Source organism: Streptomyces sp. NPDC001393 (genome assembly GCF_053597455.1).
The window spans coordinates 57672-115342 of the sequence record NZ_JBSFIH010000017.1; the positions used below are offsets into that span (position 1 = coordinate 57672).

Annotated in this window: 44 protein-coding genes and 3 pseudogenes (2 of these 47 cut by a window edge); 28 read left to right on the plus strand and 19 right to left on the minus strand. The window is 69.4% G+C overall.

Annotated elements, in window-relative coordinates; all coding sequences use genetic code 11:
• The 3 genes in view from ACWC2T_RS20050 to dmpG are tightly spaced (each overlapping or abutting the next) and all read left to right on the plus strand, a layout consistent with a single transcriptional unit that may run on beyond the window.
• Nucleotides 1-657: the 3' portion of a 2-keto-4-pentenoate hydratase gene (locus ACWC2T_RS20050; RefSeq protein WP_450671682.1), read on the plus strand. It extends 141 nt beyond the left edge of the window; the window shows 657 of its 798 coding nt (coding positions 142-798); the start codon falls outside the window, past its left edge; it ends in the stop codon at nucleotides 655-657.
• Nucleotides 654-1616 (plus strand): acetaldehyde dehydrogenase (acetylating), encoded by a 963-nt coding sequence (locus ACWC2T_RS20055; RefSeq protein ID WP_450671683.1) that lies wholly within the window; start codon nucleotides 654-656, stop codon nucleotides 1614-1616. Before ACWC2T_RS20050 ends, ACWC2T_RS20055 begins: the two co-directional genes overlap by 4 nt.
• A complete protein-coding gene (dmpG, locus tag ACWC2T_RS20060) occupies nucleotides 1613-2641 on the plus strand; it encodes a 4-hydroxy-2-oxovalerate aldolase (protein WP_450671684.1) in 1029 nt (342 codons plus the stop codon). The genes ACWC2T_RS20055 and dmpG overlap by 4 nt, the downstream gene beginning before the upstream one ends.
• Before the next feature lie 78 nt (nucleotides 2642-2719).
• Here dmpG and ACWC2T_RS20065 read toward each other — a convergent pair whose 3' ends face one another.
• Nucleotides 2720-3574 (minus strand): IclR family transcriptional regulator, encoded by an 855-nt coding sequence (locus tag ACWC2T_RS20065; RefSeq protein ID WP_450671685.1) that lies wholly within the window; start codon nucleotides 3572-3574, stop codon nucleotides 2720-2722.
• 306 nt (nucleotides 3575-3880) lie between these two features.
• Here ACWC2T_RS20065 and ACWC2T_RS20070 point away from each other — a divergent pair, with 306 nt between their 5' ends.
• The 9 genes from ACWC2T_RS20070 (at nucleotide 3881) to ACWC2T_RS20110 (ending at nucleotide 12244) form a co-directional block, all read left to right on the plus strand.
• Nucleotides 3881-5206, plus strand: a complete 1326-nt coding sequence (locus ACWC2T_RS20070; protein ID WP_450671686.1) for an aromatic ring-hydroxylating dioxygenase subunit alpha — start codon at nucleotides 3881-3883, stop codon at nucleotides 5204-5206.
• Entirely contained in the window at nucleotides 5203-5550 is a 348-nt protein-coding gene (locus tag ACWC2T_RS20075; protein ID WP_450671687.1) for a bifunctional 3-phenylpropionate/cinnamic acid dioxygenase ferredoxin subunit, read from the plus strand. Before ACWC2T_RS20070 ends, ACWC2T_RS20075 begins: the two co-directional genes overlap by 4 nt.
• Nucleotides 5547-6767: an NAD(P)/FAD-dependent oxidoreductase gene (locus ACWC2T_RS20080; protein ID WP_450671688.1), complete on the plus strand. Its 1221-nt coding sequence runs from the start codon at nucleotides 5547-5549 to the stop codon at nucleotides 6765-6767. Before ACWC2T_RS20075 ends, ACWC2T_RS20080 begins: the two co-directional genes overlap by 4 nt.
• Before the next feature lie 93 nt (nucleotides 6768-6860).
• Nucleotides 6861-7412: a 3-phenylpropionate/cinnamic acid dioxygenase subunit beta gene (locus ACWC2T_RS20085; RefSeq protein WP_450671689.1), complete on the plus strand. Its 552-nt coding sequence runs from the start codon at nucleotides 6861-6863 to the stop codon at nucleotides 7410-7412.
• A gap of 14 nt (nucleotides 7413-7426) precedes the next feature.
• Nucleotides 7427-8293 (plus strand): alpha/beta fold hydrolase, encoded by an 867-nt coding sequence (locus ACWC2T_RS20090; protein ID WP_450671690.1) that lies wholly within the window; start codon nucleotides 7427-7429, stop codon nucleotides 8291-8293.
• Nucleotides 8294-8296: 3 nt separating this feature from the next.
• The gene (gene hcaB / locus ACWC2T_RS20095; protein WP_450671691.1) at nucleotides 8297-9136 is read left to right on the plus strand and encodes a 3-(cis-5,6-dihydroxycyclohexa-1,3-dien-1-yl)propanoate dehydrogenase; all 840 of its coding nucleotides are present in this window, start codon (nucleotides 8297-8299) and stop codon (nucleotides 9134-9136) included.
• A gap of 45 nt (nucleotides 9137-9181) precedes the next feature.
• Nucleotides 9182-10771 (plus strand): acyl-CoA synthetase, encoded by a 1590-nt coding sequence (locus ACWC2T_RS20100; protein ID WP_450671692.1) that lies wholly within the window; start codon nucleotides 9182-9184, stop codon nucleotides 10769-10771.
• Entirely contained in the window at nucleotides 10768-11268 is a 501-nt protein-coding gene (locus ACWC2T_RS20105; RefSeq protein ID WP_450671693.1) for a GNAT family N-acetyltransferase, read from the plus strand. The genes ACWC2T_RS20100 and ACWC2T_RS20105 overlap by 4 nt, the downstream gene beginning before the upstream one ends.
• A 49-nt stretch (nucleotides 11269-11317) precedes the next feature.
• The gene (locus ACWC2T_RS20110; RefSeq protein WP_450671694.1) at nucleotides 11318-12244 is read left to right on the plus strand and encodes an alpha/beta hydrolase; all 927 of its coding nucleotides are present in this window, start codon (nucleotides 11318-11320) and stop codon (nucleotides 12242-12244) included.
• 1487 nt (nucleotides 12245-13731) lie between these two features.
• On the opposite strand, the gene ACWC2T_RS20115 is transcribed toward ACWC2T_RS20110, so the two are convergent.
• Nucleotides 13732-14559 (minus strand): aldehyde dehydrogenase family protein, encoded by an 828-nt coding sequence (locus ACWC2T_RS20115; RefSeq protein ID WP_450671762.1) that lies wholly within the window; start codon nucleotides 14557-14559, stop codon nucleotides 13732-13734.
• Nucleotides 14560-14804: 245 nt separating this feature from the next.
• Between ACWC2T_RS20115 and sbnA the strand changes: the two genes are divergently transcribed.
• From sbnA to ACWC2T_RS20155, 8 genes and pseudogenes are all read left to right on the plus strand, one after another.
• Complete coding sequence (gene sbnA, locus ACWC2T_RS20120; RefSeq protein ID WP_450671695.1) at nucleotides 14805-15758, plus strand: 2,3-diaminopropionate biosynthesis protein SbnA; 954 nt, start codon at nucleotides 14805-14807, stop codon at nucleotides 15756-15758.
• A gap of 38 nt (nucleotides 15759-15796) precedes the next feature.
• Nucleotides 15797-16792 (plus strand): 2,3-diaminopropionate biosynthesis protein SbnB, encoded by a 996-nt coding sequence (gene sbnB / locus ACWC2T_RS20125; RefSeq protein WP_450671763.1) that lies wholly within the window; start codon nucleotides 15797-15799, stop codon nucleotides 16790-16792.
• Nucleotides 16793-16795: 3 nt separating this feature from the next.
• Nucleotides 16796-17002, plus strand: a complete 207-nt coding sequence (locus tag ACWC2T_RS20130) for an MbtH family protein (protein WP_450671696.1) — start codon at nucleotides 16796-16798, stop codon at nucleotides 17000-17002.
• Entirely contained in the window at nucleotides 16999-17736 is a 738-nt protein-coding gene (locus ACWC2T_RS20135) for a thioesterase II family protein (protein WP_450671697.1), read from the plus strand. Before ACWC2T_RS20130 ends, ACWC2T_RS20135 begins: the two co-directional genes overlap by 4 nt.
• Nucleotides 17737-17749: 13 nt before the next feature.
• The gene (locus ACWC2T_RS20140) at nucleotides 17750-22684 is read left to right on the plus strand and encodes an amino acid adenylation domain-containing protein (protein WP_450671698.1); all 4935 of its coding nucleotides are present in this window, start codon (nucleotides 17750-17752) and stop codon (nucleotides 22682-22684) included.
• Nucleotides 22685-22840: 156 nt separating this feature from the next.
• Complete coding sequence (locus tag ACWC2T_RS20145) at nucleotides 22841-26098, plus strand: amino acid adenylation domain-containing protein (protein WP_450671699.1); 3258 nt, start codon at nucleotides 22841-22843, stop codon at nucleotides 26096-26098.
• Nucleotides 26095-26925, plus strand: a complete 831-nt coding sequence (locus tag ACWC2T_RS20150) for an alpha/beta fold hydrolase (RefSeq protein ID WP_450671700.1) — start codon at nucleotides 26095-26097, stop codon at nucleotides 26923-26925. The genes ACWC2T_RS20145 and ACWC2T_RS20150 overlap by 4 nt, the downstream gene beginning before the upstream one ends.
• A 126-nt stretch (nucleotides 26926-27051) precedes the next feature.
• A pseudogene (locus ACWC2T_RS20155) lies at nucleotides 27052-27856 on the plus strand (IS630 family transposase); the annotation flags it as partial.
• A gap of 146 nt (nucleotides 27857-28002) precedes the next feature.
• Here ACWC2T_RS20155 and ACWC2T_RS20160 read toward each other — a convergent pair.
• Nucleotides 28003-29370: an MFS transporter gene (locus ACWC2T_RS20160; RefSeq protein ID WP_450671701.1), complete on the minus strand. Its 1368-nt coding sequence runs from the start codon at nucleotides 29368-29370 to the stop codon at nucleotides 28003-28005.
• Between the two features lie 9 nt (nucleotides 29371-29379).
• Nucleotides 29380-30783, minus strand: a complete 1404-nt coding sequence (locus ACWC2T_RS20165; RefSeq protein ID WP_450671702.1) for a hypothetical protein — start codon at nucleotides 30781-30783, stop codon at nucleotides 29380-29382.
• Nucleotides 30784-31112: 329 nt separating this feature from the next.
• Between ACWC2T_RS20165 and ACWC2T_RS20170 the strand changes: the two genes are divergently transcribed.
• Both ACWC2T_RS20170 and ACWC2T_RS20175 read left to right on the plus strand, forming a co-directional pair.
• Nucleotides 31113-32261 (plus strand): GNAT family N-acetyltransferase, encoded by a 1149-nt coding sequence (locus ACWC2T_RS20170; RefSeq protein WP_450671703.1) that lies wholly within the window; start codon nucleotides 31113-31115, stop codon nucleotides 32259-32261.
• A 230-nt stretch (nucleotides 32262-32491) separates the two neighbouring features.
• Nucleotides 32492-33673 carry a GNAT family N-acetyltransferase gene (locus tag ACWC2T_RS20175; protein WP_450671704.1) on the plus strand — a complete coding sequence of 394 codons (1182 nt, stop codon included), beginning with the start codon at nucleotides 32492-32494 and terminating at the stop codon, nucleotides 33671-33673.
• A 95-nt stretch (nucleotides 33674-33768) separates the two neighbouring features.
• Here ACWC2T_RS20175 and ACWC2T_RS20180 read toward each other — a convergent pair whose 3' ends face one another.
• The 8 genes from ACWC2T_RS20180 to ACWC2T_RS20215 form a co-directional block, all read right to left on the minus strand.
• Nucleotides 33769-35601 carry a BTAD domain-containing putative transcriptional regulator gene (locus tag ACWC2T_RS20180; RefSeq protein WP_450671705.1) on the minus strand — a complete coding sequence of 611 codons (1833 nt, stop codon included), beginning with the start codon at nucleotides 35599-35601 and terminating at the stop codon, nucleotides 33769-33771.
• Nucleotides 35602-35712: 111 nt separating this feature from the next.
• A complete protein-coding gene (locus ACWC2T_RS20185) occupies nucleotides 35713-36738 on the minus strand; it encodes an isopenicillin N synthase family dioxygenase (RefSeq protein WP_450671706.1) in 1026 nt (341 codons plus the stop codon).
• Nucleotides 36735-37424, minus strand: a complete 690-nt coding sequence (gene queC, locus ACWC2T_RS20190; protein ID WP_450671707.1) for a 7-cyano-7-deazaguanine synthase QueC — start codon at nucleotides 37422-37424, stop codon at nucleotides 36735-36737. The genes ACWC2T_RS20185 and queC overlap by 4 nt, the downstream gene beginning before the upstream one ends.
• A 47-nt stretch (nucleotides 37425-37471) precedes the next feature.
• Nucleotides 37472-38452 carry an aspartyl/asparaginyl beta-hydroxylase domain-containing protein gene (locus ACWC2T_RS20195; RefSeq protein WP_450671708.1) on the minus strand — a complete coding sequence of 327 codons (981 nt, stop codon included), beginning with the start codon at nucleotides 38450-38452 and terminating at the stop codon, nucleotides 37472-37474.
• 190 nt (nucleotides 38453-38642) lie between these two features.
• Entirely contained in the window at nucleotides 38643-39233 is a 591-nt protein-coding gene (folE, locus tag ACWC2T_RS20200; RefSeq protein ID WP_450671709.1) for a GTP cyclohydrolase I, read from the minus strand.
• A gap of 37 nt (nucleotides 39234-39270) precedes the next feature.
• Nucleotides 39271-39633 carry a 6-pyruvoyl trahydropterin synthase family protein gene (locus tag ACWC2T_RS20205; protein ID WP_450671710.1) on the minus strand — a complete coding sequence of 121 codons (363 nt, stop codon included), beginning with the start codon at nucleotides 39631-39633 and terminating at the stop codon, nucleotides 39271-39273.
• Nucleotides 39634-39670: 37 nt separating this feature from the next.
• The gene (locus ACWC2T_RS20210) at nucleotides 39671-40384 is read right to left on the minus strand and encodes a 7-carboxy-7-deazaguanine synthase QueE (RefSeq protein ID WP_450671711.1); all 714 of its coding nucleotides are present in this window, start codon (nucleotides 40382-40384) and stop codon (nucleotides 39671-39673) included.
• A 13-nt stretch (nucleotides 40385-40397) separates the two neighbouring features.
• Complete coding sequence (locus ACWC2T_RS20215; protein WP_450671712.1) at nucleotides 40398-41180, minus strand: class I SAM-dependent methyltransferase; 783 nt, start codon at nucleotides 41178-41180, stop codon at nucleotides 40398-40400.
• 424 nt (nucleotides 41181-41604) lie between these two features.
• Here ACWC2T_RS20215 and ACWC2T_RS20220 point away from each other — a divergent pair, with 424 nt between their 5' ends.
• The gene (locus ACWC2T_RS20220) at nucleotides 41605-41751 is read left to right on the plus strand and encodes a hypothetical protein (RefSeq protein WP_450671713.1); all 147 of its coding nucleotides are present in this window, start codon (nucleotides 41605-41607) and stop codon (nucleotides 41749-41751) included.
• A 22-nt stretch (nucleotides 41752-41773) separates the two neighbouring features.
• Here ACWC2T_RS20220 and ACWC2T_RS20225 read toward each other — a convergent pair whose 3' ends face one another.
• Both ACWC2T_RS20225 and ACWC2T_RS20230 read right to left on the minus strand, forming a co-directional pair.
• Entirely contained in the window at nucleotides 41774-44698 is a 2925-nt protein-coding gene (locus ACWC2T_RS20225) for an AfsR/SARP family transcriptional regulator (protein ID WP_450671714.1), read from the minus strand.
• 588 nt (nucleotides 44699-45286) lie between these two features.
• Nucleotides 45287-45457 carry a helix-turn-helix domain-containing protein gene (locus tag ACWC2T_RS20230; RefSeq protein ID WP_450671715.1) on the minus strand — a complete coding sequence of 57 codons (171 nt, stop codon included), beginning with the start codon at nucleotides 45455-45457 and terminating at the stop codon, nucleotides 45287-45289.
• Between the two features lie 309 nt (nucleotides 45458-45766).
• Between ACWC2T_RS20230 and ACWC2T_RS20235 the strand changes: the two are divergent.
• Both ACWC2T_RS20235 and ACWC2T_RS20240 read left to right on the plus strand, forming a co-directional pair.
• Nucleotides 45767-45979, plus strand: a pseudogene (locus ACWC2T_RS20235) (IS6 family transposase); the annotation flags it as partial.
• Between the two features lie 528 nt (nucleotides 45980-46507).
• Entirely contained in the window at nucleotides 46508-49288 is a 2781-nt protein-coding gene (locus ACWC2T_RS20240; protein ID WP_450671716.1) for an AAA family ATPase, read from the plus strand.
• A gap of 67 nt (nucleotides 49289-49355) precedes the next feature.
• Here ACWC2T_RS20240 and ACWC2T_RS20245 read toward each other — a convergent pair whose 3' ends face one another.
• Together ACWC2T_RS20245 and ACWC2T_RS20250 are read right to left on the minus strand one after the other, a co-directional pair.
• Nucleotides 49356-49850, minus strand: a complete 495-nt coding sequence (locus ACWC2T_RS20245; RefSeq protein ID WP_450671717.1) for a hypothetical protein — start codon at nucleotides 49848-49850, stop codon at nucleotides 49356-49358.
• A complete protein-coding gene (locus tag ACWC2T_RS20250) occupies nucleotides 49847-50740 on the minus strand; it encodes a multidrug effflux MFS transporter (RefSeq protein WP_450671718.1) in 894 nt (297 codons plus the stop codon). Before ACWC2T_RS20250 ends, ACWC2T_RS20245 begins: the two co-directional genes overlap by 4 nt.
• 242 nt (nucleotides 50741-50982) lie before the next feature.
• Between ACWC2T_RS20250 and ACWC2T_RS20255 the strand changes: the two are divergent.
• Nucleotides 50983-51165, plus strand: a pseudogene (locus ACWC2T_RS20255) (transcriptional regulator); the annotation flags it as partial.
• 58 nt (nucleotides 51166-51223) lie between these two features.
• Nucleotides 51224-51502, plus strand: coding sequence for a hypothetical protein (locus ACWC2T_RS20260; protein ID WP_450671719.1), 279 nt, complete (start codon nucleotides 51224-51226; stop codon nucleotides 51500-51502).
• Here ACWC2T_RS20260 and ACWC2T_RS20265 read toward each other — a convergent pair.
• The 3 genes from ACWC2T_RS20265 to ACWC2T_RS20275 form a co-directional block, all read right to left on the minus strand.
• Nucleotides 51493-52749: a protein kinase domain-containing protein gene (locus ACWC2T_RS20265; protein WP_450671720.1), complete on the minus strand. Its 1257-nt coding sequence runs from the start codon at nucleotides 52747-52749 to the stop codon at nucleotides 51493-51495. The two genes, ACWC2T_RS20260 and ACWC2T_RS20265, sit on opposite strands and share 10 nt — an antisense overlap.
• A 102-nt stretch (nucleotides 52750-52851) precedes the next feature.
• Nucleotides 52852-53934 carry a sugar ABC transporter substrate-binding protein gene (locus tag ACWC2T_RS20270; protein ID WP_450671721.1) on the minus strand — a complete coding sequence of 361 codons (1083 nt, stop codon included), beginning with the start codon at nucleotides 53932-53934 and terminating at the stop codon, nucleotides 52852-52854.
• A gap of 7 nt (nucleotides 53935-53941) precedes the next feature.
• Nucleotides 53942-56482: a SpoIIE family protein phosphatase gene (locus ACWC2T_RS20275; RefSeq protein WP_450671722.1), complete on the minus strand. Its 2541-nt coding sequence runs from the start codon at nucleotides 56480-56482 to the stop codon at nucleotides 53942-53944.
• A gap of 288 nt (nucleotides 56483-56770) precedes the next feature.
• On the opposite strand from ACWC2T_RS20275, the gene ACWC2T_RS20280 reads away from it, so the two are divergent.
• Nucleotides 56771-57671 carry the 5' portion of a substrate-binding domain-containing protein gene (locus ACWC2T_RS20280; RefSeq protein WP_450671723.1) on the plus strand. 188 nt of this gene lie beyond the right edge of the window, so 901 of the gene's 1089 nt are visible here — the first part of the coding sequence; it begins with the start codon at nucleotides 56771-56773; the stop codon falls past the right edge of the window.

The window sequence follows — 57671 nt, forward strand, 5'->3', positions numbered from 1 at the left end:
CGCCGATTGGCCGCGGGCGCCCTGGTGGTCGGCCGGAAGATCGGCCTGACCTCCCCAGCCGTGCAGCAGCAACTCGGCGTCGACCAGCCCGACTTCGGCGTGCTCTTCGCCGACATGGACGTCTCGGGCCTGCCCGAGGTGCCATCCGGCCGACTGCTCCAGCCCAAGGCCGAGGCGGAGATCGCCTTCGTGCTCAAGGAAGACCTGACCGACGGCGACCTCGAGCTTGCACGGATACGGGAGGCCGTGGACTACGCGGTCGCCGCCCTGGAGATCGTCGACAGCCGCATCGCCGACTGGGACATCACCCTCACCGACACGGTCGCGGACAACGCCTCCAGCGGACTGTTCGTGCTCGCCGAACACCGGCTCACCCTCGACGAGTTCGAGCCGCGCGAGACCACCATGCGGCTGTACGCCGACGACGTCCTCGTCTCCGAGGGCAACGGCGCCGCCTGCCTCGGCGACCCGCTCAACGCCCTGGCCTGGCTGGCCCGCACAGCCGTGTCGCTAGGCGAGCCGCTGCGCGCGGGGCAGGTAGTCCTGTCCGGCGCGCTCGGTCCCATGGTCCCCGCCCCGTCCGGAACCCGGATCCGCGCCGAGATCAGCTCACTCGGCGAAGTCACCGCCGCCTTCTCCGAAAAGAGAGACGCATGAATCCCCCCAAGACCAAGGTCGCCATCATCGGATCGGGCAACATCGGCACCGACCTGATGATCAAGATCCTGCGCCTGTCGGACACCCTGGAAGTCGGCGCCATGGTCGGCATCGACCCCGCCTCCGACGGCCTGGCCCGCGCCGCACGCCTGAAGGTCCCCACGACCCACGAGGGCGTCGAGGGTCTCATCGCCATGCCGCACTTCGACGACATCGAGATCGTCTTCGACGCGACTTCGGCCAGGGCCCATCTGGCCAATGCCCACCGGCTCGCACCGTACGGCAAGAAGCTCATCGACCTCACGCCCGCTGCCATCGGCCCGTTCGTCGTACCGCCCGTCAACCTGGAGGAGCACCTCGACGCGGGGGCCGACAACCTCAACATGGTCACCTGCGGCGGCCAGGCCACCATCCCCATGGTCGCGGCCGTCTCCGCGGTGACCGACGTCCATTACGCGGAGATCGTCGCCTCGATCGCCTCCAAGTCGGCCGGTCCCGGCACCCGCGCCAACATCGACGAGTTCACCGAGACCACCTCGCACGCCATCGAGAAGGTCGGCGGCGCGGCCCGTGGCAAGGCGATCATCGTCCTCAACCCGGCGGAGCCTCCCCTGATCATGCGGGACACGGTCTTCTGCCTCACCGGTGACGTCGACCAGGACGCAGTACGTGCCTCCGTCAAGGAGATGGCCGAGCGGGTGGCGCAGTACGTGCCCGGCTACCGGCTGAAGCAGGAGGTGCAGTTCACCCCGATCGCGGCCGGTGAACCCGTGCACACCCTGGTGCCGGACGGCGCCGGCCCGGTGACCACCCGCATCTCGGTGTTCCTCGAAGTCGAGGGCGCCGCTCACTACCTGCCCGCCTATGCGGGAAACCTCGACATCATGACCTCGGCCGCTCTGCGCGTGGCCGAGTCGATCGCCCAGCGCGAGACCGCCCCCTCGGAGGCCCACCGATGAGCCCCAATCTGTACATCCAGGACGTGACCCTGCGGGACGGGATGCACGCCATCCGGCACCGCATCGACCCCGCTGACGTGGGCCGCATCGCGGCGGCCCTCGACGCGGCCGGCGTCGACGCCATCGAGGTCGCGCACGGCGACGGTCTGGCGGGCGGTTCGCTGAACTACGGTCCGGGCAGCCACACCGACTGGGAGTGGATCGAGGCCGCGGCGGACGCGATCGAGAACGCCGTGCTCACGACCCTGCTCCTCCCCGGTATCGGCACCATCGCCGAACTGGAGCGCGCCCACGCTCTCGGCGTGCGCTCGGTGCGCATCGCCACGCACTGCACCGAGGCGGACATCGCCGCCCAGCACATCGCCAAGGCCCGCGACCTCGGCATGGACGTGTCCGGCTTCCTGATGATGAGCCACATGGCCCCGGCCGCCGAACTCGCCGCCCAGGCCAAGCTCATGGAGTCCTACGGCGCCCACTGCGTGTATGTCACCGACTCCGGCGGCCGCCTCACCCTGGACGGCGTACGCGAGCGCGTCCGCGCCTACCGGGATGTCCTCGACGAGGGCACCGCGATCGGTGTGCACGCACACGAGAACCTCTCGTTGTCGGTCGCCAACAGCGTCATCGCCGTCGAGGAGGGCGTCACCCGCGTCGACGCCTCCCTCGCCGGGCAGGGCGCGGGGGCCGGCAACTGTCCCATCGAGGCGTTCATCGCCGTGGCGAACCTGCAGGGCTGGAAGCACGGCTGCGACCTGTTCGCACTCCAGGATGCCGCCGACGACCTGGTCCGCCCGCTTCGCGACCGCCCGGTCCAGGTGGACCGAGAGACGCTCACCCTCGGCTATGGAGGCGTCTACTCCTCCTTCCTGCGCCACGCCGAGATCGCCGCGCAGCGCTACGGCGTCGACGCGCGCACGCTCCTGCTGGAGGTGGGCCGACGGGGCCTGGTCGGCGGTCAGGAGGACATGATCGTGGACATCGCGCTGGACCTCACGTCGGGCGGGACAACCGCAACCGGTCGTTGAGGCCCCCGGGGGGCAACCACAGGCTGGCCCCCCTTCACCTGCCGGGCTGCTGCGCGAGTCGCGGCGGCCCCGGTTCGGTCATGCCGCCCGAACCTCGGCGAGCCCGGACAGTGCGGCGGTCCGGGGCGTCGCCGCGTTGACCGTGCGCGCCGCCGCGTGGGCCACCCGGCGGAGGGCCGGTGCGTAGCGGACGGGATCGAACCGCCCATCGGTGCCCGCGACGGAGAGGGCGGCCACCGGACGCCCGGCGGACCCCATGATCGGCACTGCGACGCAGATGAGGCCGGAGACGGCCTCTTGGCGGTCGAAGGCGAGGCCGTCACTGCGGATGCGTCCCAGCTCGGCCCGGAAACGGTCGGGATCGGTCACCGTGTTGCTGGTGCGGGCCGTCAGCCCCGCCGCGATCGCCGCCTCTGCGGCGTCGTGGTCGTAGGCGAGGAGCGCCTTGCCCACCCCCGTGCAGTGTGCCGGCAGGCGGGCACCGACGCGTGACGGGGAGCGGAACGCCCGGTGCCCGTGGATCTTGTCGACGTAGACGATGTCGGTGCCGTGCAGCACGGCGAGGTGCACGGTTTCGTGAGTGAGCTCGTAGAGGTCCGCGAGGTGGGGAACGAGCCGTTCTTGCAGCACGGGAGGTGCCTGGCCGTAGACCCGGATACCGATGTCGAAGAGCTCAGTGCCCAGCCGGTAGTCGCTGCCCACCCGCTCGACGAGATCGTTGCGCTGCAGGATCCCCAGCAGCCGGAAGGCCGTCGACTTGGTCAGTCCCGCGCGGCGGGCCAGGTCGCTCACGCCGATCTGCCCGTCCACCTCGGCGAGGGACTTCAGCAGGACGAGGGCCTTGTCGACCGCGGTCTGCTGATCGGCTCCCCCGCAGGGATCTCCGTGCGGCGCGGGCTCGACGTGGGGTGAAACGGGTGAAGAGAGTGGCATGACGGCCTCCGGCGACTCTGCAGGGTGGCCACTTCAGTGGACGCCCGTCCATTTTAAATGGCCGATGTCAGGACTGTAAACGGAAGCGGACGTCTCCTGTGTGTGAGGTTGCCGACTCCTGCGGCGCTGTGCCGTATCCCGGCACGACTGCTGGGCGATGTGCAGCCGAACGGCTTTTCCTGAGCCCATGCAGCGACAGCCCAGTGACGGGACGAGCCTCCGGACGGACCCGGGGCGCTCACCGGAACCGGCCACCACCGTCCCGTGCCGCATTTCGAGCACGAACCAGCCCGAGGAGGTCCAGCGATGACAACCGCGCCCACGCGCCGGGGAGACCGGCTTGCCGGCGTGCCGGAGACATCGGTCGACGTCGCCCCCTACTTCGACCTGGACCGGGGGCTGGTCGACCGCACGATCTTCAGCGATCAGGCCCTCTACCGGCAGGAACTGCGTCGCATCTTCGCACCGAGCTGGCTGTTCCTCGCGCACGAGAGCCAGTTCTCGAAGCCGGGCGACTTCTTCACCACGTACATGGGTGAGGATCCCGTCATCGTCACGATGGGGCGTGATCGCAAGCTGCGGGCGTTCCTCAACGCCTGCCGGCACCGGGGCATGCGGGTCTGCCGCGCCGACGCGGGCGCCACGAAGGCGTTCACATGCAGCTACCACGGCTGGTCCTACGACACGTCCGGGAAGCTGACCAACGTACCCAATGGCGAGGACTACCCGGCCCACTTCGATCAGGACCAGTGGGGTCTGATCGAGGTCGCCCAGCTCGACACCTACAAGGGACTCGTCTTCGCGACCTGGAACCCCGAGGCCCCGCCGCTCGTCGAGGCGCTCGGCGGACTTGCCTGGTACCTGGACGCCATGCTCGACCGGGATCCGGAGGGCACCGAGGTCGTGGGCGGCGTGCACAAGTGGGTGCTGGAAGGCAACTGGAAGCTCGCGGCGGAGCAGTTCGCCTCCGACTGGTACCACGTCAACATCTCGCATGCCTCCGCGCTGATGGTGATGTCGCCGAGCGGCAAGGGGCCGAAGACGGAGATCGTGCAGACGCCGGGTCGCCAGTACACCGACTCCCTCGGACACGGTCACGGCTTCCCCACCCACCCCAAGAGCCGTTTCGACGACCGGGTCGTGCACGAGTGGTACGACTACGCCGCGCTGCGCGAACGGCTCGGTGACGCCCGCGTCGAGGGCCCCATGACCACCGGACACGGCACGGTCTTCCCCAACTTCTCCTATCTGCCGGTCAACGGCTCCATCCGGGTCTGGCACCCCAAGGGTCCGGACAAGATGGAGGTCTGGGCCTGGACCATCGTCGACAAGTCCATGCCCGACGAGGTCAAGAACGCCCAACGCCTCTACAACCTGCGTACGTTCGGACCGTCCGGCATCTTCGAGCAGGACGACGGCGAGAACTGGAGCGAGGTCCAGGCCACCGCCCACGGCTTCGTGGCCGGCTCCATGACCCTCAACTACCAGATGGGCCTGGGACTTGAGGCCGACGACGGCGTTCACCCCGGTACCACCGGGCGCCTCTACACCGACGGCGCGGCCCGCGGCTTCTACGCCCGCTGGCGCGACCTGATGAACACCCCCGCATGGCACGAGAAGGACACCCCATGAGCACCATCGGCACTGGAATTCGGGTCGCCGCCGTCGGCGAGATCGAAGGCGGTGAAGCACTGCGGGTGCCCGCCGAGACCACCGGCCACACCGACGCCATCTCCGTCTTCCACGACGGCGGTGCCTACTACGCCCTCGACGACACCTGCTCCCACGGCCAGGCCTCGCTCGCTGACGGCTGGATCGAGGACGGCGAGGTGGAATGCCCCCTGCACAGCGCCCGGTTCTGCCTGAAGTCCGGCGAACCGCAGTGCATGCCCGCCACCCTCGCCCAGCGCACCCACCGGGTCGAGGAGCGCGACGGCGGCATCTGGCTGCACCCCGGTGAGGAGGCCGGCGCATGAGTGCCCCGCGGAGGATCGCCGTCGTCGGCGCCGGCCTGGCCGCCGTGTCGACGGCCGACGCACTGCGCAGCGAAGGATACGACGGCGACATCGCCCTCTACTCGGCCGAGCGCGGACTTCCCTACGACCGTCCGCCCCTGAGCAAGGACGTGCTCCTCGGCAAGGCCCGCCGCCCGGACATCCTGCTGCGGCCCGAGCAGTGGTACGAGGAGCAGCGCGTCGAACTCCACGACGGCACCCCCGTCCGGGCTGTCCGCCCGCACGAGGGCGGCCTGGAACTGGCCGACGGGCGCTTGATCAGGACCGACCGGATCGTGCTGGCCACCGGCGGCACGCCCCGCGCGCTGCCGGTACCCGGGGGCGACGGCCCGGCCGTCCATGTCCTGCGCACGTGGGAGGAGGCCGAGCGCCTGCGGGAGCGGCTGCTGCCCGGTGCCCGGATCGCCGTGATCGGAGCCGGCCTGATCGGAGCCGAGACCGCGGCCGTCGCCCACAGCCTGGGCTGCCGCGTCACCCTGATCGACCCGGTCCCGGTGCCGCTGGCGGCGGTGGTCGGGGAGGACATCGCGAGTGCTCTGCACCTCAGGCATTCCGCCGAAGGGATCAAGGTGCTGACGGCCGGTGTCGAGCACGTCGAACGCCGTCCCGGCAGCCTCGGAGTCCTGGTGCAGCTTTCCGGGTACAGCGGAGCCGTCTCCGTCGACACAGTCGTGGCCGGTATCGGCATTCGCCCGGCCACTGAACTCGGCGAAGCCGCCGGACTCCACGTGGACAACGGCATCGTGGTGACTCCCGGGCAGCGGACCTCCCACCCGAACGTCCTCGCCGTGGGTGACGTGGCGCGCCTTGACGGCCATCGCGTCCGGCACGAGCACTGGGAGGCGGCCCAGCGGGACGGGGAGGCTGCCGCTCGCGGCATCCTCGGCCGCCCGGTTCCGGAGCCTGGTTCCACGTGGTTCTGGTCCGACCGGCACGGCTCCCGGGTGGAGGCGGTCGGCACCATGGCGGAAGCCGAGCGGACGGTGCTGCGCGGGACACCGGACGGCGGTGCCTTCACGGTCTTCGGCTTGCGCGGCAACCGGCTGGTGGCCGCGGCCGCCATCGACCGAGCGCGTGACATCAAGGCCGCCCGGCGTCTCATCGACCGCGGCATTGAGGTGGAGCCGTCGCGGCTCGCCGACGAAGGAACCGACCTGCGCACCCTGCTGAAGCGCTGACGCCCGTGCCGTCCACCGGCACGCAAGCTCCCCGAAACGCCCCCTCCGCGCTGGAATGACAGCACTCAGCGCGGCCCGCAGGAGGACCCACTGATGAGCATTCACTCTCCGGAGGCGACCGCACCGGTCGTCGACGAGGACATTCGGCTTCACTTCGAGGTGCAGCGCCTGTACGCCGTGGAGGCACAGCTGCTCGACCAGCACCGGTACGCCGACTGGCTGGAGCTGCTCGCCGACGACCTGCACTACTGGGCACCGGTGCGCACCAACCGGCTGCGGCGCCAGCAGGCCCTGGCCGACGGCTCGCCCGGCGAGGTGGCGATCTTCGACGAGACCAAGGCGAGTCTGGCCTGGCGGATCCGCCGTTTCGACTCCGGCATGGCCTGGGCCGAGGACCCGCCCTCCCGCACCCGCCACCTGATCACCAACGTGACGGTACGGGCGGGCGAGGAGCCGGGCGAATACGTCGCCGAGTCCGCCTTCCTCTGCTACCGCAACCGTCTGGAGCGCGAGGTCGACATCTACGCCGGCGGCCGCACGGACGTGCTGCGCCGAGGTGCGGACGGCTCACTGCTGATCGCCCGCCGCACGATCCTGCTCGACCAGAACGTCCTGCTCGCCAAGAACATCAGCACCTTCCTGTGAACCGGAGCCCGCTCGTGACCACTGAAGAAACCGCAGACGTCAAGCTCATCGAGCACACCGTGCAGACCACGCTCGGCACCATCGCGGTCAGCGAGGCCGGTGAGGGGCCGGTACTGGTCATGCTGCACGGTGGCGGCCCCGGCGCGAGCGCGGTGGCCAACTACCACCAGAATCTGCCCGCGCTCACCCGGCAGTTCCGCGTGATCCTGCCCGACCAGCCCGGGTTCGGCGGAAGCTACCGCCCGACCGAGGCTGACCTGGACGCCCGCAGCATCACCGAGATCACGGTCGACGCGCTGCTTCAGACGCTGGACGCGCTGGGCATCGACCGCTTCCACCTGCTCGGCAACAGCCTTGGCGGAGCTGCCGCCATCGCCACCGCGCTCGAAGCCACCGAGCGGGTCGAGAAGTTGGTGCTGATGGCGCCGGGCGGCGGCTGGCTGCCCTTCGGCCCGACCCCGACCGAGGGCCAGAAGGCCATGTTCCGTTACTACAACGGCGAGGGCCCCACGCTGAAGAAGATGCGGGACTTCATCGGCGTGATGACCGCCGAGCCCAAGCGCTGGGCCGACACCGCCCAGGCCCGCTACGAGGCCTCCCTCGACGAGACCCACATCGCCTTCTACCACGCCTACAACGCCGCCTTCGCCAAACGGCACGGCATGGACCCGCTCTGGCAGCGCGTGCACAAGATCAAGTGCCCGACCCTGCTGCTGTGGGGCCGTGACGACCGCACCATCACCCTCGACGGCGCCCAGCTGATGCTCAAGCAGATCCGTGACGTCCAACTGCACGTCTTCGGCGGCTGCGGCCACTGGGTCCAACTGGAACGGCAGGCGGAGTTCGAACGCCTGGTCACCGACTTCCTCAAGGAGCACTGACCCATGGGCTGGCTGGAGGGCGAGGTCGCCCTGATCACCGGCGGCGGCTCCGGCATCGGCCGCGCGGTCGCCCTGCGCTACCTCGCCGAGGGCGCCAGCGTCGCCATTCTCGGGCGCGGAGCCACACAGTTGGAGGAGGTCGTAGAGGCCGCGGGTGACCGGGCCGACCGGGTGCTGACGCTCACCGGCGACGTACGGTCTCCCGAGGACCTGCACCGCGCCGTCGAGGCCACCGTCGCCCGGTTCGGCAAGCTGGACATCCTCGTCCCGAACGCAGGCATCTGGGACTACCACCGCAGCGTCACCCGTCTCGACGGCAAACAACTCTCCGAGGCCTTCGACGAGATCTTCGGCATCAACGTCAAGGGCTACATCCTGGCCGTAGAGGCAGCCTGGCGGGAACTGGTGGCCACCCGCGGCAGCATCGTCATGACCCTGTCCAACGCCTCCTTCCACACCGACGGCGGCGGCGCCCTCTACACGGCCAGCAAGCACGCCTGCCTCGGCCTGGTCCGCCAGTTCGCCTACGAACTGGCGCCGAAGGTCCGCGTCAACGGCGTCGCCACCGGCGGTATGCGCACCAAGCTGCGCGGTCCGGAGAGCCTGGGACTGCAGGACCGCACGCTGGCCGCGTCTTTCGAAAAGAACGAGGCCTCCGGCGCCGAACAACCGCCCCTGATACCGCTGTACGACTCCAGCGTCGAACCCGAGGACTTCACCGGGCCCTACGTCCTGCTCGCCTCCCGCACCGACAGCGGAACCGTCACCGGCGCAGTGATCCCCGCCGACGGAGGCATCGCCGTCCGGGGTTTCCGCACCCCCGCCGGCGGCGCCGGCCTGTAACCCTTCCCCGCACCCCGTACGCCAGCCATCGAAGGAGCCGCCGCCATGGCCGCCGTCGACATCAGCCCCGCCACGGCGCTGCACCGCAGAGCCCGGTACACAAGCCCGAGCGCGCTCGTCTACGAGGGCACCGAGATCTCCGCCGGCCGACTCAGCCGAACCGTCACCCGGTTCGCCGCCGGGCTGGCCGCGAACGGACTCCGCGGCGGTGACCGCGTCGCCTACCTCGGCCTCAACAGCGTGACCTTCTTCGAGACCCTGTTCGCCGCCGCCCAACTCGGGGCGGTCTTCGTCCCGGTCAACTTCCGGCTCGCACCCGACGAGGTGCGGCACATTCTGGTCGACAGCGGCGCCCACACCCTGGTCGTCGAGGAGGGCCACCGCGCACTGGTCGAGTCGATCATGAACGAGGTGCCCGCACGACGTCACGTCCTGATCGACACCGACCCCCAGTGCCCGGCGGCAGCCGCCCCCGCCGCTGTCTGGACGCCGCTGTCGGAACTGCTCGGCTCCGATCTGCCGGCCCGGGAACCCGCGACTCTGCACGACGACGACCTCGGCGTCCTCATGTACACCTCCGGCACCACCGGTCGCCCCAAGGGCGTCATGCTCACTCACGGCAACCTCTGGTGGAACGCGGCCAACGTCGACAGCGTCGTCGACACCCGTACCGCCGACGTGAACCTGGCCGTCGCCCCGCTCTTCCACATCGGCGGCCTCAACGCACTCACCCTGCGCACTCTGCTGCGCGGCGGCACAGTGATCCTGCGCCGCGGCTTCGACCCCGCCCAGTGCCTCGAAGACCTCGTCCAGCACCGAGTGAACAGCCTCTTCGCCGTCCCTGCCATGTTCGCCGCGCTGGCCCGCGTGCCAGGGTTCCACGAGGCCGATCTCAGTGCACTGCGAGCGGCGATCGTGGCGGGAGCACCGGTGCCGCCGCAACTCATCAGGGATTACGGCGAGCACGGCGTCCTGCTCCAGCAGGCATGGGGACTGACCGAGACGGCCCCCTTCGCCACCTACCTCCCGGCCGGGCTGACATCGGAGAAGGCAGGGTCGGCCGGTGCACCCATGCCGTACACCGAGGTCCGTCTGGTCGACCCCGCCACGGGCGCCGAGATCCGGGACATCGACATCCGTGGCGAGATGTGCGTGCGCGGCCCCAACGTCGCCTCCGGCTACTGGAACAACCCGGACGCCACCCGTTCCGCCTTCGACGAGGCCGGCTGGTTCCACAGCGGTGACATCGCCCATCGGGACAAGGACGGCTTGTACTACATCGTCGACCGCCTCAAAGACATGATCATCAGCGGCGGAGAGAACGTCTACCCGGCCGAGGTCGAACGCGTCCTGGCTGCCCTCCCCGGCGTCCTCGAGGCGGCCGTCATCGGTGTCCCCGACCCGAAGTGGGGCGAGACGGTCCTCGCCGTCCTCACCTGCGAGTCGGGCACGGCTCCCACCCTGGAGGAGGTACGGGCCTTCGCCGGTGGGCATCTGGCCAGGTACAAGCTGCCGACCCGGGTGGTGATCGCCGAACAACTGCCGCGCAACGGAAGCGGCAAGCTGGCCAAGAGTGAACTGCGCCGCTGGGTCGAGGCCCAGCAGCGCGCTGACATAGGTGTGAGCACCACATGATCACTTTCTCCGACCTGGCACCCACACCGCCCGAGCCCGTCCTGAACGCCGGCTGGGAACTACGTCCGATCGACGAGCCCGCGACCGCGTCCCCGCAGGCCGCCCGCACCTATACGGTTACCCCGGCAGGCGGCGGCCCGACGGCTCTGCTGCGCGTTCACCGCGTCCCACATCACCCGCTCCACGCCTGCTACCCGTTCGGCGCACACGACCTCGCCGTCGGGCTCGACCTTTCGGATCCGGGAGCGCCTGGTCAGGTGCTGGCCTCCCAGCTGCTGCGCGCATTCGTCTCCGCCCTCTTCGCCGCCGACTCCCGGTGCCGCCGCATCGTCGCCGCACCGGACGAGAGCGACACCGTCACTCAGGTCGTCTTGGAGGCTGGCGGCTTCCGCCGGGTCGCGGAGGCGGATCTGCCGGACGCCAGCGTGGTCCTCTACGCGGCGGAACCACCGGATATCACCCGTATATCCACCGCGCTGGACGACATGCCCCACTGATCAGCCCAGGTCCCCCGGCCGAGCCCGCACACAGTAGAGGAGCTGACCGATGGGTGAGCGACTGACCGTCCGTATTCCGATCGAGGGCGACGAGCTGGACGCGTGGTGGTACGCGCCGGAGGGCGTGGACGGACCCGCGCCCTGCGTCGTACTGGCCCACGGCTTCGGCGGCGTCAAGGAGATGAGGCTGAGCGCCTACGCGGAACGGTTCGCCGCCGCGGGCTTTGGCGCCCTGGTCTTCGACTACCGGCACTTCGGCGCCTCCAGCGGGCGGCCCCGCAATCTGCTCGACCTCAGGTTGCAGCTCGCCGACTGGAAGGCCGCGGTCGCCGCTGCACGTGCCCGGCCGGAGGTGGACCCCGACCGCGTCGCCGTCTGGGGCAGCTCGTTCTCCGGCGGCAGCGTGGTACTGGTCGCCGCAGCCGACCCGAAGATCGCTGCCGTCGTCTCTCAGGCACCCCTCGCCGACGGGCGGGCCGCTTTGATCCACATGCTCAAGAAGTCGGCGGGGCACGTGCTGGCACTGGGCACAGCGGGCGTCGTTGATGCCCTGCGTGCCCGCCTCGGCCGTAAGCCGTACATGCTCGATGCCGCCGGCACCCCCGGCGACCGGCGTGCCGTTCTGACCACTCCGGACGCGTATGGCGGCATGCTCAGCCTGCTCCCGCCAGGAGTGCCGTTCGACAACGAGGTCACCGCGCGTGTCATCACGACGCTGCCGTTCTTCCGCGCCGTCAAGGCCGCACCACGCCTGACCTGCCCCTTGCTGGTCCAGGTCATGGACCATGACGACATCACACCCCCTGGCCCGGGCGCCGCCCTCGCGGCCGCCGCTCCGTACGGTGAACTGCTCGCCTACCCCGGCACCCACTTCGATCCGTACGTCGGTACGGGCTTCGATCGCGTCGTCCCCGACCAGATCGCGTTCCTCACCCACGCTCTGAGGCCACGTGACATCGGCGCAGCCGCACGGTGACCATGCCCCACACCGTCACCCGGCTCAGCGGGCCCCCGGCGCTCACGCCGCCGATCTCGGCCACAGCAGGTGGGCGCCAATCACTCAGCAACGGATGCTGGGCGGCCGCGCGAGCCGGGCGTCGGGGACTTGCCTATGGCCTGTCCTGGTCGGCGCTTGCCAGGTGGTGCGCGTTCTTCTGAACGCGGGCCGCCTCGATAGGGATCGGCCGCTAGTAGCCCGCTGTCTTCAAGAGAAGGGCGTGTCGTCACCGCGTCCATGCTTCGGGCGCTCGGGAGCGGAGCACCCGAGTGCGGCGGTGCTCACGGCGGACAAGAAACCCCACGTGCTCACAGGCCCCGCCGGGCCGCACCTGCGGGGCTTCTCGTCACACGCCGCTGTCACATGTCTATCACCGGCTGCGTCGACTCCCCCGGGCCAGAATCCCCTGACCTGGCATTACGCGCTCATCTTGGACTGGCCTGGACGCCCACGGACGGTCTCTACAACCTGTGCCACGTGGGGCCGCGGCCCACTCGCTAGCACCACGTACCACCCATCAAGATCCGGACCAGGTGCGGACCGAATCAACCTGGCACTCGGCATTTCCACTCCTTGTCGCAGGTCAGGAGCGAGGTCAGATGTGTACCACCAGCAGACCAAGAATCTGCTGGTGTCGTACTCGCCGAAGAGGCTGGGCTTCTTCTAGACACATGCGAAAAGGCGCCTGACCTGGGTTTTCACCCGTCAGGCGCCCTTCACTCAGCCCGCTCTCGGCCGAGCCCGGCTTGCGCGCCAACTCCCAACTCGCCCCACGGCTGTACCCCTCCTGACCAGTGCTCCCGGACCGGTCACGGACCAAACCCCCGGTTCAGCCCTCGGGTACGTCACCTTGACTGACGCGCTGAACGAGATCCCGGCGTGACGGAGATCGTAAGGCCGCTTGGCCAGGCGAGATGTGCGCTCGGTACGGGTCAGGGCGTATTCCCGGGCCCGCGCCCATGTGATGCCGTAGGCGGCAGCGTCCACGTAGTTGCCAGCCTGGTTCTGGAAAAGTCGACCGTCAGGTGCCACGTCGAACCGATTCACATGGGCACGCAGCATGCGTACGAACTGCGGCGGGATGGGAACAGGCCCCGTCGCGCTTGCCGCGCGACGCTTGAGCGAGTACACCTCGTGCACCTCACCGTCGTCGGTCCACTCCTTGCCAGACGTGACAACCCCGCCCGAGAGGTTGAGCATCCCCCATCCAGCCTCAGCTCGGGGCCGCCATCCGTGAACAGCCGACAACCTTGCGTAGTCGTTCGCCCTAAATCGGCGTGGCTCCCGGGGAAGTCGCGGACCAGTCGGAGCCTCGCAGCCTCACCGGGGATCGACTCAGGGAACGATCCACCAGGCGGCGTAGCACTCACCAACTGGCACTCTCGCCCTGAAGGACGGGCTCTGCTCGTAGTCGCCCACGGCGCCCTGATCGGCATCCGCGACGGCGTCATCTTCCAAGCACTCGCCTACAAAGCAGTCAGCTGCCAGCCTGACGGGGAGTACTGGTCCGGTGTCTTGCCCGACCGCTTCGTGGAACACATCGCCTTGCGGGAAGGCGTCAGCGATGACACGCCCGAGATGGCATCACGTAGACGTCGAAGCTCAGGGACCGTAGATGTCGGTGACGGGATCGCCATTGCGGAATGGGGGGCCAAGCCCGTGGGCAAGCGGATCATCTTCGGGTAAGCGAATTCGCACAGGATTCCGATGGCATGCTCGCGTCCGTAGCCGCCGTGCTTGGTGCCGCCGAAGGGAGTGCCGAGGACGCCGCGGAAGCAGTTGTTGACGAACACCATTCCGACCTGCAGTGGCCGGGCCACCTGGAACGCGGTCGCGCTGTCGCGGCTGTAGACGCCGGTCTGCAGTCCGTAGTCCGATTCGTTGGCGATCTCCACAGCCTCGTCCTGCGAGGAGAACGCGGTGACCGTGGCCACTGGGCCGAAGATCTCCTCGGTCGCGATGCGTATGTTGCCGGTCACCCCCGTGAACAGGGTCGGTGGGACGAAAACCCCTGTGCCAGTGCGGGGTCGGCAGGCAGGACGCCCCGGGCTGCGATCGTGGCGCCTTCGGCCTGGCCGATGCGGATGCAGTCGAGCACCCGCTCCTGCTGCGCTGCCGAGACCAAGGGGCTGACGGTGTGGCCGGGTCCACGCCGTGGCCTGCGCGCAGCGCGCCGACCCGGCGGCCAGGCCCCGCCGCCCGCCGGGCGAGGCGCATGGCGCCGACCAGCAGCACCGTGCTCGGCAGCCACCCCGCCAGCCCGCCGAGGTTCCTCCGGAAACCGTATCAGGCAGGTCGGAAAGGGCTCACCGGCGGGAATCAGCCCGCGGAATTGAACGAACTGATGCCGAAGGGCTGTCCAACCGTCCGTCGAGGACGGTTGGACAGCCGCTGCCCTATCCCCGACAGGCTTTTGGCGCACCGGACTTGAGTCGCGGTTGAGCCGCCTCGACCGACCCCGTGCCACACTCGGCCCATGCTCCACAGGCGTGCTGATCAATTTCTACTCGAACGGACAAAGCAAATCCGCAAGGGTCTCATGGGAACCCCGCTGATTCCCCTGGCGGAGGAGCAGTACGACGTCGTCACCAAGCTGGAATTCTGCAATCCCGCCGGAAGTACCAAAGACCGCTCGGCACTGTGGATTCTGGAACAGGCAATCAGTCGCGGGGAGATAGCGCACGACACCACGGTGATCGAGTCGTCGTCCGGCAATTTCGCGCTGGCTCTGGCTTTCTACTGCCGAATGCTCGGCATCTCGTTCGTTCCGGTCATCGATCCGAACTGCAACGAGGCCACCGAGGCCCAACTCCGCCAGCTGTGCCTGCGGGTGGAGAAGGTATCCGTCCGTGATACGGCAGGCAGCTACCTGAAGACCCGGCTGTCCCGAGTGCAGGAACTGCTGGTCGAAATCGACTCGGCCTATTGGCCCAACCAGTACGCCAATCCGGACGCCCGCGACGCGCATTACCGCTTCACTGCAGGCGAGTTGATCGCGCAGGCCGGCCCGCTCGACTACCTCTTCGTCGGAGTGGGCACGGGCGGCACGATCGCCGGGCTCTCTCACCGGATCAAGGAGACGTACCCGGGCTGCGTGGTCGTCGCTGTCGACACCGAAGGCTCGGTGATCTTCGGAGGCCCGCCGAAGAAGCGGCGGATCCCCGGCATCGGCTCCAGCATCGTGCCGCCGCTGTGCGATCAGGCGCTGATCGACCAGGTCGAGATCGTCTCCGAGGTGCGCGCCGTCGAGGCCTGCGGCACCCTGGTCGCCAAGTACGGCTTGTACGCGGGGGGTTCGACCGGCAGCACCTATGCCGCCGTCCAGGACTACTTCGCTCGTCACCGTCCCTGCGCACACCGTGCCCGGGTCGCGTTCATCGCCGCCGACCGCGGCCATGCCTACGCCCAGACCGTCTACGACCCCACGTGGGTCCAGCAGCTGCGCGCGGAAGCGGTACAGCCCGTCGGCGACGAAGCCCTGGCCGTCAACTGAAGGAGAACCACCCCGTGTCCACCCTGGCCCCACCGCCCATGACCGTGATCGGCGCGGGCGAGATCGCCGCCGAGACGGACCGTCACCGTCCGGAACTCATCGAGGTCGTCCGTGCCGCCTACCTCGCGCACGACGCCGGACAGAGCTCGAACCCGCACAGCTCGTTCCTGCGCTTCCCGCACCAGGACCGATCGCGCATCATTTCCCTGCCCGCCTATCTGGGCGGCGAGTTCGAGGTCGCCGGCAACAAGTGGATCGCCAGCTTTCCGGACAACACGCAGCACGGAATCCCCCGCGCCTCGGCCACGCTGATCCTCAACGACTGCGTCACCGGCTACCCGTTCGCCTGCATGGAGTCCTCGATCGTCTCGGCGACGCGGACCGCGGCCTCCGCGGTGCTCGGCGCGCAGACATTGCTCGGCGCGCGCCGTGCCCACCGAGTCGGCATCGTGGGCACGGGTCTGATCGCCCAGCACGTATGGCGGTTCCTGCGTGATCTCGACTGGCAGATCGACGGCTTCCGGCTCTTCGACCTCGACCCGGCGGCGGCGGACCGCTTCGGCGCCGTCATGGCCGAACACACCGAGGCCGAGATCGTGGTCGCCGACACGGTGGAGAATGCGTTCACCGACTGCGACCTGGTGTTGCTGACCACCGTGGCCGGCGAACCGCACCTGCACGACCCCCAGCTGCTGGCCCACAACCCGGTGGTCCTGCACCTGTCCCTGCGCGACCTCGCCCCCGAGATGATCCTTGCCGCCCAGAACTTCACCGACGACGTCGACCACGCCGTACGCGAGCGCACCTCGCTGCACCTGACCGAACAGCGCACCGGAAACCGGGACTTCGTCGACGGCACCCTCGCCGACCTGCTGCGCGCGCGGCTGCGCCGGGACCACGAACGCCCGGCGATCTTCTCGCCGTTCGGACTCGGCGTACTCGACCTCGCCGTCGGCAAGTGGGTGCACGACCGGGTCGTCGCCGCGGGCCGGGGCCACCGCGAGAGCAACTTCTTCACCGGGGTGGGGGTCTGACGCATGAGCGCCTCAACCGCCCCGCGCCCCGGGAACCAGTACGTCGTCGTGGTGAACCACGAGGAGCAGTACTCGGTCTGGTTCGCCGACCGTGCCCTACCCGCCGGCTGGACCGCCACCGGCGCGCGGGGCACCCGCCAGCAGTGCCTGGACCACATCGAGCAGGTGTGGACCGACCTGACCCCGCGCTCCGTACGAGGGTCACGATGACGGCCGCTGACCTCGCAGCGGCCTGGCTGCGCGGGCTCGGCAGCCGTGAACTCACCGCGCAGCGGCGCCTGTTCGTCTTCCCGCACGCCGGAGCCGGCGCCTCCGCCTACCAGCTGGCAGCGTACCTGTCGGACACCGTCGAAGTCTGTACGGTCCAGTTGCCCGGCCGGGAGAACCGGTTCGCCGAACCGGCCCTGACGTCCCTGGACGAGGCCGTGGCCGCGCTCGCGCCGCTCCTCGCAGACCACACGGACCTGCCGTACGCCTTCTTCGGTCACAGCATGGGCTCCCTGATCGCCTTCGAGACGGCCCGGCGACTACGTGTACTTGGCACGCGCCTACCTGACCGCCTGTTCCTGTCGGGCATGCGCGCCCCCGGCCTGCCGGACCGTGACCCGCGGCACACGCTGCCGGACGACAAGCTGCTCTCCACAGCCGAATTCGACGGCGTGGATGCCGAGTTGCAGAAGCTGCTGCTACCGCTGCTGCGCGCGGACCTGACGCTGTGCGAGACGTACACGCACCGCGCCGAGGCACCCTTGCCCTGTCCCCTGACCGTTCTGGCCGGCTCGGACGATGACAGCGTCGACAGGACGGAGCTCGCCGACTGGCGCAAGCACACCTCGGCCGACTTCGAACTGCACCTGTTCCCGGGTGCCACGCACCTGTATGTGCGCGGCGCGGAACGACAGCTGGCAGAGACGATCACGCGCACCTTCCCCGCACGGGGCTGAGAAAGGATCGTTCATGGCGCCGACCACCCTCGTCGCACTGTGGGAGCAGCAGGCGGCCGCGACACCCGACGCGGTCGCCGTCGTCGCGGGAGCACACCGCGCCAGCTACGCCGACGTGGACCGCCGGGCCACGGCACTCGCCGCCGAGCTGCAGGCACGCGGCATCGGACCGGAGAACCTGGTCGGCGTCTGTCTGGGCCGCTCGGTCGAGATGGTCGTGGCCCTGCTCGGCATCCTGAAGTCGGGCGCCGCGTACCTGCCACTCGACCCGAGCTACCCGGCCGACCGGCTGCGGCACATGACCACCGACTCGAGGGCCGGGCTGTGGCTGTGCGACGCCGACCACCGCGCGCAGGCCCTGGCGTCCGGCGTGGCCGACGTCCTGCTGGTCGAGGACCTCCCCGCGGAACCTGCCGCACCGGTGGCCCCGGTGGTACACCCGCACCACCTGGCCAACGTCATCTACACCTCCGGTTCGACCGGCCTGCCCAAGGGCGTGGCCGTCGACCACGCGGCGATCGCCTCGTTCCTGCAGAGTGTGGCCGAACGCCCCGGCCTCGGGGCGGACGACCGGGTCCTCGCGCTGACCCCGCTGTCGTTCGACATCTCGATACTGGAGCTGTTCCTGCCGCTGACCCGGGGAGCGGCGGTGGTGATGGCCCCGCGCGCCGCCAACACCGACCCCGAGTTGCTGGCCGCCACCATCGCGGAAGCGGGTGTGAGCGTCGTCCAGGCGACCCCCACCACCTGGCGGATGCTGCTGGCGTCCGGCTGGACGGACGGGCACGGCCGGGTACTGCTGTCGGGCGGTGAGCCACTCGATCCGCAGCTGGCCCGCGACCTGCTCGCCACCGGCGGCACCCTGTGGAACCTGTACGGGCCGACCGAGGCGACGGTGTGGGCCACCGCTGCCCGCATCGACGCCGTGGCCGACCGGGTCACGGTCGGCGCGGCCCTGTCCAACACCCGGCTGTACGTCGTCGACGAGGGTGGGCGGGAGGCCGGCCCAGGAGTCACCGGCGAGCTGTGGATCGGCGGCGCGGGCGTGGCGCGCGGCTACCTCAACCGGCCCGCGCTGACCGCCGACCGGTTCGTGCCCGACCCGTTCGGGGACGCCTCCGGGCGCCTGTACCGGACCGGCGACCTAGCCCGGTGGTCCGCCGACGGCATGCTGGAGGTGCTGGGACGCAACGACCACCAGGTCAAGGTGCGCGGCTTCCGCATCGAGCTCGGCGAGATCGAGGCCTGTGTGCGCAGCCACCCCCTCGTCACGGACGCGGTGGTGGTCGTCGACCGCGAGGCAGCCGGCGGCCACCAGCTGGTGGCGTACCTAGTGCCCACGCACGACGCGCGCAACGTGACCGAGGACCTGCCCCGCCAGATCCGTGACCACCTCGCGCAGCGACTGCCCGCCCACATGGTGGCCCAGGGCTACTCAGTGCTCGACGCCCTGCCCCGTACCCCTGCGGGCAAGGCCGACCGCGACGCCGTGCGGCGAATCCCGCACAGCCCGGTCCGGGCGAGCGAGCCGATGCCCGACGACGCCCGGCTGCCGCCGCACACCGCGACGGTGCGCCACGTGTGGTCCGAGGTGCTCGGGCTCGACGACGTGTCCCCGTACGACGACTTCTTCGGCCTGGGCGGCCAGTCACTCACCGCGGTTCGGGTCGTGGCCCGGCTGCGTGCGGAGCTCGGCGTGCCGGTCGACGCCCAGTCGGTCTTCGCCCATCCGACACCCGCCACGCTCGCCGCCGCCCTGGACGGCGTGGCGCCCTCGGACGACGAGCCGATCCCCGCGGCGGCGACCGCCGAACTCTCCTTCGGCCAGGAGCGGATCTGGTTCTTCGAGCAGCTGAACGACTCAGTGCCCGCCTACCACCTGCCGGTCGCCCTGGGCATGCCCGGCGGGCGCGTCGACCTGACGCTGCTGCAGGACTGCCTTTCCGCGCTGGTGCAACGGCACCCGGCGCTGCGCACGGCCCTCGTCGCCGTCGCCGGCCGGGGCCGCCCCGAACTGCGCGAGCCGGGACCGGTGCCGCTGCGCCGCACCGAGGTCCCCGAGGAGGACCTGGACGCGCTGGTGACCGAGCTGATCCGCGCCCCCTTCGCCCTCGACCGCCCACCGCTGCTGCGCGCGGACGTGCTGCGCACCCCGAGCCGTGACATCACGTTGCTGACGATTCATCACATTGCGTGCGACGGCGCATCGATCGATCTGATGGTGCGGGAACTGGGCGAGCTCTACACGGAGCTCGCCGCCGGCCGCCGCCCCGCTCCGGCGCCGCTGCCCGTGACGTACGCCGACTACGCGGCCTGGCAGCGCGAGCGACTCACGGGCGCCGAGCTGGAGCGGCTGCTCGACCACTGGCGCACCCGGCTGTCCGGCGTGCCCGTCCTGGAGCTGCCGACCAGCCGCCCCCGGCCGGCCGTCGCGAACCACCGCGGCCGCCGCGAACTGCTGCACATCCCAGCCGACTTGGCGCAACGGCTGCGCACTCTGTGCCGGGCCGAGGGCGTCACCCTGTTCATGGGCCTGCTGGCCCCGTTGCAGGTGCTGCTCGGCCGGTACGCCGACGAGAGCGATGTCGCCGTCGGCACCCTGGCAGGCGGCCGACCGCGCCCCGAACTGGACGATGTGGTCGGTTACTTCGTGAACACCATCGTCCTTCGCACCGATCTGTCCGGAGACCCGACCTGGCGCGAGCTGCTGGGCCGCGTCCGCGAAGTCGCGCGGCAGGCGTACGCGCACCAGGAGCTGCCCTTCGAGAAGCTGGTGGCGCACCTGAGCCCGGAGCGCGACCTGAGCCGCAACCCGCTCTTCCAGGTGCTGTTCGCCCTGCACGAGGAGCCGAGGGCCGGTCACCTCACCGAGCTGTACGACCGCAAGGAGCTGGAGGGACGGCTCGGCACCGCCCGCTTCGACCTCGCCGTCGACGTGACGGACCACGCCGCCGGGGCCGGTGACCTCAGCATCTCCGTCGAGTACGCCACCGACCTGTTCGACGCGGACTTCGTCCGGGGCCTAGGCCGGCACTTCCTGCGGGTGATCGAGCAGATGGTGTCCGGCGCCACAGCCCGGCTGTCCAAGCTGGAGATCGTCTCTGCCGATGAGCTGCGCGCCCTCTCCATCGGCGACCGGGCCGAGCCGCTGCCCGAGCCGACCACCCTGGTCCGTCTGTGGGACCGCCAGGTGCGGACCACCCCGGACGCGATCTGCGTCGTGGGCGACGGCCGGTCGCTGACGTTCGCCGAGACCGACGCGCGGGCCTCGGCCCTGGCCCGGGAACTGCGGGCCGTGGGCGTGCGCCCCGAAAGCCTGGTCGGCGTCTGCCTGGAACGCTCGGTGGAGCTGGTGGTCGCCCTGCTGGGCGTGCTGAAGGCGGGCGGCGCCTACGTCCCGCTCGACCCCGGCTACCCGACGGACCGGCTGCAGTACCTGCTGGCCGACTCGGGCGTAGGCCTGGTCGTCGCGGACCCGGGGCACCCCGCCTCGGCCCTGTTCGGCAACGGCGTGCGGCTCGTGGCGGTGGACCAGCAACCCGGGGCGGACCCCGGGCCGGCCGAGGAGGCACAACCGCACCACCTCGCCTACGTGATCTACACGTCCGGCTCGACCGGCAACCCCAAGGGCGTCGCGATCACCCACGCCAACATCACCGGGTTCCTGGAGTGGAACCAGCGGCTTTGCCGGCTCACCGGGCGGGACCGGGCCCTGCTCAACCACTCGGTGGCGTTCGACAACTCGGTCTGGGAGATCTTCCAGTGCCTGGTGTCCGGCGCCGAACTCCACCTGGCGAGCCCCACCGCCGCCTACGACCCCGAGGAGTTCCTGCGAGAGGTCACCGAGCGCGGCATCACCACGCTCAACGCGACGCCCTCGCAGATGCGGATCCTGCTGGAGTCCGGTACGGATCCCGCTCCCCGACTCGCCTCCGTACGCCTGGTGTTCACCGGCGCCGAGGCCGTGCCGCACGATGTGGCCCGCCGCATCCTGTCCTCCACGGCGCCGGAATGCCAGGTCTTCAACGAGTACGGGCCCACCGAAGCGACCGTCACCTCGGCGTTCTGCCCGATCACCGAGGAGTTGCTCGACCGGCACAGCCATCTCCCGAGCGTCCCCTTCGGCCGGGCGACCGACAACGCGCACCTCTACGTGCTGGACCCGCGGCTGCGCCCGGTCGCCCCGGGCTGTCGCGGCGAGCTGTACGTCGGCGGCAGCGCGGTCGGCCGCGGCTATCTCGGCAGGCCTGCCCGCACGGCCTCGGCGTACCTGCCCGACCCGTACGCCGCGGAGCCCGGCGCCCGTATGTACGCCACGGGCGACGTGGTCCGGCTGCTGCCCGACGGAAATCTGGTCTTCCTCGGCCGCAACGACCACCAGGTCAAGGTGCGCGGCTTCCGCATCGAGCTCGGCGAGATCGAGTCCGCACTGCAGAGTCACCCCACCTTGGCCGACTGCGTGGTGGCCGTGCGCCGCACCCGCGCAGGTGTGGACCAGCTGGCGGCCTACCTGATTCCCGAGCACCCCGACCGACCCGCCCCGGACCCGGCGGAACTGCGCGCCCACCTGGCGGAGCAACTGCCGCCGTACATGCTGCCGCAGAGCTACACCCTGATCGGCGAGATCCCCCTCACCCCGAACGGCAAGGTCGACCGGGACGCACTGCCCGACCCACGCCCGGTGCCCGCCCCGGCCCCCGCCACCCGCCGGGCCGTCACCGAGCAGCAGCTCCTCGTCGCCGAAGTGTGGCGGGAGTGCCTGGGCGTCGAGGATGACTTCGGGCCACAGGACGACTTCTTCGACGTCGGCGGCACCTCGTTGACCATCACCACGGTCGCGGGCCGGCTCGGCGAGCGACTCGGGCGCCGGGTCCCGCCGGTCCTGGTCTTCAAAAACCCCACCGTCGCGGGCCTCGCCGAGGCCCTGGAGGCGGACACACGGCGATGAGCAGCGCCGACAGCGCAAGCGTCGTCCTGGTCGAGCACCGGCACCCTGCGGACCCGGACTCGACGAGTGCGACAGGCCCAATTCCTCTGCCCAGCGACTCAAAGGGCTCCAGGCGACACAAACCAGATCATGAGACACCAGCGAGGGACGTTCAACATGACCCCCGGCGAAGAGGAACTGGGAAAGACAGTGGTTTCCAGGAGTCCCGCACCCGTTTCTGGCTACGACCGTGTGCGACACGGCATCCACAACCTTCAGCGTGCTGACGTCATTGCCGATCCACAGGTGTACTGGAACGCAATTGCGGAGCTCCCGCCGATCTTCTACGACGAAGTAGGAGGCGTCTGGGTCTGCTCCGGCTATTCCGAAGCGGCCGAGATCCTTTCCAACGGCCGGGTCTTCTCCTCTGCCCGTCATCACGCCCCCGGAGATCTGCAGCAGCGTGGCATGGAACATTTCCTGCCGACCGCAGAAATGCTTTCGGCACAGTTCCTGTTCAGCGATCCTCCCGAGCACACCAGAATCCGGAACGCGCTGCGCGGGCAGTTCACCCGGGCGAGCGTGCGGCGGCACGATCCGGCAATGCGGGACATCGTCGCCGAGTTGCTGCGCTCGCTGCCCGACCACGGGACCATCGACGTTGTGGCGGACTTCGCCGAGCAGTTGCCGACCCACCTGATGACGTATCTGCTGGGCATGGACGGCCGGGGCGAGGAACTGACCCGGTGGGCGGATGCCTACGAGCGGCTGCTGAGCAGTGTGTCCACCTTTCCCAGCCGGACGGACATCGAGATCGTTCCGGTTATCGACGAGGCACTCGCCGGGCTCCGCCGGCTGACGGCCGAGCGTGTGGCGGAGCCTGGTGACGACCTCCTCTCCGCGCTCGCGACCGGCCTGCAGGGCGACTTCGGCCCTCGCTCGGATTCCTCTGGAGAACCGCCGGAGGAACTACTGCAGTTGGTCGCGGCCAACGCCATGGTTCTGATCGCCGGCGGCTATCAGACCCTCACTCACCTGGTATCCACCGGAATACTGCTGCTCGCCGAGCAACCTGAGCAGCTCAAGCGACTGCGCGCCGAGCCGTCCCTCATCGAGTCCGCGGTGGACGAGCTGATGCGCATCGACGGATCGAGTCAGTACGTGGGGCGCCATGTGGTGCGCGATGTCGAGGTCGGCGGAGTGCGGCTCAAGGCCGGAGCGAGTGTCATCGTGCTTCTCGGCGCTGCCAACCTCGACCCGCGGAAGTTCACGGAACCGCTCGTCTTCGACATAGGCCGCAGTGAGGGGCGTCACCTGGGCTTCGGAGCGGGAGCGCACTACTGCCTCGGCGCGCCCTTCGCGGAACGGCTGGCCGGATGGGCGATTCAGGGCTTCATCGAGCAGTACCAGGAGTTCACACCACTCGACGGGTCGTCAGACACCGTCCAATGGGGGCGGCATGGCAACACGCGGTCCCGGGCCCACGCCGGGATGACTGTTCAGCGCGGCCCCAGGGAAAACGCGCCCAGCATCGACCCGCCGGCCAACACGCAGGATGTCCCGCGGGAGCCGAGGACGCTCACCGACCTCGAACGGCACCAGCTGGTCACGGAATGGAACGAGACCAGCGCCCTGGTCGGAACCCCCGCCTTGGTCTGCTGGCATGTGCTGTTCCAGGAACGAGCCCGTCTGACACCGGACGCCACGGCGGTCGAAGACCAAGGCGTGCCCTACTCGTACGCCACGATCGACGCGCTCGCAAACGGCAATGCACACCGCCTGCGCGCGCTCGGCGTCGAACCCGAGTCTGTCGTCGCCGTCACCATGCGACGATCCGTGGACCTCGTCGTGGCCCTACTGGCCGTTGCCAAGGCGGGCGGCGCCTTCCTGCTGGCGGACTCCGCGTGCCCCACCGAACGCCTGAAGACGATGCTCGAGCAGGCACACGTGCGGGTGGTCCTCACCGATGACATGACCGCCGACCGGATCGAAGGGCTTGATGTCTCCGCGGATGTCACCCTGTTGGACAAGGCCACTCCGGCAGCCGATCCGCCGATCACAGGTGTCATGCCGGGCAACACCGCCTACGTCGTGTTCACCAGCGGCACCACGGGGCAGCCGAAAGCCATCGTCAACAGCCATGAGTCGCTGGCGAACCTGCACATTGCCCAGCGACGTGTGTTCCAGGTGCATCCCCAGGACAGGGTGTTGCAGTTTCTGTCCCTGAACTTCGACGGCTGCATATCCGAGATCGTGCTGGCGCTGCTGTGCGGAGCGACCCTCGTTCTGGCGAGCAGTGCGGAGCTCATGCCGGGCCCGCCCCTGGCGCGCCTGTTCCGCGAACGGCGGGTGACCATCGCCATCATGACCCCTTCGGTGTGGGCTGTGATTCCCAGTCAGGAGCTACCCGACCTGCGGATCGCCGCATTCGCCGGCGAGCGATTGCGCGGCGATCTGGTGCGCCGGTGGCGTGCGCGGGGACGCCGGTTGCTCAACCTCTACGGACCCGCGGAGGCCGCGATCTGGTCCACGTGGCACGAGTGCTCGGACGACGAAGCCCCGCCGATCGGGCGGCCGGTTCATGGAAAACGCGTCTACGTACTCGACGACGACCGGCGGCTGCTGCCCGTCGGCTGCCCGGGCGAGCTGTACGTCGGAGGGGTGGGCGTCGGTCGATACCTCGGCCGCCCGGACCGTATGGCCGACTCCTTCGCACCGGACGTGTTCGCCGACGAGCCGGGACGACTGCTGTACCGGACCGGTGACGTGTGCGTGTGGCGCGCGGACGGGGTCCTGGAGTACGTGGGCCGTCGCGACCGGCAGGTCAAGATCCGAGGGCAGCGGGTGGAGTTGGACGAAGTGGAGCGCATTCTGGAAAGGGCGCCAGGGGTGGGCATGTGCCTCGTCACGGAACGCGACGGTCGGCTGACGGCCATCGTCGTGCCCTCAGCGCCTGGTGCTTGGCGTGAGGCCGATGTACGTACGTACCTCGCGGCGCACCTGCACACCGGGATGATCCCCGCAACGTTCACCCTCGCCGACCGGCTGCCCATCACCCGCAATGGCAAGGCGGGGCATGACGCGCCGGAGCCGGCTCGCGTCCAGGCGATCGAACCGGGCGGGGGCAGGCCGGCCGCAGCGTCCCCTGGCGCAGTCTCTCAGCCCACCGAAGACCGCACCCCGGGCACCGACGAGCCGTCGGACATCACCTGGGAGCTTGCCCGTCTCTTCTCGTCCTGCCTGGGCCTGCCGCAGGCGGCCGTCAAGTTGGACACCGACTTCTTCTCGGCGGGCGGAGACTCGCTGGCCATCGCCGAGTTCATGGTTTCCGCCGAGGAGCGGTACGACATGGAGATCCGAGTGGATGAACTGCTCGCAGACCCCACGCTGGCCGGTGTAGTGCGGTTGGTGGGCCGGCGGAAGGAAGCGCGGTGAGCGGGTTTTCGGCCGTGGTACCGAGTGGGCTGCGGGTCAGGCCTGTCGTCAGCAAGGTTGGCGGCGCAGTCACTGCGGCGGCCGGTCCGGTGGTGTTCGTGCACGGTTCGATGGACCGCAGCATCGGCTTCCGGCGGGTTGTGGACTACCTCCCGGGGCGTCCGGTTGTCGGTTACGACCGGCGCGGGTGGGGCCGTTCACGGTCGCTGGGCGATTCGAACGTGTCCATGGCAACGCATGTCGACGATCTCTGTGCAGTCCTGGCAGAGCTGGACCGACCACATGTGGTGGTGGGCCACAGCTATGGCGCGCTGGTGGCGTTGGCCGCCGCCGCCCGCAGGCCGGAGTCGACCGCGGGCGTCGTCGCGTTCGAGCCTCCGGTGCGGTGGCTGCCGTGGTGGCCTGCCTCGGACCCTTGGGAGGAAACGGTCAGCCGCAGCGCGGTCGAGGGAGGACCCGAGCAGGCGGCTCGCGCGATGCTTACCGAAATCCTCGGCCGGACAGGCCACTTGGTACTCGCTCGTGCGCAGCCGGCGGATCTCGCTGCCGACGGAGCCTCGCTGCTGGCCGAGATGACGGATCCGACCGTCAGTGTGCCGTTCTTCGACCCGCTGGACTTCCAGACGCCCACCGTTGTCGCCGCCGGCTCCCTGTCCGTCCCCCATCACCACGAGGTCGCTCGACGACTCGCCGACCTGCTACCGCAGGGGCAGTTCGTGGAGATCCAGGACGCACGACATGTCGCCCACATCAGTCATCCCGAGCAGTTCGCCCGCCTGATCGACAAGCTCGAACAGGCGCAAAGGGCGACAGTCACCAAGGACTAGATACCTTCAACTGTGCGGGTTACATCGGGACGTGACGGGATGGTGTGCCACCGGGTGGTGGTAGGCCGTGAGCGATCTGCGGAGCGGGTCTGGCATGGACGAGCACCGTATGGTGCGACATAACCGATCGACACCCTGATCTTGATCGGTGAGCAGGACCGGCTCGCAGCCGCCGATCTGATCGAGGCCGGGGCAAGTGACCGGTTGGTGGCCCGCCGGTTCAGGGTGACTCGGATGTCGGCGAACCGGTGGCGGCGGACGTTGGCTTCGGGCGGTCGGCAGGCTCTGGTCTCCAAGGGCCCTGGCGGCGCCCGCCGCAAGCTCGACGCGGAACAACTCCGTCACCTGGAAGCCGTGTTGGATGCCGGCCCGGCTGCTGCGGGCTGGTCCGACCAGTGCTGGACGCCGGCCAGGGTCACTGAGGTCGTGCGCCGCCGGTTCAGCGTGGGGTACACCCTGGCCGGGCTGGACCTGCTGCTGCACCGCATCGGCTGGAGTGTGCAGGTGCTCTCGCGCAGGGCCACCGAGCGGGACGAGGCGAAGATCGCCGCCTGGAAGGACGAGCAGTGGCCCGTCATAAAAGGGGGGGCGGCGGACCTGGGCGCCCGGGTATGCTTCGAGGACGAATCCGGCCAGTGTCTCAGGCCGCCCAAGGGCCGCAACCGGGGCCGCCGTGGCCACACCCCAATCGTGAAGGTCACCGCCCAGGGCACCAAACGAGTGTCCATGGCGGCGCTGATCTGCACCAGGTCCGGCCATCGGCTGCGGCTGATCTACCGCATCCACCTGGACCGCGGTCCCGCAAAGGGCCGTCGCAAGGGCTTCACCGAGACCGACTACGCCCGCCCGCTGGGTGCCGCACCAGCCGCTCGGCGGGCCGATCGTGCTGGTCTGGGACAACTTGAACACGCACGTCAGCCGCCAAGACCGGACTCGACCTCCAACCACCGTAGCCCCAGCCATTGAAGATCTCTAGCAGTGCCCAACTGGTCGTGTGTTCGCCTCCCTGATCAGGGCAACGTTTGCTGTGGGCCGCCGCGGTCGGCATCGAGCGCGGTGCACGCTCGACGGGCAGGCTCAGCCGACAGCGTCGCCGTCGAGCTGCTCCACGGGGGCGACGTCCCCGGCCGGTGCGGCCTCGCTCGTGGCCGCGGCCTGCCGGTCGAGCCCGAGCACGAGCGGTACGGACAGCATGCTGATCGCGGCGAGGAACACCCAGGGCAGCGCCGCACCGCCCTCCAACAGCGCTGTGAGCAGCGCCGGGGCGAGGGCACCGCCGACCGACCAGGACATCTGGTACACGCCCAGATAGCGGCCCCGCAGATGCTCGGGCGCCATCACCACGCTCAGCTCGCTCGTCGGCGGCGAGCCTAGGATCTCGGCCACGGTGTAGAGCACCATCGCGATCAGCAGCCCGGCGATCACCGCCCAGCCGGGCAGCACGAGGAGCGTACCGAAGACGACGAACGCCGCAGCGTTGAACAGCAGGGCCAACACCAGCACCGTCACCGGCCTGCGGGCCTCGATCCACCGGCTGGCGAGCGTCTGGAGCAGCGCGACCATGGCCGTGTTCAGCACGACGAGCACGCCGACGATCCAGGAGCCGACAGCGAGGTTGTCCGCCGCGTAGACGGCGAGCAGCACCGTGATCACCGTGGAGGCGAAGGCGAAGGAGATGTTCGTCGCGACCAGCCGCAGATACCGCGTGTCCTTCAGCACGGTGCGATAGCCGCCTGAGGAGGGCTGTCCGGTGGGTTCGCCCGCAGCCTGCTCCGGCTCAGCGAGCTTCTGCTCCGCCGGCCCGGCGTCGGCCGCCTCGCTCGTGTCCGTGACCCGGAAGGTGATCACGAGCCAGCCCGCGACGGCGAAGGTGACCACGTTGATCACCATGACCGCCCGCAACCCGGCGACGGTTCCGATGCTCAGGGCCACCGCGGACGCGGCGCCGCCGAAACCGATGCCGACGTTGCGCAGGGCACGGACGAAGCCGAACCAGCGAGCCCGCTCGGCGTCCCGGGCGACCAGCACGATGAGCGGACTGTTGCCCATCCAGAAGGCGGTGGCACCCAGTTGCACCACGAACTGCCACAGCACGATCTGCCAGGCCGCGTGCGAGAACAGGAAACCGATGAATCCGACAACCGAAACCCAGTTACCCGCAGCGACCACGGTGCGCGGACCGTATTTGTCCACCAGGGGCCCGATAAAGGGCGGAACGGGCAGGGCGAGCAGTTGGCCGACGGTCAGCGCGGCGCCGACGGCGACCAGTGACAGCGACGTCGTCCTCACGAAGAAGACGACGGTGAACGCCATCACCAACCCGTTTCCCAGGCTGTCGATCAGATTGGCCGTGACGAATCGGCCTTTTTCCGCGAGGTCCGGCAGACCCCAGGCCGTCTGAATCCGCCGCCACGCCGAAGGCGCCGAGGAATGCTGCGGCATCATGGCTTCCCATTACTTCGCCGCGCCCGCCGGCAATTCGCCCATGGCAGGCACTTCGCCCCAGGCGGGCAGCTCGCTCTGGTGGAAGACGGTTGCGGCGCGCGCCTTGGCATGAGACCTGCCGGTGATGATGCCGCCCGAACCGGCCGGCACGACCCTGGCGTCTGCTCCTGCACAACCACGCGGGGTGTAGAACATGCCATAGACCGCATGCCATTCCTCGGTTTCTCCGGATACCGGGTCCACCACAAGCTCAGGCCGGGGAATCACTCGCTGTTGTACGACACATCCTTCGATGGCGGAGTTCTCCAGAGCGCGCTGCCAAGTGGCGTCGTCCGTTTCCCAGCCCGCCACGGCGCCGACGCCGCCGCCGCGTGCGTTGACCTTCAGGATCAACTGCTCACGCCGCACCAGGCATTCGTCGACCAGGTCGGGGTCGGTCTTGAGCGCGTCAGTGTTGATCAGCCGAGTCCAGGGCAGCACCCGGTCGATGAGCCGACACTCGTCCTCGCCGAGGTCGCGCCGCCGCGCCGGGTCCGAAAGCAGCGCCATACAGGCCTTGTTGGCGAACATGGTGCTGGAGAGCGGGGTCCACAGCAGCGTCCCGCCCGCCTGGTGCGCACGCAGCAGGGGTACGACCAGGTCCCAGCCGTCGGGTTCCTCGGCGATCTGGTCCGGGACGAAGGAGCGGTAGACCACGTCGATCTTCGTTTCCCCGAGATAGAGGGCCCCGCCGCGTTCGTGCACGTCGGAGACCTCGGCCACCAGGATGTCGAGGCCCGCCCAGCGCAGTGCGGACTGGAAGTTGAGCCAGAGTTCGCCGTAGTCCGTCAGACCGCCACGCCATTCCAGCAGGGCCACCACCGGGTCGCGCCCGGGTGCCACCCGGGCGCCGGAGCGGCGCAGCGCCTCCACCACGCCGCGAACGGGATGCACGTAACCGAGCCGGTTCCGGCGCGCGAAGTCGGCGAAGGCGTCGACCTCCATCGTCGCCCGGGACATCTCACTCGCGAGGCCCCAGCCGCCGGTCTCGCTCCCCAGATTGGTTTCGAGCAGTTTGAATGAGGTGCCGTCGTGATACATGTCGGCCCGGCCATAGTAGGGCGGCCGTAGGTCACCGAACCGCCGTATCACTTCCCAGCGGTCGTCGCTGATGCCGAGCACCGACCGGAATGCCTCCAGATCGCCGCCGAACATCCGGTCCGGCAAGGAAAAGAGTATTGCGATGAGGTGCTGCAGGTCGTCGGCGAACTCGCGAATCTCGCGCTCGGCGACGAAAAGGGGTCTGGCCAAATACTCGCCATGCCAGGATGCGAGCGTGGGGAAGTCCTTGATGCGCTGGGCGACTGTACGCAAGTCACTGCCCGGCGTGCGGGACTCCTCGTTGTACTGGGCTGCTACCCGCTCCGCCGACATGCAGTCTCCCTGCTCGATGGTGACGGGGCCCTTCGGCCCGCAGGGTTCACTGTTTCACCCCGGTCCCCGATGCGACTCAATTGCGGCTCAATTGTCGGCCAACGGCCCCCGTGGACACTGAATATCTGTGTTAAGACTAGAATGCTCGAACACCGGAAGAAGAACAGTTCCGCAGCCATGGGGAACGTGATGCGGTCGGGTGCCCGCAGCGAGTCCGTACGTAACGGCCATGGCCGGCGGGCGCGACCCGGCCCGGTGTTCGGCACACTCACCATCCGATCGCGCAGCGAACGCGCGGCCACGGTCAGGCAGAGACTATGGGAGGCGCCATGACCGCCACGACGGACACTTTCGCCGACGCCATCGGCGGGGTCGGGGACACCGAGTGGGACCGGCTCGCCGACGGCAGGTTCTACTCGTCGGCGCTGTGGCTGCGGGTGTGCGCACTGGAGTCCGGGGCGGTCTCCGGGGGTCTGCACGTGCAGACCCCGGGCGGCGGCCGGGCCGCGATCCCCGTGGCGGCGGTGACCGACGAGCCCACCCCAGACCTGCGGTGGCACGACCTGCTTGTCGCGCGCGGCCTGCCGGCTCCCGAGCCGGGCGGCCTGCTCATCGGCCAGCGCCGCGGCTACCTGGCGCATCTGCTGACTGGCGAGGGGACCGATCGGACCGAGGCCGCCGCGGAGGTGCTCGACGCGGTCCGCGCGCTGCGCTCACCCCTGCACGAGGAGTCGAAGATCGCCCGCGTGGCGATGTACTTGACCACCGAGGACGTGGGGACGCTGCACGCGGCGGGGGTGCGGACCGTCCCGGTCGCGCTGAAGACCGACGCCTGGATCGAGATCCCGCCCGCCGGCTTCCAGGCTTGGCTTGAATCGCTGTCGTCGCACCGGGCCCGCCGTATCCGAAGCGAGATACGAAAGTTCGAGAAGGCCGGATACGAGCTGGAGCACCGGACGCTCACCGAGTCCTGGCAGGACGTCGCCCGGCTGCTGGCCCGTTCATTGCTGCGCTACGGCAGAACGGTCGACGTGGCCCCGATGGCCGAGTCCTTCCGCAAGCAGGGTGAACTCGCCGGTTCGCGCGCCCAAGTGGTGCTGTGCTCGCGCCCCGGCGAACCGCCCGTCGGCTTCTGCCTGTACTACCGTTGTGGCGACACCCTGTACCTGCGGGGGCTCGGCCTCGACCACGACCGACTCGCCTCGGCCGCCGAGTACTTCAACCTCACCTACTACATGGCGGCGCGGCTCCCGGGAGTGCGCCGGATTCACGCGGGCACTGAGACCGCGGAAGGAAAGGCACTGCGCGGCGCGAGGCTCCGGCCGCTGTGGCTGCTGGACCTGTCCGAGGACAGCCCGCTGGCCGGGTATGACGAGGAGATCCGCGAGCACAACCGCGCCCTGCTCGCCCGTCTGCGCGAGTCTTCATCCGCGGTTTCCGACGCTCTGGAGTACAAGCAGTGGGAGCCGTACTGCTGAGGCCGACTGCCGTCGCGGTAAGCCGGCTTGAATCGCGCTTGAGACGCCCCTCCTATCGTTGCCGATCAGTGACGCCCCCCGCCCGGGAGCTGAGCCGCTCGTCGTGCGAGGTCAGGGCGTCCTGCTGTCGGCCACGAACAGCGATCTGAAGTTACTGACCAGCGCCGGCGCCCAGCGATCCGTACCCGCACTCGCCGCCCGCCCCATCCCCCTCGCCACAGGAGATTTCCATGTCTGTCTCGGCCTATGACTCCTTCGCGGAGTTGCCTGCCGTTGACTGGGACACGCTCACGGTCGGTTCCAACATCTATTCCACCAGCGGATTCGCGGGAGTGCGCGAAGAGGCACTCCCACCCGAGGCCTATGTCCGCTACCTGCTGGCACGCGACAGCGAGGGCACCCCGGTCGCGGGTCTGGAGGTGTACAGCTTCACCAACGCACCGCACGACCTCTACTCCCCTGGGGACGTGCTGGGCGAGGTGATCAGTGACGAGCGAGCAGCCCATCTGAACACGAGGCCGCTATCCATCGCGGCGGGCTGGTCGGAGTTTCGCGGACAGGTGCCTGGGCACGTAAATGCCTCAGCCGAGCAGCGGGAGTCGGCCCTCAGCCAGCTCACCGCGGAGGCGTTGCGGTTGGCCGAGCAAGCGGATTCGAGCGTGCTGGCCTACTGCTACCTACCGCTGGAGACCGCACGCGAGTTGGCGACGGCTCACGCCTCGGACGGAGCGGTACTGCTCTTGCACAACGTTGAGACCAGGATGCCAATCGGCCTGTGGGCGGACTTCGACGAGTACGTCGCCTGGCTGCCCGCGGGCCGGCGGCAGCGCGTTCGCCGCGAGCTGCGCAGGTTCCGGGAGAGTGGGCGAGTCGTGACCGAGCTGCCGCTGCGAGAGGTGGTCAAGGAGATCGCCCCGCTGAACAGCGCGCTCATGCAGAAGTACGGGCACGCCGCGCACGACGAGGAGCGCGCGGTGACCATCTTCGATCGGCAGAGCCGTTTCCTCGGCGACGAAAGCTCGGTGCTGCTCTGTAAGGAGAACGGTAAGGCTGTCGGTTTTCTGCTGCGCTACCGGCAGCACGACGTGCTGTACGCCCGAGCCGCCGGGTTCGACTACTCGGTGCCTAACGCCGACGACTACTACAACTTGATGTTCTACCACCAGATTGATGCCGGTGTGGGCCGCAGCGTCGGCAGCATCCACCTGGGCATCAACACGTATGAGGCCAAGCTGCGCCGAGGAGCCCAGCCCACCCCGCTCTACAGCGTGTTCGTCGGCGTGGACCGGCCCTTGGAGGCGCGAGACAGTGCTGTGCGCGAGTACAACCGGACCCAATCGGCGGATTTCGTCGCCAAGCACAACAAATACGTGGTGGGTGGCATCAACACCGACGACTGGCTGCTGGACTGAACTCGTGCGGGGCACGGGTCAGGGAGAGGCCTCGCCGCCCACCACGCGCTGGGGACGCGCGGCACGACGGGCAAGGTCGTCCTGGAGCGTGACCGTCAGGCGGAGCACATGACCTGCGCGCTGCTCCGCCGCGTCGCGAGCGGGCGCATTCCAAGCTCCCACTGGTACGAGAACCGGCCATTCACGCACGGGTGCCGCGCGCGCAGCAGGTAGCTCTCCGCCAACTCCTCCAGCAGGTCCTCGGCCCGCTGGTCGCTGATCCCCAGGGCCGCGGCGGCAAGCGCCGGCGTGAGCGGATCGGGGACGCCGGGAGACAACAGCGCGGACGCCAGGGACCGCGACTCGGCGGGCAGCGTCGCGAGCGTCCGGTCGAACCCGGCCCGCACGCCCAGCGGATCGCTGTCGGCGCCCCCGGACGCGAGGACCCAGGCAGTGGCCTGCCGGGCCGTCCAGTGCGGGCGGCGGCGCAACTGCGAAGCGACCGCGAAGAGCGCGCCCGGCAGCCCCCGGCACAACCCGGCCAGCCGTCGCAGCCCCTCCGGGTCCAGGGTGATCGGGTGTCTCGGCACGGCGGATGCCAGCAGGTGCAGACAGTCGTCGAAGGGCAGTGCGGCCAGTTCGACGTGGACCGCCGACGAGGACACGAACAGCCGCCGTCGGCTGCCGATCACCACGCCGCAGCCGGCGCCGGACGGCAGCAGCGGCGTCAAGTCCCGTACGTCGCACACGTCGTCGAGCACCACCAGGACGCGCAGGTCGGCGGTCCAGGTACGGAACAGCAGGCTCAGGTCGGTCGTGCCCAGTCGCAACTGCTCCTCCGTCGCGCCGAGTCCACGCAGGAACGAGCGGAGGATCTCGGCGGGCCGCACCTGCCGGCCGGCGGCGTCACGGAGACGGGCGTAGAGCCGTCCGTCCGGGTAGTGACCGCTCACCTGATGCGCGGCGTGCAGGCACAGCTCGCTCTTCCCCGTGCCGGGGGCGCCCCCGACTATCACGAGCGGCCGGTCCTCCCGCGCCCGGCCGGCCAGCGCTGCGGTGAGGCGCGCCAGTTGGCCGGCGCGTCCGGTCAGCCGCTCGCGCGGGGCGGGCAGATGGCAGGGCGCCCGGGTGACGGCGGCCACGGCCGTAAGCCGCCCGGCGGGACGCAGCAGCGCCTCGTCCGACGTGAGCACCGCCGTGTGCAGTGCCTGGAGTTGGGGTGAAGGGTCGAGACCCAGCTCGGTGGCGATCCGCTCGCGTGCCCGCCGGTAGACCTGGAGGGCTTCCGCCCGCCGGTCCATGCGGTAGAGAGCCGTCATCAGATTGCCCTGGGCCCGCTCGTCCGTCGGTTCCCGCCCGGCCATCGAGGTGAGTTCGCCGAGCACCTCGTGGTGCCGGCCGAGGTGCAGGTCGGATTCGATCCGCAGGTGGTGTGCGCTGGTACGCAGCTCCTTCAGGCGAACCGACTCGGCCTTCAACGTGGGACCCTTGCGTACATCCACAAGGGCATCGTCCCGCCACAGCTGCAGCGCCGCGGCGGCCGTGTCACGGGCCCGGGCGAAGTCCTCGTCCCGGAACTCCGCCCGGGCACGGGCGAGCAACGGCTCGCACCGGAAGACGTCCACGTGGTCGGCGGGCAGCGACAGCTGGTAGCCGCCGTCGACCGTGCCCAGCAGCGGCCCGGCCGCCCGTACCGCGCCGCCGCTCCTCGGATTACCGAGGGAGAACCGCTTCCTGATCTGGTACACATACGTCTGCAGTGCGGTGTGCGCGCTGGCCGGCGGGTTGTCGTTCCACAGCTCGTCCATGAGCTGCTCGAAGGGCACCACCCGGCCCAGGTTCAGCACGAGCATCGCCAGTGTCTGACGTACTTTCTGGGCGGCCGGCGCCATGTCGACGCGGGGATCGTCCCCGTAGGCCTGGAGCGGCCCGAGAAGGTTGATTCTCATCAAATTCGCCCTGTCTCATGTTCGTTCGGTCCCCGTCAGACCGGTCCGCGACGCCACCGCCCGGCCCGACGACTCGGGCCGGGCGGTGAGGATGTGCTCGGCCGCCCGATGTCAGGAACTCCTGGACCCGGCTGCCGGGGCCAGGGTCGGGTGGTGCCGGGCAACGATGTCGGGGAAGGAGCGGATCAGCCCCTTCATGACGTTGTCGCCGTAGAGGGCGAACAACGGGTTGTCGGCGACGTCGATGACTCCGTCGGCGCCCTCGACATAGGGGCTGGGCAGCGGCTGCATCGTGGCGTCCAGCCGGGGGTTGTAGAAGAAGGGAATGGAGTAGCGGTCGACGCCCGGGGCGGGCCGGACCACCCGGTGGAGAGTGGCACGCACGTAGCCCCTCGTCGCCACCTCCAGCAGCTCTCCCAGGTTGACCACGAACGCCCCCGGGATCACCGGCACGTCGGCGAACTGGTCGTCCTCGACCGCGACCTGGAGGCCGCCGTTGCCGTCCTGGACGAGCAGGGTGAGCAGCCCGAGGTCGTTGTGGATGCCGGTCCCCTGTCCCTCTCCCGCGTCCTCGCCAGCCTGCTCGGGACCGGGGTAGTGCAGGAGTTTGAGGTGGATCTGCGGATCCGGGTCGACCACGTCGTCCAGGAACCCGGCGGGGGCGTCGAGCGACTCGAGCATCAGCCGTAGCAGTCGATGTGACAGATCGGTCAGCCGGGCGATCCATGACTCGATGGCCGGGCGCAGCTCGGGCATCGCCTCGGGCCACTCGTTCGGGCCGATCAGGCACCGGTAGGCAGGATCGCCCGGCGCGGACGTCCTGGCGGGCTGCTCCGGTCCGATGTCCAGCTGCTGGCGCTGGTCGGGGATGCCCTTGGTGTGTTCGCGGCCGAGTTCGGAATAGCCGCGGAACAGCGGCGAGTCGAGGATGTTCAGTGCGAGCCGATCGGCTTCGGGCAGGGCGAAGAACCGGCGGCTGAGGTCGAGCATGTCGTCGGCGTCCTCGATGCCGTGGCCGACGAGCTGGAAGAAGCCGACCTCGTGGATGGCCTTGCGCAACCGGTCCAGGAACTCTGCCCGGGTCCCTTCCGAACCGGCGGCGTCACGGAGGTCGAGCACGGGAAAGGTGTCGGTCATCGCAGCTCCTCCGAATCGCTGGTCTGGTAGTTCGTCGGGTCGGTGACGCCGGCTTCCCGGAAGGCTTCTTGCCGCTCCCTGCAGGCGGCACATCGTCCGCACTGCAAGGCGTCGCCACGGAAGCAGCTCCAGGTCTCGGTCCAGGGGACGCCGAGTTCCTCACCGAGCGACACCACGTCGCTCTTGCGCAGCCTGACCAGCGGCGCTGTCAGGGTCAGGTCGGGATGCGCGTATCCGCGGGTCGCGATCCGCTCCATGGCGAGGAAGGCATCGATGAACGCGGCGTTGCTGTCGGGCGCGGCCTGCAGATCGTCGACCACCCCGACGGCCACCGCTTCCGCCTTCTCGGCGACGGCTACCGCGAAGGCGACGGACAGCAGAAGGGCATTGCGGTTGGGTACGACGTTCGGGCTCTCGCCGGACGACCCACTGTTGTGATCCGGCACGTCGACACTCGGGTCGGTGAGCGATGAACCGCTCAGGAGCTTGCCGACGGGGCTGAGATCGACGACGTCGTGCGGCACGCCGAGTGATCGAGCCGCCTTCTCTGCGAACTCGTGCTCGACCAGATGACGCTGGCCGTAGTTCACGGACAGCAGGTGGAGTGTGTGCCCTTGCGCCTGGAGGTGGTAGGCCATGGTGACCGAGTCCAGGCCGCCGGACACGATTGCGACAGTCTTCGGCATGCGTCGCCTTCCTTGCAACGAAACAGCGGCGGACGTGCGGGCGTCCGTCACGGCGCCGGCCTGGCCGGGACGACCAGCCCGGTCGATCGGTGGCCCTTGCGGTAGGTCAGTTCGACTTCGGGCCGTGGACCGTCCAGCCTCGTGGTGACGGTTCGCTCCTCGCTCCATCCGACCAGGCGGTACTCGTGGCCGCCGAGGGCCACCAGCGGGAAGAGATGGCCCTGGGGAGACCGAAGGGCAAGGCCCGTGCCGGAGTCGACGATGCTGAAGGTGGCCTGCGGCTGCGGGCCGGTGAACGACCCGAACACCTCTGTCTCCAGCAAATGCGCCGGCGCGTCGAACGAACACCGCGCGGCTTCCCGCTCCCGGTCGGTCGTGGCCACGGCCGGGCGGTTGTAGAGCACATCCGAGCCATTGAAGTAGTCGGCCCAGTCGGCCGGGAACAGCTGTGCCAGCTCCGGTGTGACGAGCACGTCCACGACGAGATGAACCCGATGCTCGGGACCGAGGTTCTGGATCTGGTGCTTGCGGCTGAAGTCGCCGAACCAGAACTCTCCGGGCTGCCAGTGATAGATCTCTCCGTCAAGGTCCAGCTGGGCGTCCTCGTGAGTGATGACCGGGATGTGCAGCCGGGCCATACCCCAGTCCGGGGCGAACTTGGGATCGGAATGGCGGTATCCGAGGACTCCGGGTCCAAGATCCATGAATCGGGCTGCGTAGAGGGGCCCGGGAATCGAGCGCAGGACCTCCCGCACGTACGGCATGTGGTCCAGCCACTCGGTGTCGGCGAACTCCTCACCGCCGGGGCCGCCTGCGTCGGTGCGTGTCTTGTCACCACCGGGGCTGCGCACCGCGAGGCAGCGCCAGTCCTGTTCGGCCCACCGGGACACTCGCCCGTTGGTGTACGAGCTCTGCTCATCCCACAGGTGGCCGCGCGCAGTCATGAGGTCGGCCACCAGCCGGTCGGCGTCCAGTACGGGGAGCAGCCGAACGGCTTCCGCAGGCGTCGAAGAATCATTTACGTCCATCGTTGTCCTTTCATGTCGACCGGACCGGATCCGCGACTCTGGATCGCGCTGACGCACGGTCGGTGCAATCGCGCGACCGCGCGGAGCAGCGTCGCGACCAGCGGCCGGCGCCCAGGCGCTCCCTAGCCGTGCGATCCCGTCACCGCACCACCCGGATCGCTCACTGCTTTCGCATTCGGAGACGAATGGCTCACGCCCGCAGCAAGTCGAACAGCTCGCCCCGGAGCCCGGAGTCCGTGCCGAACTCTCCGCGATAGGCGGTCGATGTCATCTGCGCGGCAGCCTTGATGCCGCGCATCGACATGCAAAGGTGCTCGCCCTTCGCTATGACCGCGACGTCCGGGGTGCCGCTCAGGGTGCTGATCTCGAGCGCGATCTGGTCCACGAGGCGCTCCTGGACCTGCAGCCTGTGCGCGTACTGATGGGCGACCCTGGCAAACTTCGACAGACCGAGCAGTTGCCCCGTCGGGCGGTACGCGATCGTCACGGAGCAGTTGAACGGCAGGAGGTGGTGCTCGCACAGCGACCAGACCTGAATGTCCGAAACGACTACGAGCTGGCTCGTGCCGATGGACTCGAAAAGCGTGCCCAGCGAACCCGGGTCGTAGTTGATGAACTCTCGCCACCAGCGAGCGAACCGCGCCGGTGTGTCGCGCAGTCCGTCGCGATTCGGGTCCTCGCCGATCTCCTCCAACAGTTGGCGGGCGAGCTCGACCAGTGGGTCGTCGGCCGTCCTCGACGCTGACGTGTCACCATCGAGGTCCAATTTTGTCACCGACATGCGGTCACCTTTCGTCCGGGCTTCGGTGTTACTGACCTCACGGTCGGTACTCGGCCCAAGTCTTGGGAGTTTCTGAGATACGCACGCAGGTCAACTCGGGAAACTTCATCGACCATGTCTGGTAGATCCAGGCTGCCATATTCTCAGCCGTCGGATTTTCGTCCATCACATCGTTCAGATGCCGGTGATCAAGATGATCGTCCAGCCAGGCCTTGAATTCGGACAAATCTCCGTAGTCTCGAACGAAGCCCACGGGCAACAGATCCGCATCATCGGCTCCAAGCTCCAACTCGATCACATAGTTGTGCCCGTGCATTCGGGCACACTGATGCCCAGAAGCTAGGCCGACAAGCCGATGACTGGCCGAGAATTCAAATTTCTTCGTGATTCGAAATGCCATCGATCCGAGTTCCCTTCTCCTTTGCGTGTGCTGTTGCCTACACGCCGCGTTTGTCGTCCCACACCAAGGTGTGCAGTCTCGTCGTCAGGTTCCAGCCGCGCTTTACCACCGCGTCGGCCAACTCGCCCATGTGTTTTGTGACATCGTCGGCGGTACGCCCGATCGGCATGATCCATACCGAGGGCAGGTCGAAGGTGGCAACCAACTGGGCCACTTCGTCGAGATCGCGGGTGTTCCGGCAGACGAACTTGAACGTGCTTCCCGGCAGTGCCGAAAGACTGGTGAGTGCGGCAGGGACGATCCTGCGCTGCAGGGCGTCGCCCGAGTGCGACAGCTTCGGCGAGACGTTGAACCTGACGCCGGCGGCGATGAGTTCGGGGTGCGCGGCGTGCGTCCCGTTGGTCTCGATCTCGATCTCCTTACCGCGTCCGGTCAATGCTGCCACCAGAGGAATCAGTCGCTCTTGCTGACCCAGGGGCTCACCGCCGGAGATCACGATCAGCTCGGTGTCGAGTCCGAGCAATTCTGCGACGACATCTTCGACCGGGCGGCGGTGCAGCTCCTTACGCGGATCGTGGGCGACCCCGCTCTCACCGGCTCCGGTCCAGTCCCACGTGTATGGCGTATCGCACCACGAGCACGACAGGTTGCACCCGCCGAGTCGCAGGAACGCGCACCTGCGTCCCAGGGACCGACCCTCGCCCTGCACGGTCGGACCGAAGATTTCGTTGACTACGAGATCCTGCTCCATGGCGCACCGTTTCCTATGAGTGGGACGGCTCGACGGCCGTCGGCTTCTGCGCCTGCACTATGAACCAATGCCGACTCAGCCGGACGCCCTGATCGACGGTCACCGCGGCGACATATCGATCGAATGCCTCCTTGTCCGCCGCCGGGTCGTAGTTGTCGACGATCGGCACTTGGTGCAGAAACGTGTCCAGATCACCCGCCGAGTGGTAGAACTCCTCGAACCGGAAAGCCTGGTTTCTTGTCACAACGAAGCCTGCATCGGACAGTTCTTGAGCAATCTCCTCCGACAAGGGCCTGCCGTTCCAGCTGTCGAAGTTCTGGCCGCGACCGAACGTTTCCTTCAGCTCGCGCGCGTCCTGCTCTCCGATCCCCATGTACACCACGACCCCACCGGGGCGCAGGACCCGCTCGAACTCGCGGGCGATCAGCGGACCGCGGCGGGAAGTGACCACATCGGCGTACCCATCGGGCAGCCCTGTGTGGGCGGCGTCGCACAGCTCAAACGTGACATGCGACAGACCTGCCTCCGCTCGATACCGCTCGGCGCATTCCAGCATCGGCGGCGACAGATCTATCCCGGTTGCGGAGCCGTACGCACGAGAGATGCGCAGCAGACTACGCCCGTCGGCGCAGCCGGCATCCAGCAGTCGGGCGTGTGGCGCTCCCAGTGCAGTCGCCAGTTCATCGAAGACGGCGTCCGGTCGGCCGTCGGCGAATACGTCGGTGCTCCGCGCATCGCTGAAGTATCCGCCGAACCGCTCGGCCACCCGGGAGTAGAACTCCGCGTCCATCGTCATCGGCCGTGCACCTTCCCCTGAGCCACGGTCAAGGAGAGGCCCAGGCGCGCACGCACCAGTTCCTTCCTCTTCCGTGGGAACTCCCTGACAAGGTCTACCGCTGCTGTCGCCGGGGACCTTGTGCTGCGCTGCGATTCGGTTTCCGGGACGCCGAACGCGGCGGGCGTCACCGCGTCCCGGGTCGCTACGGTCATTGGACTACTCCTTGAGGGCCGTCCCCTGAAGGGGCGCCGAGGTCGGCAGGACCCAATCTCCGTTGTCGCCCTATCGGCCCGGCATCACGGCGCATCCACGGCGGGGACCGGCCTGGGATAGGGCGGTGATAGCGCGAGCATGCGGCCGCGATGGGCACCTGGTTCACGCTGGTTTCAGCAACACACACGGACGGATTGCGGAAACGGGTTGCAAGGAGAGGAGAACTGAGATGGCCATCAAGAAGTTACCGGCTGCCCCGGGGGCCGTCGTCGTGCTGTTCCTGGGCGCTGTAGGAAATCAGCACGGCGTGAAGCAGGGCCCGGTCGCCGTGACGCTGGCCGACGAAACACCGGCCGGCAACACGCCGTGGACGTGACGGACCAGCATGCCTCCTGGTATCAGCCGACCGACGTCATCGGGCTGCCCAGGATGGCAACGATGTCGGCCCGTACGGCAGCGGCCCCGCTGTGGTCCAGGATCCGCTCCCGAATCCTGGCCGATCGCGAGTAGTACTGGACGGCCTGTTCCACGCGACGCAGGTGGGCATTGACCCGGCCGAGGTCGTGCAGCACGTACCCCTCTCCGACCAGGTCGCCGCTCGCCCCGACCATGGCGAGGACCTCGAGCAGGGTCCGCTCCGCCGCCTCGTACCGCTGCTGGTACATCAGCATCTGGCCCAGCCGCCGCAGTGCGAGGGCTTGGCCCCGGTCGAAGCCCGCTGACCGGCAGATCCCGAGAGCCTCGTCGAGATACGAACGGGTTAGCGCGAAATCCGCTCGCCGCATCGTGATGTGTGCCATCTCGCCAAGCACGTACGCCCGGCCAATGACGTCCTGCGCCCGCACGAAGTTGCGCTCGGCGCTCTCGTAGAGGGTCAGTGCCCGATCGTCGTCACCGCGGTGCCGCTCGATGCGCGCCATGTCACGCAGGCACAGCGCCTGACCACGCACCTCACCAACCCGCTCGAAGATCTCCAAAGCGGTGCTGAGGTAAGGGCCTGCTGCCTCATACTCACCCCGGTACAGGTGCAGGGTCCCCAACGAGCCGAGTACCGCCGCCTGGCCCCGTTCGTTGCCGGCCTCCTGTACCGCGGTCAGCGCTACCTGATGTGTGCGCTCCCAGAGCTCTGGATAGCCACGGGCCTCGAAGAGCGTCACCAGAGTCGTGGCCAGCTCCCAGCACAACTCGTCCAGCCCGGACCGGGCCGCCAACTCGACCGCGTTCAACAGGTTGGTCTGCTCGCGCTCCAGCCACCCGAGCGGGTCGCGGAGGCACCGCTGGACATGGTCCTCCGGCGGATGCCACCGCTCGCCCGAGCCCGCCACGATGGTGTACGTACCGCCGTAGATCTCTTTGTGCGCCCTCTCCGCGAGCGCCATCCAGCCACCGACCATACGCCGCACCGCTCCGGCGCGTTCTGCCTCCGAAGTCTCCGCGGGCAGCCGTTCGTGCGCGAACATCCGTACGATCTGCGACAGTCCGCATCGGAACTCCCCGCCCTGGTCCATGGCGGTGATGTCGAGGAGCCGCATGTCGATGAGCGGTTCCAGCAGGTCAGTGGAGTGCGGCGTGCGGTCGTCGACAAGGGCGGCACCCAGCCAGCTCGGAATCTCCGTCCCCTCGGCCAGGCTGAGCAGGCACAACAGGCGACGGTCGGCCGTCGCCAGGCCGTCGTAGCTGAGCGAAAGACTTGCCCGGATCGACAGCTCGCCGTGTGCCAGCTCGTCCAGTCGGCGGTGCTCGTTCTCAAGCCGGTGCCACATGGAGGTCAGTGACCAGTGCGGGCGCGCGGCCAGGCGCGCGCCGATGATACGCAGCGCGAGGGGCAGCCCGCCCACCAAGCGTGTGAGGACCCCCGCTGCCTCCCGCTCGCTCTCCACACGGTGCTCTCCAATGATCCGCCCCAGGAGCTGGACGGCCTGTTCCTGGCTCACCGCCTCCAAGTCGAACCGGCGTGTGCCCGGCAACGCCGTGAGCTGGCCGCGGCTGGTGACCAGCACGCTGCTGCTGCCGGTTCCGGGTAGCAGGGGCATCACCTGCGACTCGCTCATCGCGTCGTCCAGCAACACCAGGATCCGTCGATCGGCCAGAAGACTGCGGTACATCTCCGTGCGCTCGTCGAGCGCATCGGGTATGGCTTGGCCTGGTACGCCCATCGCTCGGAGGAACCGCCCCAACACCTGGGCCGGACCCACCGGTTGTCCGCCGGGCCCGCGGAGGTCGAAGTAGAGCTGTCCGTCCGGGAAGTACTCGGTGGCGAGTCGGTGCGCCACGTGCCTGGCCAAGGTGCTTTTGCCGACACCAGGGCCGCCAAGCACCAGGACCACGTTCAGCTGCCCCATGTCCTGTCCCTCGGTGACGGCGTCGCAGACCGCGGAAACGATCGTGTCGTCGGCTACGAGATCGCCGATGTCGGCGGGAAGCTGCCTTGGGGTGACGACCGGGTCGGGATCGGCACTACGCTCTTCCACCGCCTCAGAGAGCGGCGTCGCCAGGAGAGAACGTGGTTCGGCCGGTTCAGCCGGTTCGGCCAGTGCCAGGTCAGCGTCGTCGGTCAGGATTGCCTGTGCCAGGTCGCGTAGTTCCCTCCCTGGGTCCAGGCCCAGTTCTTCGATGAGCATCGCGCGGCCCTGGTGGTAGGCATCCAGCGCCTCCGCCTGCCGGCCCGAACGGTACAACGCCACCATGAGGTGCCCCCGCAGCCGCTCACGCAGCGGATGGCCGGCGACAAGCTGCATCAGCTCGCCGACCAGGTCCTCGTGACGGCCCAGCTCCAGCGACAGCCGCATGCAGGTCTCCACCGCGTCCAGGCGCCTCTCGTCCCACTGCGCTGCCGTACCGGCCAGGACTTCGCTGGGTACACCAGCCAGGCACCGCCCCCGCCACAGGCCTATCGCCGAGCGAAGCGTCTCCACCGCAGGCATCTTCAGACCATCACGGGCCAGGGCATGCGCCTCAGTTACCAGGCGACGGAAGTTGCTGACGTCGGTCGCATCCTCCGGCGCCCTCAGGATGTACCCGCGAGCGCGGGTCTCGATGGTGGCGTCAACTCCGCCGTTCGAAAGTGCCTTGCGGAGCCGGGAGATGCAGATCTGTACTTGGGCTCGTGCGGTCTTCGGCGGACCCTGAGCCCAGATGACATCCACCAGGCGGGTCGTCTCCACCACCCGGTTCAGTTCTAGCACCAGCGCCCCGAGGACGATCTCTTGACGCCCCGGTGCCACGGACACCGCCCCGAGCTCACCGCTCACCTCAAGCGGCCCGAGCACCCGGAACGGAGCTGCTGCTACGCCGCTGCCGTCGTAATCGGACGAGACTGCCATGCATAACCTGCTTCTGTGGTCCAGGCGACGTGGTCCGGTTTGCAAAGTTGGACGGAACTCATATGACCTGGCTACTCAGCCGCAACCGCCCGCTGCATCGCCAAGCACCTCCGAGAGCTTGGCTGTCGCCGACCGTCGCCCGGTGAAGTCCATGAGCCCGCACCGACAGCTGGAGCCGTGCCGGCTCAGCCGGGGCCGGCGCGTGTTCAGCTGCCTTCGACTTGCTGTCCCATGGATGGTTACCCGCCGTTGCGTTCCGGGGCGGGGAGAACTCCGCCGACGTGGTGTCGTTCATCGAGACTGCTCCGATCAGTGGTGTACCGGGACGGTTTACGGGAGGAAGGGTGCGGTGTGCGCGGCTGGATGGGACCGAGGTCGTGGTGCACCCCAGTCGCTGACCCGGACCGTGCACTCCCTGTGCTGTTCGTGCCAGGTCCGGCCGCTGAAGCGCAGTTCCACGACCAGGTCGGCGTCCGGGTCAGCGGAGGACCGAGGGTGCTGCACAACCCGCAGTGGCCGAAGGCGCCCAAGGAGACGTGCCGGTGGCACTCGGGCTTCTCACCGCCACGGCCAGGCCCAGACGCTCCTTCACGATGCCCGGGGAAAGTGGTGCCGATACTGCCCCGGTGTGACGCCCAGGGTGCGTTTGAAGCGGCGGTGCAGGGTTTCGGCGAAGCCGCACGCTCGGGCGATCGCGTCGATGGTGGTGTCCGTCGTCTCCAGTAGAGCCCGGGCAGCCTCGATGCCGACGGTCTCCACATAGGCGGCCGGGGTGAGTCCGGTCTCGGCGCGGAAGACCCCGGCGATCCTCGGGCCCGTGGTCCTCCTCGACCACGGCGAGCGCCAGGTCCATCCTCGCCGTGATTCCGGCGGAGGTCCACACCGCCCCGTCGTGTACGAAGAAGCTGGAGCGGGGCGGGTCCCGCACTTGGGGCAGGCGCTGGGACCTGACGACAGCGAGCAGGCGGTGGTCCACCGTCTGGCGTCGGCCAGGAAGGCGCCGAAGGGGGTCGCGTTGACCGGTGAGTGAGATGACCTTCGGGTTGGTCCTGGCGGGAGGGGCTTGTCGTGGAAAGCGCGTCGCCGTCGTACACGGGCCACCGCTACCCGGTGGAGATCACCGCGCACTGCGTGTGGCAGTACTTCCGGTTCCCGCTCGGTTTCCGCCAGGTCGAGGAGCTGTTGCACCAGCGCGACGTGACCGTCTCCCACGTGACCGTTTGCCGCTGGTGCTTGAAGCTCCGCAAGGGGCGACAGGCCCAGGGCACCGAAAGGGCCGAGCAGTTCGGCGGCGGAAAGCACCTCTTTGGGAATCAGACTGGCCAACGCCGCAGCGGCTGGCCGGTGTTCGTTCTCGGGGCGCTTCGTCCACGCCGCCACCAGACACGACCGATGTAAGCAGCATCTCGGCTGACGCCATTTCACCACACGGGCGGGCACCGCCACGGGCACCCGAGCCGGCGGCACAGCGGTGCCGTCTGCCGTACCGGCGTGTGTCATCCGGATTGAGTTGAGCACCTGTCTCCTGTCTGCGCCCCGCCACTTCTGTGGGGTCAGAGGCGGGTGGAATCGTGTTCACCCTCGTGTGACGTGCGTGACCAGCGCAATCGTGGAGCACCACGACACGGACCACGAGATCGGCCGGCCGGAACCACGACAGTGGGAACGTGATGCCGGAAGCGACATGCCGGTTCCGTCGCACAGGTGCGCGACCATGGTGGTTCTTCTCACGCTGTAGGTCACGCCACCGATGTCCGGCGCACTGCGTCCTCGTGAGTGAGGACGCTCACGTCCGCACAAGGAGGCAGGATGTCCCGACCGGCATGTCCACGACGGGAAGCGGCCCGGCTGCTGGCCACCGCGACCGAGCGCGCTCGTGCGGGCACCGGTCGTCTGGTCCTGCTGCGGGGTGCCACCGGCATGGGCCGCACCACGGTCCTGGAGGCCGCCGCCGAGGACGCCGCCGCCCACGGTATGCAGGTGCTGCGCGCCCGCTGCTCCGCCGGCGACTCCGCGATCCCCTTCGCCGCCATCCTTCAACTTTTATGCCTCGTACCCGAGTTCGTAGATGCCGCGTGGGACGGCGATGAACGGGCGACCGGTGCCCGGCTGCGACGGGTGCTGCGCTCGTACGCCGAGCAGTCGCCGCTGCTGATCACCGTGGACGATGTGCACCTGGCTGACCCGGCGTCCCGTCGCTGGCTGGTGGAGTCCGCCCGGCTCATGGACCGGCTGCCGATCGTCCTGGCGGCCACCGAGCGCAGCCAGTACGACGTCGATCCGCCCGCACAGGGCCTCGCCCACAGCCTCTCCCCCGCCCTGGTCACCACGCACACCCTGACCCCGCAGTCCGACAACTCGGCAGCGGCAGTTGTCCGTTCGGCCTTCCCGGACGCCGACGACTCGTGGATCGAAGACTGCATACGGGCCGGCGCGGGCAACCCCCTGCTGCTGCGCGCCCTGCTGGACGACCTCTCCGACGGCAGTCACCCGGTCGTGCCGGACACCTCGGCCGCGCTGTACCCGGGAGCGTTTTCGGCGGCCGTGCAGTGGTGGCTGGACTGCGCCGGGCCGGGTACCGCGGAGGTGGCGCGGACGCTGGCGATCCTGGACGAGGGCTGGGACCACGGACCCGCCCCCAGTGCGGAGTTCCCCGTCCTCCACATCCCCTCACTCCTCGCCGAACTCTCCGGCGCCGACCCGGCCCGGGTCGCGGGCTGGATCACCGCGATGACCGGCCTCGGACTGCTGCGCCCCGACGGCATGGGCCGCGCCCGCTACGCCCATCCGCTACTGAGGGACGAGATGCTCACCGGCGTGCCCGCGGCCCGGCGGCGCGCCGCGCACCGGGCGACCGCCGAGGCGATGCTGCACCGCGGTGTCTCCAGCGAGCTTGTCGCCCGTCAACTGCTGCTCACCGACGTGGTGGACGCGCCCTGGGCACTGCCGGTGCTTCAGGACGCCGCTTCACTGGCGTTGCGTGAGGGGCACATCGAGGACGCGGTGGCTTTCCTGCGCCGCGCTCTGGACGAACCCCTCTCCGATGAGGGCAGACAACGCCTGCTGACCGAACTGGGCTCACTGGAGTACGCGGTGCCTGGCTCCTCGGCCGCGATCCTGAGGCTCACCGAGGCGCTGCGGCTGCCGGGGCCGCCGCAGGAACGGGTGCGTGCCGCGGTCGCCCTGGGGACGGCGCTGACCGGCCGTGGCAGGACCCGCGCGGGGGTCGAGGTGCTGCGCTCGCTGTTCGGTGCGCTCGCCGACCGTCCCGACCTGGTGTGCATCCTGCGGCAGGCGTTTCTGCAACTGTCCGACAGGGAACAGCTGGTGCGGCAGGAGGCGTACAAGCGGCTGGTCGAGGTGGCCAAGCGCTCGCCGGAGTCGATCAGCACGGCCGGTCACGCGTTCCTGGTGAAATACGCGGTCATGGCAGGTCTGAGCTCGGCGAGGGAGGCGATGCTGCGCCTGCGCGGTCTGCTGGCGGAACCCGCCGACCCGCTGTCCGAGCCGTACCTGCTGGGGACGGCCGCCGCGGTCGCTCAGTGGGCCGACGAACTCGACGAGGCCGAACGGCTGGTGGAGCGCGGTCTGACCGGGCAACGCCCCGACGTCCTGCACCCCATGCACGAGGCGCTGCTCAACATCCGTATCGACATCTTCGCGGCGCGGGGCGACTACACGCGCCTCCTGGCCGACCCGCCGCCCGCCACCGCGACCCCGACCAACGCCCATGCTCACGCGCTGACGGCACTCGTGGAGACGGGCCGCGTCACCGAGGCCGAACACCTGGCCGAAGCCTTCGACTTGCGGACGCCGCAGGAGTCCTGGGAGCTGAACCGGTTCCTGTACGCGCGCGGGAAGCTGCGCGCCGCGAACGGTGACGTGGCGGGAGCCCTGCACGACTTCCTGGAGTGCGGGCGCCGCCAGTCGGCCCGGGAGGTGTTCAGCCCGGTCGTCACCCCGTGGCGCACGGCCGCCGCCGAGTGCCATCTGGCCCTGGGCGTCCCACGGGAGGCGCTCGCCCTGGCCGAGGAGGAGCTGCGCCTGGCCCGAGTGTGGAACACGCCCCGCACGGTGGGCCGGGCACTGCGTGTTCTCGGCACGGCGACCGGCGGGCGCCGGGGTCTGGACCTGGCCCAGGAGGCGGTACGGCTGCTGCGTGGCGGCCCGGAAGGACCGGAGCTCGTGGCGGCGCTGCTGGCCCTTGGCCGTCAGTTGACCGCGTCGGGCGAGTCGTCTGGCGCCCGCGGCATCCTGCGGGAGGCGGCCGGGCTCGCCGAACGCCTGGGCGCGATACGGCTGCGGGACCTGGCGGAGGAGGCGCTGCGTGCGAGCGGTGCGCGCCGCCCGGCGACGCGCACCGGTGCCGCCTCGCTCACCGACAGCGAGCGTCGTATCGCCGAGCTGGCCGCGGGGGGACGCACCAACGCGGAGATCGCGGATCTGCTGCATCTGGCCCGCCGTACCGTGGAGACCCATCTGACGCACAGCTACCGCAAGTTGGGCATCCGACGGCGCAGCGCCCTGAGCACGGCCCTGACCGGGGGTGACACGGCGTGCGGATCTCTGGTCAGTGGCCGGGACACGTAGGGCGAGTCTGACACCAACAGACGAAAGACTTTCTTTGCTCCTACAGCCCCAAGAAGCTTGGGTTCTTCTAGCGCCTGAAATCGGTTGCCTGGAGGCGTTGTGCGCTCCAGGCAACCTCACGAGCGTCACGAGAGCGCGGTGCCCCGTCACCAGGCGTACACCTCGGGGGCTTCGCCTCCGGGGCGGCTGTCACCCGATCGACGGGCCACCCGGTGGCGACGGCGTGTTGTGCTGCCCGGGTGTGGGAGCGGACGGTGAGGGCGTGGACGGTCACGGCGAGCGCGGCGCAGGTGAGGGTGACGAGCCCGAGCGGGAGGGCGGTGCCGGCGCCGCCGAGGCCGACGAGCGGGGCGGCGAGGCCGCCGAAGGCGAAGCGCGCCATGCCGAGCAGTGAGGAGGCGGTGCCCGCGATCTCGGGGTAGTGCGCGAGGGCGAGCGAGGTGGAGGGCGGAGTGGTGGCGGCCACGCCGCTGACCATGGTGAACAGGGACAACACCATGGCCGCCAGCGGCAGTTGCAGACTTGCGGTGGCGAGCAGCCCGCCCGCACCCGCGAGGGTCATGGCGAGGCCCAGGACGAGGGTGCCCTTTTCCGACCACCGCTCCGACAGCCGTCCCGCGACGAAGCCGACGCCATGAATCCGGCGGAGTTCAGCCCGAACGCGAAGGAATAGCCCTGCGGGGAGAGCCCGTAGATGCCCTGCAGGACGTAGGTGGCGCCGCTGAGATAGGCGAACAGGGCCGCGTTGACAAAGCCGGTGATCAGAACGGCGCCGAGGAAGAGCCGGTCGGACAGCAGTCGGCGGAAGTCGCGCCGGCTCTGTGCCAGCCCGCCCACGGTGCGCTCCTGTGGGGGCAGGGTCTCCCGGAAGACGGTCAGGCAGGCCAGGAGAATCACGGCGCCGAGCAGGGCGAGGAAGCCGAAGATGCCGCGCCAGTCGGTGAAAGCGGCCAGCCGGCCGCCCGCGACCGGTCCGACGATCGCGGCCAGTCCGCCGATCACGGTCAGACGGCCGTAGTAGTGCACCAGCTTGCCGCCGGAGTACAGGTCGCGGCCGGCCGCCTGGGCGATCACGATGCCCACCGCGCCGGCCAGGCCCTGCACGAAGCGGGCGGCGACCAGCGACTCGACGCTCGGGCTCAGCGCGCACAGCACCGAGGTGGCGACGTAGGCGACGGCACCGGCCAGCAGGGGACGGCGCCGGCCGAAGCGGTCCGACAGGGGACCTGCGCCCACCTGACCGAACGCCAGGCCGAGCAGACAGGCGGTAACCGTGAGCTGCGCGGCCGACGTCGACGCGTGCAGCTCCCGGGTCAGCGCGGGCAGCACCGGCAGGTAGAGGTCCATCGAGATCGGCCCGAAGACGGTCAGCAACGCGAGAACGGCAGCCAGGGCACGGCCGGCCGCTCGCGCGGCAGGCTCGGGATCACGGGGGTGCTCACACGGCTCCAATCGAACAGGGAGGAGGACACCGGTTCACCAGCGGCGCCCAGGCGCCGCAGGGCTCGTCCGCATGCCACACAACCGCGTTCCGCGGCCGTCAGGGAGTTCCTGTGGAGGGGTGTACCGGCGGTACATGCCTGGCTCCGGCACTGGGTTGCCCGGTCGCGTGGGCGAACCACCGCGCTGCACAGGCGATGGTGGCGGTGTCGATGACGAAGCGGTAGCGGACGTCTGAGGCCAGGACGCGCTCGGCCGTGCTCGAAGCCGTCGCAAGGGCGCTGCGGCTGGACGACGCCGAACGGGCCCACCTCCTGCACCTGGCGCAGTCCGCCGACGGCTCCGACGACCTCACCCGCCCCCGGCGCCGCACCACCACCCGGCAATGGACCCCACACCGCAGCCTGCCATGGATCCTCGACGCGATGACCGGGGGACTCGACACGTCATCGGCGACCTCGCACCGGCCTGGGCCGCGACTTCGGCGCCACCGGCGTGGTCGGCGAGCGCGGCGATGAACGCGTCGCCAAGGTCCACGCACCGACCGGCGGAGAAGGCACCCGCAAGGTCCTCGAATGCGTCGGGCTGAAGGACGCGCTCGTGCAAGGCTTCGCCGTCGTACGCGACGGCGGCACCATCAGCCGAGTCGGGACGCCCCAGTTCACCGACGTGCCGTTCGGGTTCGCCGACTGCAGCCACCGATCACGTCGGGGCGGTCTTGTCGTACCGCGCCTACCGCCAAGCGATGGTCGAGCGGTGTGTCGTCAACGATGAGGTGCGCCGGGAGACAGGGTGACCCGCAGAATGGCGTGACGGGGCACCTGGCTGCCGGGCGAGGGTGTCTGTTCACATACTCGGCCGACGGGCGTGCCGGGGTGAGGGCATACTCGGTGTCGGACGGACTGGAGACGTACGCCGGCCGCCTGGGCGCTCGATCGGGCTTCGGCCATCGTCTCGCCGATCAGCGTGGGTGCCGCGATCCGGGGACGAGCAGGAGTGTGGGACCCGGTGATCAGGTAGGTGCACGCGGCGGCCGCCAGCAGCACCGCCATCGCCTGGAGCGGGCGGCGGATGCGCCGTCGATGCACGGGGCGTTCTTTCCGGGGATCCTGGGACGGGGGTAGCTGGGTGTGCCGCATGGTCGCAGGCGGAGCCGGCAGCGCCGTGGTGACCGTCGTGGCACGGTCTGCCAGTACCTTCCCGATGGCGTCGCGCATCTCTTCGGCGCTCTGGTACCGGTCCGCCCGGTCCTTGGCCAGCGCGCGCAGCACCAGGGTGTCGTAGGCGGCGGGCACCTGCGGGGCGCGGGCGGAGGGGGGCACCGGTGCTTCCGAGAGATGCTTCATGGCCACGGCCAGCGGGGTGTCACCGGTGAACGGGGGGCGGCCGGTGAGCAGTTCGTACAACAGGCAGCCGGTCGAGTACAGGTCGGTGCGGAAGTCCACCTGCTCGCCCCGGGCCTGTTCTGGCGAGAGGTACTCGGCCGTCCCCACCACCACCGAGGTGCGGGTGAGGGTCGTACCCGCCCGGTCCACTGAGCGGGCGATGCCGAAATCCGTCACCTTCACGTTGCCCTCGTCGGAGAGCATGACGTTCGCCGGTTTGATGTCCCGGTGGACGATGCCGTGGCGGTGGGCGTGATCGAGCGCCTCCAGCACGCCGGCGGTGAGTTCCAGGGCGTGCTCGGGTGCGACGGTCGGTGCCTCGCACACGAGTTGGAGCAGCGTGGTGCCCTTGACGTATTCCATCACGAGGTACGGGACGCGGCGGCCGTCGAGCATGTCCTCGCCCGCGTCATAGACAGCGACGACGGACGGGTGGCCCAACAGGGCCGTCGAGACGACCTCACGGCGAAATCGCGCCCAGTGTTCGGCATCGGCCGCCAGTTCCGGCCGGAGCGTTTTCACGGCAACCCGGCGGAACAGCAGCAGATCGTACGCCAGCCATACTTCGGCCATCCCCCCGCGACCCAGAACGTGTTCCAGACGGTAGCGCCCGCCCAGACGACGCGAACGATCCATGGCGCTCCCCCTCGTTGCCGGCCTCCGCCGAGGCACCGTAGGCGCGGTTCTTGTGGGATCTCTGTGATCCGGGGCCGACAGACGGCCGCCCGTACCGCCCGTCTATGGAGTCAGCCCCGCCTTCGTGCAAGCGGCCCGCAGTTGCTGTGGGCAGATCTGGGCGAAGGTGTACACACCGTCCTTGATGAGGGTCTGCCTGATGTTGGCGGTTGTCACAGCGACCGGGGTGAGCAGCACGGACGGGATGTGGTGGGTGGTAGGGCTGTCTGTCGTCGTCCTGGCGATGGTGCGCAGCTTCTCGCCACGGCCCAGGGCGACGGCCATGGCAGCGGCTGCCTCAGCTTCCGCGCGGAAGGACTTGTAGATCGTCATGGACTGCTCGCCGTTGATGATGCGCTGCACCGCGTCGAGGTCGGCGTCCTGGCCGGTGACCGGTGGAAGGCGCCTGACGTGGGCGCTCTTGAGTGCGGAGATGACGCCTGCGGCCATGGCGTCGTTGGCGACCAGGACGCCGTCGATCCGGCCCGTGCCCAGGGCCGAGATGGCGGCGGACATGTCGGCGTTCGCGTTGTTCGGGCTCCAGCCCGGGGTGTCGTAGGAACGGCCGATCCTCACCTTCCCCCGCAGGACGGACAGTGCGCCCCTCTTGAACGACACGGCGTTGGGGCTGGTCGGGTCGCCGTTCATCATGACGATGGTCCGGTCTCTGGCCGGGGTGTGCATGGCCTTGAGGAGGGCCCGGGCCTGCAGCATGCCGACCTTTACGCCGTCGAAGCTGACGTAGCCCGAGACCGGCCCGTCGGCGAGCCTGTCGTAGGCGATGACGGGGACGCCCGCGTCGTGCGCCTCCTCGACGGAGGAGCGCTGCGCTCTGTTGTCGGTGGCGCCGAGGATGAGGACCCTGGCCCCCTCGGTGATCATGGCGGTCATCTGTTGCCGCTGGGCCGTTGAGTCGCCGTCGGCGTTGGCATAGGTGACGTTGCAGTGCGGGCAGAGCTGTTTCACCCGCTGCTCGATCAACGGCTTGTCGGAGTTCTCCCAGCGTGGCGCCATCCGGCTCGGCAGCAGCAGGCCGACGGTGAAGCTGTCCGTGCCGGCTTTTCCGCCCCCTGTGCAGGCGGCCGAGGACATGGTCAGCAGGCCCGCGACCAGGGTGCCGACGACATACCGTGTACGGGGCCGCACGTTCCGCCTATGGCACGTCATGATCGGTCCCCGTCCTTGCGTCCGGTTCTGCGCCCACCGAAGCCGGTGCACGACGCGGTACCGCTATCTCGCTGCACACCTGCTTGCCGCCGGCCACCGGCACCGTGCCGAAGGACTCCGACATCGCCTCGACCAGGAGCAGACCCCGGCCGCCGGTCGACTCCCAGTCCACGATCACGGGCTTGGCGGGCGCCCGCGGAGAGGAGTCGCTCACGCAGACACGCACCCGGTCCCCGCGGAGCACCAGGTCGAGACGGACCGGGCCCTGGGTGTGCACCAGGGCGTTGGTGACGAGTTCGGACACCACCAGCAGCACCGGGTCGGTGGCTTCTTCGACGTTCCAGCGGCGCAACGTGCGCGCGGTGAACCGGCGGGCGTGCATGACGGCGTCGGGCAGCCGCCACACCAGCCAGCCCGACCGGATCGGCCGGGTCTTCATGCCGTCGTAGCGCAGCAGCAACAGGGCCGCGTCGTCCTCACGACGGCCGACGTCGCCCAGCAGGGCGTCGGCCAGCCGCCCGGGATCCGAGGGGTCGGCCGCGGCGAGGGTGGCGCGCGTGCGGCGCATGCCCTCGTCCAGGGACAGGTCGGTGGCCTCGATCAACCCGTCGGTGACCAGGGCGAGCACCGTCCCAGGCGCCAGTGCCACCGCGGTCATCGGGAAGTCCGCATCCATGGAGATGCCCAGCGGAAGGCCGCCCTCGACCTCGACCTCCTCGGTGCTGCCGTCGGGATGGCGCAGCAGCGGTGCAACGTGCCCGGCCCGGACGAACAGGACGTCGCCCTCGTCCATGTCCAGTTCGGCGTAGCAGCAGGTGGCGAAGAGATCCGTCTCCATGCCGACGAGGAGGCGGTTGGCGTGCGAGACGACCACGTCGGGCGGGTGGCCCTCCACCGCGTACGCCCTGACCGCGGTACGCATCTGGCCCATGATCGTCGCGGCTGCGGCGCTGTGCCCCTGCACGTCGCCGATGACCAGCGCCACCCGGTCCTCGGAGAGGGCGATGACGTCGTACCAGTCGCCGCCCACCTGCAGTCCTCGCCGGGCGGGCAGGTAGCGGGCGACGGCGATCCCGCCGGGCAGCTCGGGCAGACGTCGCGGCAGCAGGCTGCGTTGCAGCATCGTCGCGAGTTCCTGTTCGGCGTCATGGGCGTGGGCGCGGGTGAGGGCCTGGCCGGCCAGTGAGGCGGCGGCGGTCAGCAGCGAACGTTCCTCGGGGACGAACTCGTGCTTCCGGTCCCAGCCGATCAGGCACACGCCGACGACCCGGCCCCTCGCGGGCAGCGGCAGGACCGCGAGGCCTCCGGGGCCGATGCCGTCGAGTCCCGGTTCGAAGGCGGTGCCGGCCGGCCACAGGTCCATACGTCCGTCCCGCAGAGCCTTCTGCAGGGTGGGCAGGGCGCTGAGGGGTGCGTCGGGCCACTCCGAACGCCACTGGCCACGCCATGTCTGCGGCCAGGCAGCGGGGTGCGGCGGGTCGAGCAGGGTGACCTGGAGCCGTTCGTGCTGCAGCTCGGCGAGCGCCACCCGGTCGGCGCTCAGGGGCTCGCGCAGGGCGGTGATCACCACGTGGCTGACGTCGCGCACGGTGGTGGCCTTGTCGAGTGCGGCGGTCAACCACTGGATCCGGGAGACGTCGTCGGCGCCCCGGTGCAGGACCGAGGTGGCCGTCACCACGCCCAGCACCTGCTCCGGCCGGTCGTCGGCACCCGCCGCCACGCGGCACCTCAGACTCAGCCAGCGCATCTCACCCGTGGGGCAGCGGACGCGGAAGTCCAGTTCCCGTCGGCCGGACGCCCGGGTGGACGGCTCCAGCACCGACATCAGCGCGTGCAGGTCTTCCGGCAGTGCGTGCGCGAGCAGGGAGTCCGCCTTGCCGTCGAAGTCGTCCGGCCGGATGCCGACCAGTTCGCACAGCGTCTCGTCCGCGTCGATCACGCCGGTTTCCGGTACCAGGACGAAGGAGCCGACGCTCATGCGGCGCAGCGCGGAACCCAAGGGTGCCGGTGGCGACCCGTCGCCGGTCCCGGCCTCCAGCACGTCGGCGACCACGTCGGCATAGCGCTCCAGGAAGCGCTGCTGCTCGGCGTCGAAGCCGTTCTCACCGGCGCCCACGACGACGAGGCAGCCGAGCCGTCCGCCCTCGGCGCCGAGGGGCAACGCACCGAGCGATGTCCGCTCTCGCGGCGGCGCCGGACATCCCTCGGGGTAGGAGGCGAGTGCCGCGGGGGTCAGCCACACGGGGCCGGGGCCACGGAAGGCGTGGGCCTCGGGCGAGCCTCCGGACAGGGCCAGGCGCTCGGGCAGCCCGTACTCGGCGGGAGCGCGTCCGGCCGTGTCCACCGACCGCAGGTCGTCAGATCCTGCGCCGGGCACATAGAGCACTGTCAGCTCCGCTCCGGCGAACGTCAGGGCGCGGACGCTCACGGGGGTCTCCGGCGCCGGTGGTGAGCCGGTGTCCGCGATGCCGGCCTCGGCTGTCCCCGGCTGCGAGAGTCCGGCCCGGGCGCTGCCGTCGTGAGGCATGTCCGCATCCACCTCCCGTCCGTGCCGAGGTGCCGACCGGCGGCCACCGGGCACTCCCCCCTACCAGAATCGCATAGAGGGATGAACCGGACAGATTGCCGTCGCGTCGACTGCGCGGCACCGAGTTCGCAGTTCATCATGGCCGGTGCCACACTGACGAAGTGGTCGTTATGCCGCTTTCGTCCGGTCCGGGCGCGTGCGGGCCGAGACCCCGCCTCGCCCCGGTGGACCACGCCGCTGCACCGCGGTCGCAGCCGCGTGGCTCCAGGGAGGAGGGAGGCCTCGCGCATGAATGCCTGCGTTCGGGGCACCGCCCTTGCCCTGGCCGCGTTCGCGACGGCCGCGTCCCTCACCGCCTGCGGATCGGGCGCCGGGAACACCTCCGGCCCAGGGAGCGCGCGGAAGATCGGCGTGCTGCTGCCGGACTCCATCACCGCCCGCTGGGAGACGCAGGACAGGCCCCTGCTGGAACAGAGGATCCGGCAGCTGTGCGGCGACTGCACGATCGAGCACGCCAACGCCAAGGGTGACGTGGCCATCCAGCAGGAGCAGATGGACTCGGCGATCGCCAACGGGGTTGATGCCATCGTGCTGACGGCCGTCGATGCCAGGGCCATGCGCCCCTCGGTCGACAGAGCGGCCGCCGCGCACATCCCGGTCATCGCCTACGACCGCCTCGCCGAGGGCCCGATCTCGGGCTACGTCTCCTTCGACGGCCAGGAGGTCGGCAGGCTCCAGGGCAAGGCGCTGCTGACGGCCATGGGCGCCAAGGCGCACGCCGGCCGGATCGTGATGATGAACGGCGACCCGGCCGACCCCAACGCGCTGTCGTTCAAGCAGGGCGCCCTGTCCGAACTCCGGGGGAAGGTGACGATCGCCAAGGAGTACGACACACCCCAGTGGAGCGCGGAGGCGGCGAACCTGAACATGTCCGGGGCCATCTCCGCCCTGGGCGCCGGCAACATCAACGGCGTCTACGCCGCCAACGACAGCCTCGCCGCCGGCAGTATCACCGCCCTCAAGGCCAACAAGGTCAGCCCGCTGCCACCCGTCACCGGGCAGGACGCCGAGCTCGCAGCCGTACGGCGCATTGTCGGCGGCGACCAGTACATGACGGTCTACAAGCCGTTCGGACCCGAGGCTGCCGCCGGCGGCGCCATGGCCGTGGCCGCCGCGCGTGGTCAGCGCC

Bases quoted from the DNA above. Each gene is read 5' to 3' on its own strand.
- ACWC2T_RS20055 (WP_450671683.1), top strand. From the start codon at position 654: ATGAATCCCCCCAAGACCAAGGTCGCCATCATCGGATCGGGCAACATC.
- dmpG (WP_450671684.1), top strand. From the start codon at position 1,613: ATGAGCCCCAATCTGTACATCCAGGACGTGACCCTGCGGGACGGGATG.
- ACWC2T_RS20065 (WP_450671685.1), bottom strand. From the start codon at position 3,574: ATGCCACTCTCTTCACCCGTTTCACCCCACGTCGAGCCCGCGCCGCAC.
- ACWC2T_RS20070 (WP_450671686.1), top strand. From the start codon at position 3,881: ATGACAACCGCGCCCACGCGCCGGGGAGACCGGCTTGCCGGCGTGCCG.
- ACWC2T_RS20075 (WP_450671687.1), top strand. From the start codon at position 5,203: ATGAGCACCATCGGCACTGGAATTCGGGTCGCCGCCGTCGGCGAGATC.
- ACWC2T_RS20080 (WP_450671688.1), top strand. From the start codon at position 5,547: ATGAGTGCCCCGCGGAGGATCGCCGTCGTCGGCGCCGGCCTGGCCGCC.
- ACWC2T_RS20085 (WP_450671689.1), top strand. From the start codon at position 6,861: ATGAGCATTCACTCTCCGGAGGCGACCGCACCGGTCGTCGACGAGGAC.
- hcaB (WP_450671691.1), top strand. From the start codon at position 8,297: ATGGGCTGGCTGGAGGGCGAGGTCGCCCTGATCACCGGCGGCGGCTCC.
- ACWC2T_RS20100 (WP_450671692.1), top strand. From the start codon at position 9,182: ATGGCCGCCGTCGACATCAGCCCCGCCACGGCGCTGCACCGCAGAGCC.
- ACWC2T_RS20105 (WP_450671693.1), top strand. From the start codon at position 10,768: ATGATCACTTTCTCCGACCTGGCACCCACACCGCCCGAGCCCGTCCTG.
- ACWC2T_RS20110 (WP_450671694.1), top strand. From the start codon at position 11,318: ATGGGTGAGCGACTGACCGTCCGTATTCCGATCGAGGGCGACGAGCTG.
- sbnA (WP_450671695.1), top strand. From the start codon at position 14,805: ATGGGAACCCCGCTGATTCCCCTGGCGGAGGAGCAGTACGACGTCGTC.
- sbnB (WP_450671763.1), top strand. From the start codon at position 15,797: ATGACCGTGATCGGCGCGGGCGAGATCGCCGCCGAGACGGACCGTCAC.
- ACWC2T_RS20130 (WP_450671696.1), top strand. From the start codon at position 16,796: ATGAGCGCCTCAACCGCCCCGCGCCCCGGGAACCAGTACGTCGTCGTG.
- ACWC2T_RS20135 (WP_450671697.1), top strand. From the start codon at position 16,999: ATGACGGCCGCTGACCTCGCAGCGGCCTGGCTGCGCGGGCTCGGCAGC.
- ACWC2T_RS20140 (WP_450671698.1), top strand. From the start codon at position 17,750: ATGGCGCCGACCACCCTCGTCGCACTGTGGGAGCAGCAGGCGGCCGCG.
- ACWC2T_RS20145 (WP_450671699.1), top strand. From the start codon at position 22,841: ATGACCCCCGGCGAAGAGGAACTGGGAAAGACAGTGGTTTCCAGGAGT.
- ACWC2T_RS20160 (WP_450671701.1), bottom strand. From the start codon at position 29,370: ATGATGCCGCAGCATTCCTCGGCGCCTTCGGCGTGGCGGCGGATTCAG.
- ACWC2T_RS20165 (WP_450671702.1), bottom strand. From the start codon at position 30,783: ATGTCGGCGGAGCGGGTAGCAGCCCAGTACAACGAGGAGTCCCGCACG.
- ACWC2T_RS20170 (WP_450671703.1), top strand. From the start codon at position 31,113: ATGACCGCCACGACGGACACTTTCGCCGACGCCATCGGCGGGGTCGGG.
- ACWC2T_RS20175 (WP_450671704.1), top strand. From the start codon at position 32,492: ATGTCTGTCTCGGCCTATGACTCCTTCGCGGAGTTGCCTGCCGTTGAC.
- ACWC2T_RS20180 (WP_450671705.1), bottom strand. From the start codon at position 35,601: ATGAGAATCAACCTTCTCGGGCCGCTCCAGGCCTACGGGGACGATCCC.
- ACWC2T_RS20185 (WP_450671706.1), bottom strand. From the start codon at position 36,738: ATGACCGACACCTTTCCCGTGCTCGACCTCCGTGACGCCGCCGGTTCG.
- queC (WP_450671707.1), bottom strand. From the start codon at position 37,424: ATGCCGAAGACTGTCGCAATCGTGTCCGGCGGCCTGGACTCGGTCACC.
- ACWC2T_RS20195 (WP_450671708.1), bottom strand. From the start codon at position 38,452: ATGGACGTAAATGATTCTTCGACGCCTGCGGAAGCCGTTCGGCTGCTC.
- folE (WP_450671709.1), bottom strand. From the start codon at position 39,233: ATGTCGGTGACAAAATTGGACCTCGATGGTGACACGTCAGCGTCGAGG.
- ACWC2T_RS20205 (WP_450671710.1), bottom strand. From the start codon at position 39,633: ATGGCATTTCGAATCACGAAGAAATTTGAATTCTCGGCCAGTCATCGG.
- ACWC2T_RS20210 (WP_450671711.1), bottom strand. From the start codon at position 40,384: ATGGAGCAGGATCTCGTAGTCAACGAAATCTTCGGTCCGACCGTGCAG.
- ACWC2T_RS20215 (WP_450671712.1), bottom strand. From the start codon at position 41,180: ATGACGATGGACGCGGAGTTCTACTCCCGGGTGGCCGAGCGGTTCGGC.
- ACWC2T_RS20220 (WP_450671713.1), top strand. From the start codon at position 41,605: ATGGCCATCAAGAAGTTACCGGCTGCCCCGGGGGCCGTCGTCGTGCTG.
- ACWC2T_RS20225 (WP_450671714.1), bottom strand. From the start codon at position 44,698: ATGGCAGTCTCGTCCGATTACGACGGCAGCGGCGTAGCAGCAGCTCCG.
- ACWC2T_RS20240 (WP_450671716.1), top strand. From the start codon at position 46,508: ATGTCCCGACCGGCATGTCCACGACGGGAAGCGGCCCGGCTGCTGGCC.
- ACWC2T_RS20245 (WP_450671717.1), bottom strand. From the start codon at position 49,850: ATGACCCTCGCGGGTGCGGGCGGGCTGCTCGCCACCGCAAGTCTGCAA.
- ACWC2T_RS20265 (WP_450671720.1), bottom strand. From the start codon at position 52,749: ATGGATCGTTCGCGTCGTCTGGGCGGGCGCTACCGTCTGGAACACGTT.
- ACWC2T_RS20275 (WP_450671722.1), bottom strand. From the start codon at position 56,482: ATGCCTCACGACGGCAGCGCCCGGGCCGGACTCTCGCAGCCGGGGACA.